Genomic DNA, 56,131 nt, shown 5'->3' with positions numbered 1-56,131 from the left:
TCCAATCTCACGGCAGGGTCGCGGAAACTTTTCTCCTTCAGCAACCTCCATACCGCGGTATCGACGCTCGTCGCCGAGGCTTCGCTAACTGCGACTGCGGAGGATCCGGGTTTGGCAGTCGATTTCTGGAACGCTGTGATCGACAATATGCCCGACTGGTCAGCGGCAAGACGCCGAGAGGTAGCACCCTCGGAGCTCCGGCGCGACACCATTCATGCCCACGGTATCGCCCTTGAGGCGATTGCGGTGGCCGGCGCACGGATGATGAACGAAGATCCAAGCGGGTGGCGCAAGTCGCTCCTTGCGCTCCGCGAGATCGATTGGTCGCGCTCGAATGTCGAGGCCTGGGAAGGGCGCGCCTTGTCCAACGGGCGCATCAACCGATCACGAACGAGCATCCTTCTGACAGCCGACCTGATTTCCCGCTCCATCCCTCGAGAAGAGGATGACGCCGGACTCCGTTGACGTTAAGACTTAAATCAGATCGGGTGGATATTATGGCAAGAGCTTCGGGTTCTCAGCTGGCTCGCCACCTGCTGCATGTAGGTTTCCCACAAGCGCTCGACATCCAGCCGCTCTTTGTCGATTTCGGCCTGCCTGAGCTTTGCTGCGCGTTGACGCTGCTGCAATTTCTCGCCGTGCGGATCGCCTCCAGCCTCAATCTCATTGCGAAATCGGGTAGCAAGCTTGCGTGCATCGCCGAGCGTCAGACGCTTGGTGCTACCCAAGGTGAGTTTCTTGCGCTTGCCGTCGGCCCGATAGATCAGCCCATAGCCGGTATATCCCGCTGGCGTGTGGACCAGCGCGAAGCCTGGCACGCCGCCTAGATAACGATGCTTGATACAGGGCGGCGGAACCGCCGTGAGCTTCTCAATCTCTTTGACGGTGAGCGGTTTCAATCGTGACCCAGCCATACCTAGCCTTTTCATAATTCCTTGAAAAAGCTATAAATTTACCACGGCCGCGACTTTGGCATAAGTATTTTCGGAGAAATTGAAATTGTTGGCGAATTACGTCGGGCCGATTAGCCGTTTGCCGGCTGACAAGTCCCCGATTGCATACGAAAGATTCCCGACAATCCCAGTCCAAGGCACCAATTGCCGTTGCCGATCAACTCACGCTGCTCTGGTGCCATACAGTGAATGTATGCTCGCACAGGAACCGGTCATTCGCTGGCTTGGGGAACTGTCCGGCAGCGATGCCGCCTACAATGGCGGTCATTCAGCGCGGCCACCCGTGATCCTGAATCTCGGAGAGTCGCATTGGCCAAAACGCCATCATTGAGAGTGACGATGCGTCGAAAATAACCGCAGGAAGCTTCTGATGATCGTCAGCGACAATGGCAACGAACTAGCTAGCCAGTCTGGCGATCCTGCGATGGACTCAGGACCGCAGCATCGAAGGCATTACTCGTGCCCGGCAAGCCGCAGCAAACCGACTATGTCGAAAGCTTCCATGGCCACCTGCGCGACGAATGCCTCAATTAGACGCAATTCGCATCGCTAAGCCATACTGAATCAATACTGATACACTGGCGCAAAGGTTACAACCAAGTGCAGCCGTCTGGCAGCATCGGCGGGCTGACGGCCACACATGCTGCCAGGCAGCTAGTGCAACCACGTTCAGATGGGCACCATGATAATCCAAGATTCTATTTATAACTGGAAAAAACTTTGAGAGCACGTCAATTTTTCATTATTTCATTACGGATGCATTATCTCCTTTCGCCCCCGCTGCAATTCATTTATTCATCCAATCTGCGATGTTATTTGTCTATAGCAGATGGCTGGGTCACGAAGCCTTATGGGGAAGGCGAGCGCATCGATGGCTACATGGAGCAGACCATTACAATTCACGGCGATCCTCTTTGGGCTGCTCGTAGCGCTCATGGGCGTCTTGCTATTGACGGCCCAGTTTCTGCGCGCGCGCGTTAATTACAGCCATGCAGTTGAGGGCGGCCGACTTTCTGCCGATGACCGTGTCGGTTATTTCTCAATAGACGATAGCAAAATTGGCCTTCTCCATGAAGTAACGTTCACTATGCTGAGCGATCCAAGCGGCGAAGAAAAACCAATTTATTCGATCTTGGGCAACCAGGTGAGAAGAAGCAATGCTGGCCCGATCCTTCCTGATGCCTCACCAGTGAGTCACGTTTTCACGACTGACCGCCGTTATGCGGACCTCCTTGCAGGCGACTATGTGAGTTCAATCTGGACCGTGGCCCCGCTGCTCATGTTTGAGGACAAAGAACGGCTGCTGGCGACAAGCTTCGCTCGCTTCTCGCATGACAATCCTGAGGCGTTGCTCATTCACTATCCTACCGAAGAGGAGTTGGAGCGAGAGAACGTAGATTTCTCTAGTGGCCCCTCTGCCCTACTGAGTTACCTCTGGTATGTACAAAAGCTGGTCATGCCTAAATTGCAACGGCTGAGCCGTTCGGGGCAGATGTTCGCAGCGCAAAGGCTTGCACGGAATACGGCGGCGGTCCTGGCCGCTTTTTCGATCGAGAATAATGCACTCGATCAGGCCAGCAGGCGTCGGGTCAACGCGGTATATCTGCTCGAACTCCTTTTCGAACGCCCCCTCGACAATCTCAACGCCCTGGAAGCCGTCACCGAAGAGCTAGGCAGCCTGACCAGCATGATTGATCCTGAGGCAGAGTTATCCGAACCGGGTTAAGGCGGACCGCCCACCTATTCTGAGATCGCATCCCTTGCTGCGTCGATCGGCCGCCGTGAGTATAACGACGTTGATACGTCCTTAGGTGATCGGACCGATTTGACCGAGCGCGAAGTCGATCTCGTCAACCTTCTGCTAGTTCGGGCTGCATTTTGGCAGGCTTGGCAGGGCTGCGTGAAGAACGGCCGGGGGCCTGATTGTGCTGCGCTCCGTCAAGCTTTCCGAGAGGCCGCCGTGACCAGGTTGGCGCACATACAGAAGCAAAATTTCCGTCGTGATGTTGTCTATTATCAGAAAGAGGAGTTGCGCTGGTGACTCCCTTTGAATTCATTCGCAACACTAAGGTTCAGATCGTCGCGCTCACTGGCGCAGTATCTACGCTTGCGACGTTTGTCTTTGCGATGATCTCAACGCGCGAAGGCATCAAAACGGGAGAGAATATTGGCATCGTATGGTCAATGTTCTGGCCCTATGTGCTCATTGCTGTCTGTTTTGCTGCCGTCGCTGCTAACGCGCCCCTCTTTGTTCGAAAGCTTCAGGGCGCATGGCGATGGTTAGGTGTGCGACGGTCGGCAGCCACTCTAGGCCTGTCTCCTGCCTGCGCATGGCTATTCAATAGCTTGGTCGTTGCTGTGGCTTTTACCCTCGCCGGCGTTAGCGCCGCGATCGTCGTGAACTTGTTCAATATAGCGCGGACGGAGACGAACTACCTGCTCCGCCTTGCCAATCAGGACTTCAAGAACCGGCAGATGGTCCTTGCGCGGCAGTATATGGAGGGATTTCAACTTCACGATGCGGCGCGCGTCTATGCCTATGTTCACAAACAATATGCCGACGACCAATCGCGCTCACGGCTGGATGAGATTGAGCAGCGATACCGGCTCTATCAGCTATTCTTGGCGTTAGCGCGAGACGAGGAACGCCTTTGGGGGGCGACGCCCAATAACTCCTATCGCAAAGCGACCACACTGCTTCTCAGCCCATTTGAGCCCGACAGTGCTATTCCCCTTGAGCGGTATCAGCAGGGCTATGTTGCTGCGCTCGACGCCTTCAAGAGACTGAAAGGGCCATGCGGCTGGCCCATTATCGATCCAACCCAAAGCCAACGGATGGTTCCCGACGCCAAGTTGCTGCTCGAGAAGGATATGCAGCAGTTGATCTGGCGGGAAAAACGCAACCCGGCGGCGGAGCTATGCGGGATCATCAAATCGGGCGGCCTGAGCGAGGAAACGATCGCCAAGCAATGGCAAGCGCAGGACTTACGGCGGCTCCTGGCACTGCGCAAGTCTGGTGAGAGCCAAGCTATCGTATGTCCCGCAAATGTTGTCGAGGAAGAGAAAGCTGCTCGAAAACCCGAGAACGAGGATATGGAGCTTGAGGCGGCAGGCGACGACGCCGTGGTAGAAGACGAGGTCGCTGGCAGCGAAAAGGACGATCAGCCTCCCGAAACTTTGTCTCCGTACGCTAGGGCGCAATACACCTGTCAAAAATCATCAACCGATGATCCGGGATCATTTCCGAACTGGAAAAAGGTCATTCGCATTTTCATGCCCCGGGGAATTGATACGAGCGACGAAACAGATGAGACGGTATAAAGCAGCAAATACCTAACTGCAGACCGTCCGGTTGAGGCAGCACGCGACCTTACATACGTCTTTCCGACGGGTTGCTGGGAACGTCCTCTCGCGCCGGAACGGGCTATTCGCAAGTTCGAAAGCGGCTAAGTAGAAGCACGTCAAAATCTCGCGTTTTGGAGCAAGCAATGAGAATAGACAGTTCAAAATTGATTGTCAGCAGGTAGGCCGATAACGATCAAGAACTGACATGCTGTAGTCCTCTTATAGCTCGTGTTGGGAGACGGATATGGGAGTAGCGGAGCGCCGCGCCGATGATGACATGACTTTCACGTATCACCCCTTCGGCCAGACGATGTTCCAACCTTCGCTCCGATTGATCTCCCGCAGAATATCCTCCTTGTGGGTAGATCGTTCCAGCAATTGTTTCATCATCGAATAGCCCAGCGCGCGGTAGCTTTCCCATTGCGCTTCATCGAAGAACTGGTCGCCGGTGCTTTCTTGCGGGAAGCTGGGATGTTCGGTTGCATAGCCAGTGATGTCAACCGGTAGCCCTTCGAACAGCCGAGGCTTCATCCACACAATATGGCCAGTCAGCTTCTCTTCCACCTCGAACGCGCCGGTCTTGCTGTTCCAAGGGCGCTGATGCACCTTCAGTAACAGGCAGAAGGCTGCATCCTTGGGCGAGGCGGCCAGCCCGTCGGACGATCGGGCGGCGGCGCGCGCGCGCCAGTCCTCGTCCGATCCGTTCAGGAACAAGGCCGCACCATCCCGGCCGATCAGCGCCTCTACCTCCTCTCGGTCGGCCACGACCACCGCCATGCCCAGATCGATGCGCGCCTTACGCACCAGATTTTCCATATCGCTGAACAGGAAGCGCGGGTCCGCGCCATTGTCGGCGACGACAATGGTCTGCACATTGCGCCGCAACAGTTCATAGGCACCGCTATTTTCAAAATGGCCGCCGTCCGATATGTTGATATAGGCGGTGTCCCGCGTGTAGAGTCCTCGCATCTCACGGGCGAGGTAGAAATAGGTGATGGTCCCCAGCAGCCAGACCAATGCACGCGCTTTCCACCGTGGGTTGATGCCGTCCGCTTCCTGGATCATCCTGCCCACCCGCCACCAATAGCCCAGGCGGATATTGGCGAAGCTGAGCGCCAGCGACCCGCCCAGGCTGGTGCGCGCGCCCATGCCGGTGGAGGCCGCCGCGCCGGAAATCGCGCATAGCTGCCCCAAAGACAGCGTTTCCACACCATATTTTTTGAGGTCGTCCCAACGAAAATGGGTGCGCTGCGACACCAGCTTGGCGGTGTCCATGAACACGCCTTCAGGTGCAAAGACTAGCGGCACGCCTTTGCGATCGCGTTCGAGCATCTGCGATTTGTCGGCGCCCCTGGTCTCGTTCAGCGTGACGTTGATCAGGTGGATGGGCGCGGCGGTGCGTGTCTGTTGATAGACGTGGATCGGAATCTGATCTTGCGGGTCGCTCTCCATAATCGACCGTTCGGACCGCGTGAGCGTGCCGGGCGGGTCTTTCAATGCTAACCGCTGCATGTTGCTGCCGCCGATATAGGCGCGGGTCAGGCGCGAGGCGTAAATTGCGTGCAGCGACGACAGGTTGATGAAGCCCTGCGACGCCCCGGTAAAGCGGAACAACACGCCTACGATGCCGCCCAGGAACAACATCACGGTGCCTATGCTGACATCGCCGAAGCGGCTGAGCGGCGCGAACCGGCCGGGTATCGCCCATTGCTGATTGCCGAACATCAGATATTGGATGCCGATGTGAATCGACACCGCCAGCAGCGAGTACAGCGCCAACGCGGCAACCAGAGCGGCGGTCCACAGATAGCGGCCGATCCATCGGCTGAGCGTGCCGCTGCCATCCTTAAACCAGCTTGGCAGCTTATTGATGATCCATGCGCCCAGCGGCGCCGCCAGAGTTGCGATGCCGGCGAAGAAGGATGCGTCACTCGACGCCGCGCGTATCCATGCGAAGCCGGTCAGGCCCAGCGTATCGACGGTTGCAACGCCAGCGATGATCAACACCCATGTAAGCCAATCAGAACTCCACCGCGTCAATATCCGGCGAATTTCAGGCGTAAAGGCGTCGCGCTTGCCAATTTCCGTGATGGTGGATCGGCCGATCTGCCATGCCGCGAGAATGCAGATGATGCAGGCAGTGATCGTCAGCGCAACGGCGCTGCCCATCAGCACGTCCAGCCCGCGCCAGTTGATCCACAGGTTCGCGTTTCGGCGCAGCCACAGCCACAGCCCACCGGCTGCGACCGTACCTGCGCCCGCGCTTAAAATGACCAGCGTGATGCGCACCGTCGGATTGCCCAGCCAGTCCAGCCATGCACGCGCCCGGTCAAGGCTCTTACCCGGCGTCACCTTGCGCAGCGCAAGCCTCAGCGCCGATCCGCGATCGGACAGATATTCGGTCAGCCAATAGCTGACGCCGACCGACAGGCCCAGAAAGGCTGCGGCTGCCGCCAGCAGCCAGACCGGGCTCAGGATGATGCCAGCCTCGCTTTTAGGCTTCTGCACGCAATCGCATGGGGGTGGCGCCTTGGGCTCAATGTATAACATGTCCGCGATGCGCCCTTTTGCGGCCGCATCGGCTTTTGCAACCTCGCTCGTCTCGTCCTTGAGCCGTTTCTGCGTCGGCTCGCTATAATCCGCCATTGCGAATGAGGCCGCGATCAGCAGGATTGCCGCGAGCGCGATCGGGAGCGCGAGGACATAGATCATCGCGATCCAGTTGCGGATCAGATAAGCGGCCGCCGCGATCAAATCCGAAGTGCCGTTAGGCGCCAGATATCTGCTATGTTCGCGTAGCCAGCGGACCGGATGACGGATCCACCTTGGCTTTGCGTCGGTACCGATATTCCTGGCCGTCAGGCTGGCCTGGTCGGTCAGTGCCGACTGGGCGAAATGCGCCTTGGCTGAAAGTTCATCGGACGGAGGCTTCATCTGGCTGCCAGGCGTTTCCGGCCCGCGCACGCCATCGGGCAGGAACAGGCTGCCCAGAAAGCTGCCGAAATAACCGCCGCCCGACACGGTCGAACAATAGTCGAAATCCAGCAGCCGCTCCTTGCGGGCCAGCACCTGGGCGATGCCCAGCGAAATCGTCGCGCTGCGAATGCCGCCGCCCGAACAGGCAAGGCCCATCGACGCATTGGGCACAGGCGTCTGCAGACCGGCACGATCCAATATCGCCCGGCGTTCGCGCACGACTTCGCGCGCGCGCTCCTTGATCATTTCGGTATAGTCGGCGGTGGTCATCGCAGGATCGGTGGAAACCGGATCGCCCCTGAGCCAAGCCATGATCCCCTGCCACGGGGTCACGACCTTGCCGGCTCCCGTCTCTGCGGGCTTGCGTTGCCACAATTTCCATCCGCCCATTGCCCGTCCCCCCGCTCGCGACCTGTCCGCCGTTGTTTTTCAACGCCGGATCGACAGCAGCGTATATTTCATCCCCGCCAACGTTCCCTTGACCGGATAGTCGGATATGCGGACGCGGTTGCTCTGGTTGCCGCCCAGCACGCGGATCGTGTCGCTGCCAATCTTTTCGACAAAGAAGCCGACATGGCCGCCGTCGCCGCTGGCAGATTGCCGCCGCCACACAACTATGTCTCCCGGGCGCGGATCGTCGGTCACCGCCTCGCCCCAGCCGCCATCATGCCAGCTACGCGCCCACTTGCTATCGGTGCCCTTCAACCCCGCCTGTTCGACACAATAGTTGACGAACGATGAGCACCAGGCGGTCTCGTCCGGCGCCGCGCCACCCGACGTGCTGCTGTGGTACAGGACGATGCGCGAATTATTCTGCGGCCCCGTCACCTCGCGCACGTCCAGAGTCAGTTCGGCCTGCGCGATGGCATAGGCGCGCGGGATCGCAGGGGCCGAAGGTGGCGTTGGCGACAAGGGCAATCCCCCCGCCAGCGCTTTCAGAAAGGCGCGCGCCATGAAGCCATCAGCCACCCCGTCGCCACCGACATCCACCTGAACCCAGTCGCCCTCCTGCCCCAACCCGTGCACGACCGTGCCCAGCGGCAGGGTTTGAAGCACTGCAAAGCCCTCACCCGCGCCGCCACGCAGGCGCAGGCCGCTGCGCGCAATGACCTCGAACACTGCGACGCCTTCGCTGCGCAGCCGTTCGGATGGGGAAGCGAGCGCGGGTGCGCCGAACTGACCGAAATCCTCGAACGCGGGGTTGAAGATATTGCCGTCATAGTCGAACCGGCCAAAGGTCGATTGCAACTCCTGGAATTTCTGAAAGAGCGTCCATTGCTGCGACGCAAGGAACGCCTTCGATCCCGACCAGCCCATCGACGCGGGAAGCCAGAACAGCGAGGCATGGCCCGTCGATTTCAGCCGCGAACAGACGGCGCCCGATCCATAGACCCCGACACGGAAACGCCCGCCGAGCGCGGCGTTCACTTCGGCGAAATAGCGGTCGATCTGGTCCAGTTCGCTGCCCCGGAAGAAATCATGGTCGACACCGAAATAGATGGCGGACCCGGCCGCTTGACCGATCGTCCCGGCAAGTGCCATCGCCCGGTTGGCGTCACGCGCGCCCTTTCCTGCGCCGAAATCTTCCAGAAAGCCGCCGGCGCCGCCACGCTGCTGGAACACCACGGCGACGTTCAGCCCGGCCGCCGTCAATTTGCCATATTCCGCGGGCGTCAGGCATTTGGACGGGAAGGTCGATGAATTCTTGTTGTTGTAATAGCGAATGACCGTGCGCACGCCCTCCTGAGACAGGCGCGCGGCATGATCGCCTAGAGGATAGGGTGAATCGATGATCTCGTGCATGGCCGCCCCCAAAATTGACAGGAATCCGGTACAGCCCGTTGCCGGGCACGACTCTTTTTCTCGATTGTGGCGACCTGTCGTGATGATAGAATATTGACAAAGGTTGATGTCAATCGGCAATTGTCACCATTTCGATGGAATGAAATCAATCGATTGTAATGACTAGACGAATATCAAAACGAGACCTTACACTTGCTAGGCGGCGTGGACAAATTCAGGTCAGTGATCGAGCTTTGATGCGAACGGCGGCTGATTGCCCATAACGATGCCGATCTTGGCGCTCAGATGCACCGGCAAAGCTTGGACTAGCCCAAACATCTGATCGTCAGGAAGCGGCCTGAAGATCAATACGCTCAACCCACCATCATCCTTTTCGATGGCCATCGGGGAATAGCCGCGTGCTTCGAGGTGCGCGATGGCCGCAGCCTCATTTTCGGGAAGGACGCTAAATCTCGTGGGTATTGGCTTTGCCATGGATCATGTTTTGCCGTCTATTCGACGAGGACGCAATTGACGCGAGCGCTGTTGATTGATTCAAGGCTGCTTTTTGGAGGTAGGCTTGAGCCGGGGCGATCTCACTGAAGCTGAATGGCGCGTGCTGAAGGACTTGCTGCCGATCGAGCCTGAGAACCGTGGCCGAGGCAGACGTCCCGAGCAAAACCGATCGATCATCAACGGCATACTCTGGCGGCTCCGATGCGGCGCTCCATGGCGTGACGTTCCGCCCAAATATGGTAGCTGGAACACCATTTATCGCCGTTTCCGACGCTGGAGCGAAGCCGGGGTCTGGGAAGCCATGGCGGTGACGCTCGCCGAGATCATGGCGGACACCGGCCACTACAGCATCGACAGCACCACAGTTCGCGCCCATGTTTCGGCAGCGGGCGGAAAAGGGGGACTCATCGACGCGCTCCTGGCCGCTCGCGGGGCGGGTTCACCAGTAAGCTTCTCTGCCTGGCTGACGCCCTGGGACGACCGCTCGCCTTCCACCTGACGGTTGGAGAAGCAGCAGACTGCAAGGCATATGACGCGCTGACAGGTCTGCCTGAGCGCAAGCCTAAAGCCCTGCTCGCGGATAAAGGTTACGACGCCGACGCCATCAGAACCGACCTCGCAGACAGGAAGATCGAGGCCGTCATCCCCGGCCGCTCAAACCGTCGCGTGAAGATCGAACATGACCGCGCGCTATACAAGCAGCGAAATTGCATCGAGCGTATGTTCGGTCACCTGAAGGTCAACCGGGCCATCGCCACCCGATACGATCAACTGGCCAACAGCTTCCTCGGCATGGTCCATCTCGCCACCGCCAGATACTGGCTCAAATTTGTCCACGCCGCCTAGCCAGCAGCTTGGATCACAAAATCATTCCTTCGTGACTCGCGCGCGCGAGTCAACTCGAAGCACATCGACTCTGAAAGCGCGGCGGCTGCCATCCCATCGGGACACGTGGGAGCGGCGGCGCTGCAAAGCGAACGTGCTGTTCACCGAGCGCCCACTATTTGGCAACCGTTTCGGCACTGAGTGATGATATCGCCGCATGTATCCTCCGATATTGGGTAAAATATGCGAATATTTGTGAATTCGTTCTCTCTTTGATCAGACTTATTCTGTTCTCAAGCCGGGTCGTTCCATGCACCATGGCGCGGGGGTGATTCTTGATGTTCCGGATTGCCGAAGCTTGTCTGGATATTGCCTTGCTGGGGCTGCAGTGGGTGTGGCAGGCGGCCGAGGCACTGCTGGGCCTGGTGCTGGGGATGCGCAGCGTCGGACTGGTCCTCTCGGTGGGCGGAGCGCTGGCCGGCGCCTGGCTGCTGACGGTCTATATCTGGCCGCTCTACTATCTCCAGACGCCAGAGGCGCGGGACCTCAAGGCGCGGTTGGTCCGCGCCGATCGCGATCACCTGTCACCAATGATCTTCGATCGTGACCACGGCTTTGTCTCGGTGCTCGACTACTACGATTTCGAGAAGGGCGACGGTCTGCATGGCAATGAATTGAGCTTCGGCCGACACTATTCCGAAGACGGGCACGAAGACAAATCTCACGTCGTCGGCTCCTTCCGCCCGACAGTCTTCGTCGACAAGCCAAATCCCGATTACGTGCGCTGCCTGCGCTGGCTGGAGGATCGCACTGATGCCACGCGCGGATTGCTCAATCCTTACGGCGTCGATGTGCGCTATCCGTTGAGCCTTATCAGGTCAGCCGTCACTTTTCGCGCGCCGCGCGGCGGGTCGACGCTGATCGCGCAGTATCAGCAAAACATCGGCTATGAAAAGCAGCCGAGCGACGGCGTTTCGGGCAAGCTACGGACGATCGGCCGCAAAGCGAACGAGCTGTTCCTGCGCACGCCGGTGATGTCGCAGATCGTCGGCGAAGACCCCGACAACAGCGCGCGTTATGCCGCGCGCGCCTTCAGCCACCTGCAGGGCAACGGCAAAGCCGGCGACCTGCGCGGCCTGGCACTGTCGGCCAGGCTCGTGTTCGGTGTCGACCAGCGCGCGCTGACTACAGCCCAGGCCATCTTTCTGGCCAATGCCATCCAGAACCCGCCCAAGTTCCAGTATGGGGTCAATGACAGCGGCGTGCCGATCGAGCGGGGCGGCTATCGCAAGAAATGGGTCTATCACAAACGGCGAGCGATGGGCTGCATTCGCGAGATGGCCGTGCCGGGCCAAGAGGCCGGTCTAGAGCGCGCCTTCGACGACATCATCAACGCTGAGCAGCTGACCCCGCGCGCCGCCCCGGCGATCGAAGTCGCGGGCAAGGAAGGCAGAAGCGCCGACGACGAAACCGGTGCCAGATGGTACGTGCAGGCGCAGGACCCGCTGAACCATGCCGCTCCGTTGGTCAAGGACGTTGTGAACGGCGCGGCGGTCGAGCTGCGCCAGGCTTTCGGCAATCAATGGAATGCCGCGGTCAGCAGCGTCGAACTCGCCGTCTCGGTGCCCGAACAGCACCGGTTCCGCGCGGCATTCAATGGCGAGATGCGCAACTGGCTGCACCGCGCCGATCTTCGCGGGGAACTCAACCCCCATTACCGCAGCTACGCCGAGACCGGGGAGGGGCCGTCGCCCGACATCGCCCTAGCAGTGGCCGATGCCGAAGGGAGGATCGTCCGGTTCTATTCCACGCGCGACCGCAGCACCTATTTCGGCAAGATACCGCTCGATCGCGCTGGATCCTATCGCTGGGACCAAGAGCAGATCCAGCTCGCCTCCATCGGCAAGATCGGTGCAGCGCTGCTTTTCGCGCGGCTCGGCATCGACCCTGCGCGGGTGGTCGGGGCGATGGCAAAGTCGGACACCAAGGAGGTCGAACACCAGCTGGAAATGGCGCTGTCGGCAAGCCGGATGGCGGCGCGGCGCAGCGGCAGGGTGCCCCCCGACGTGGTCCCAGACCTGCTCCGCCAACTGCGCTGGTCGAACCGGTCAAGCTACAGCCGCAGCGGCGGCATGGAAAGCCCGGCTAGGGCGTTCAGCCGGGGCACGGTAGCCGCTTCGCCGCGCACCGTGCATCACGACGTCTCGGCGCTGCTCGCCGCCTTCATGGGCCAGTCGGGGCCGGTGCGCGCGCCCACGCTGCTGAACCGCATCACCTATCTAGAATATGCCGGGGGCGGGCCGGGCGGCCGGTATGGCCCGACCCTCGCGCGGCTGCCTGACTACCAGGCCGTGAACTACGGCGCGGCGAACTTTCGCCCGGATCGCGACGTGCTGGCCCCACTGCGCGGCGAGGCGCTGCTCGCCGGCCGGGCCGAGCCGCTGATCCGCAAGGCATTGGGCTCTTCAAGCTCGACCATTCTACCAGACCGGCTATTGCCGCGCCGCGATCGACAGGCTGTCTACCAGTTGTTGCGCGCGCCGTTCTGCGCGCCGAATGGCACGCTTTCGACGTTGCGCGACTGGTGCGATCGCAGCATCGTGTTGTTTGGCAAGACGGGCACCCACGACATCACCGACGATTACTACAAACGTCGGCTGAACCTGCGCCGCTTTCGCAAGACCGGTGTGGTCAACGCATTGTGGATCGCGGGCGGCATCCAGCTGCGCGACCGGCGCGCCTATTCGTTCGTGCTGATGGTCGCGGGCGCCGACACCGCGCACCCATTGACGATTCCGCGCGACGCCAAGGGCAAGGACGTGGAGGGCGGCCGGCTCGCGCCGCTCCTGGGCATGATCTTGCGCAACCTCGAAGGTACCGGAGCGCCCGTCGCGGCGCGGGAAGGAAACTAAGATGACTAGACTGTTCAGGCGCCTGTTAGCCGGCGGCGATGTGCAGCGCGTGCTGCTGCTCGGTGCGCTGCTGATCATCCTGCTGGTCACCGTGGTAACGGGGCTGCTGTTCCTCAATCTGGGCGCTTTTCCGGCGATCGCCATTGCCGTGGTGATTGTCGCGGCGCAGCAGTTTGCACTGGCGACGGTGGTGTCTTCGGACACGCTGCCGGCGGATAATGCGACGTTGCGCAAAGCCTGGCTGGGTTTCCTGGGGGTGCTGGCGACCATCGCGGTGGCCGTAGCCAGCGTCGGGTGGTGGCACGCAATCGGCGGCGAAGCGGCGGCGCGGGTGGAGCTCGACCAGCGCGTCAGCGACCGCCTAGCGCCGCGGCAGGCTGCGCTGGACATGACGGTGGAGGCGGCGGTGAACGCGTTGAACCGGCTGTCGCGCGACGCCGACGATCTTGCCGCGCGCGCGGAGAGCGCCGGCGGGACCTGCGCGCGGGCCGGGCGGGGAGCGGGGCCGCAAGTGGGCCTGCTGAGCGATGCCGCCGAACGCTATGCAGCGCTTACGCAAGGCACGCAGCAGAACGCCGACCAAATCAGGGCTGCGCTGGCTGTGCTGGCCGATCCCGAAGCGGCCGAGGACGGACGCGAGGCGATCCGGGCTGCCACGGCGGAAATCCGCCGCAACGCGAATTCGCTGGTCGACGACAGCCAGCGTTTTGGCAGTGGCACGCCGTTTCGCGATACGATCGCGCAAACCTCCACCGCTTGCGCCAATCCGCAGTTGGCGCAGGCCATCCAGGACGCGGCCGCCGCACTTGCGCGACTGGAAAAGCAAGCGCTCGCCGCCGCCGACGCGCCGCGCGCCGATGCCTTGGTGCCGCAAGGCGAGGTCCGCTTCGGCGCGGCATTCGGCAAGTTCGAGATCATCGCCATAGTGATCGCTGCGCTCTTACAGTTCGGGATCTTACTGTTCAGCCTTCCCCGCCGGCCGCCTGCGGCCGAGGCGCCGCCGCCGGTCGCAAGCCATCCGGTGCCCGTTCCGCCGCCGCCGCTGGCGCCGGCCGAGCCGGATGCGCCAGCTCTGGCCCTGCCACCCCCGGAAGTACAAGCGCAGGCCGACACGGACGGCGAAAACACGCAGGACCCGCCTCACGATGATCGATAACACCGCTGGCATCTCCTCCCGCCCGACCAGCACCGGCATCAAGCGGGTGCTGATGGCCCCGATCGACTATTTCATGCAGGCCACCGCCGGCCCGGCGGCGGCACTGTTCCGTTGCATGCTGGGGCTCGCCTGGCTGGGCACGGCTAAGGGGTTGATCAACTATTTCCTGTCGGGTCGCATCCTCGATGGCTGGGAATGGCTGTTCCTGCTGTTCCTGATCCTGCTGTTCACTTTCGCCTTCATCGTGGTGATGGTCTACGCAATCGAGGCTGCTTTCGACGCGCAGGAAGGCATCTCCAGCTTCCGCGAACTCGTCACACGCGGGGCGTGGATCGGCATTTACCTGATCACCTTCGGCGTCTCAGTGTCGTTCTCTTTCGCGTTCTGGTGGGAACTGCTGCAGGCCGAGGAGCAGACGAAGTCGCGTACCCGTGAGGATTTCGAGCTGATCCAGCGGGCGGTGACCAATGCCGATCAACGGATCACCTCTGCCAAACGGTCAGCGATGCTGACCTCGGCCTATTTCAGCGACTTGTCGCAGAAGGAAGAGCGCGAGGGCGGCAGTTGCAGTAACCCCTCGGGCAGTAGCTATGGCCCTATCACACGGATGCGCGCCGAGGAGGCGCAGGAGGCCAAGGGCATCTCGGAACGGATCGACGCCTTCGCGCAGGCTGCGAACGAGCAGATCGCGCCTGCGCTGTCTGCGGCGAAGGCCGCGCAGGCCGCCGGCCGGTACCAAGATGCGCAGGCTTTGCTCGCCCAGGCGGCCTCAGGAGCGGACACGTCGAGCGATCAACTGCGCGGACTGGTTCCCGAAGTGCGCCAGCGCGCTATACCCTTCACCGCAGTCGGCAGCGAACCGGGCGACAGTCGCGCACCGGGAACCGAGGTGCTGTGCCTGCATGCGGGCAGCGCCCAGCAGTACCGCCGGCTCGCCGACATCCTCCAAAGTCTGCCCCGGGTGGGGATGCCGCGCCAGGACGTGTTCACCGGCGCGCGGGCGACGACCGAGGCGATCTCGCGCCTGCTCACGCCGCTGCGCCTGACCGCGGTCCTGCCCGGTGCCAAGCCCTCACCGATGCAGCCGGGCGACTTCATCCCGCTTGTTATCGCGCTGCTGGTCGACCTGACCCTGTTGATCATTGGCCTGATGCGCGGCGACAAGCGCAGGCGGGGGCAGCGAATCGACGACATCGCCGCCGAGCGCGCACGGCTGACGGCCGCGATCGAGCATCAGTTTCAGGGCGATCTCAACCGGCTGATGATCGACTATGGCGGCAGCCTCTATTTCGTCGTGCCCGGCAGGCTCGACGCGGCCGAGGTCGAGCGCGCTACGATCCTGCTGTTCCTTCGCAGCTTCGACCGCTGGTTCAGCCCGGTGGTCGAATACCGGCTGCCGCGCCTGTTCCCGTTCCGCCTGGCGATGGACGCCGTCGCCCGCCGCCGCCTGCACCGCCGCCGTACCGACGAGGACAAAGCGGCTGACGAGCCGGGCATGCTGAATCAGGCCGCCTCGCCGCCGCCAGCCGGCGCGATCCCATGGGAGACGGGCGGCGACTTCCACTGGTTCCGGTTCAATCGCCGCTTCGCCGACACCTTCCTCGCTTACCTGGGCGCCTATGTCGACCAGGCGGGTGGCGGCGATCCCTTTGCCAATCCGCCCGAGACGCGGCGTGAAGCCTATTTCGCGCGCGATAGGGCCGAGCGCGAAATCCGCGATCGCGAGCGGCGCGAAGCAGAGGCGGTGCGTGCGGCCGAACGCGACCATCGCTCGCGTAAGAGCCAGATCGAACGCGAGGCGCAGGAGCACGCGACCGAGGCGCTGGCCGAGATGGGCGAAGCGCTGAGCGAAGCCGCGCGCGCGCTCGCCCGAGCGGAAATGGAGGCGCGGATCGCCGAGATTCAGCAGCAAACCCGCCGCGAGGCAGCGCGCAAGCGTCGCGCCGATCGTGGCGACCGGATGCCCTCGCCGGCGAAGGGGGAGGAGGAGTGTTCCAATAACAAGCCCACCGACGACGCTGCCACCGAGACATCCAATGCCAAGGATGCCCAGCCGTTTGAACCGGACGAGAGCCCCCGGCCGACCGCCGCCAACGGTTCGGTGCCAAGCGACCTTTTCCCTGAACCGGAAGGCGAACCGCCCGCGGATGAGCCCGAGCGCCAACCGACCGCAGAGCCCGTCGCGTCCGAGGCGTCGCCGTCGCCGAAAGATGCCGATCCGGACCCGTCAGCGGATAGTTCCAGGCTCGTGAATGGCGAACAAGGACCCGATTCACAGCCTTCAAGAACCGAGCGTCCACAGCCCGGTGCGTAAATGGGACAAGTCGAGAAACCGAATGTTTCTTCAGCGACTTATTAACCACCTATTTACCAAAATTCGGCATTTGTCGGATCGGAGGTTTGACTATGCTCGAGAATCAGAAATTCATTCCCGATAGTCAATCGGCGACGCCGCAACTGTCGCTTTCGATGCAGCGCGTTTCGGTTGGTGATCTCCAGCTCTTTCCGGAGGGGCGGACCGCGCGCCTCGCAGCGTTCATGCTGCCGGCGGACGGCGCCGATCTCGACGCAGTCTGGCGCGAGTTGCCAGCACTGGCAAAGGTCGGTTACAGCGTCCACGGTATAATCTTCGGGAATCTCCCCGCAGCCAAGGCCGCGGTCCTGCGTGCGGATTTTGACGCCGCGTTTGGCGAAGGTAGCTTCACCGCCCATGTCCGCTCGGACCGCATCGGCAAGCAGAGGCCCGATCGCGCCGCGATCTACGTCCGCTCGGCTTTCGCTTGGATGGGGGGATCAATCGGCAAGCCCTCGCGCATCGGGGAAGCTGTCAGCCACGCCTATTCGACGATCGAGCTCGGCCTCTGCGCTTTCGGCAACTGCTATCGCCGTGCTGCGGCGATCCATTGAGATCGCACAGCAAACGGCAAGGTCGATTATTCGATGATGTCTCCATCTCGGTTTTCATGAGCGGCGATCTATGCCCGGAAGTTGGATAGTCTTTGCCCTTGGGGACTGTTCGGTGAGCAGCCAAGCATAAGAAAGTGCGGATCACTCCAGTCTCGATGCGCTCACGACCGTTTGATTATTTTGCTGATGCCGTAAACCGTCAGCATTGAGGCGCCCAAGGTCAGCGCAGAGAATTTATCCATGTAATTGTCCACGCGGATAATCGGGTCACACTGGGCCTCCACGCTGGTTTCGGTCGCGGTGTGAATCAGCTCTGGCGGATGGAGGCTCAGTTCCAGCGCATCAAGCTTCATGTCGCAAACTTGGCCCTCAGCCTGCGCTTCCAGACCGTCCTTGATTATGTCCGCGGCATGGTCATGCATTTCCATCTGCGCGCGACGCCGTTCATCCTGCTCGACCGCCTGAGCAAACAGCGCTGCCTCGCTGCTCGCCTCGGTGCTGCCGGTTACGGCGCCGGCCCCCGCAGCGCCGGAGGGGGGAGCCAGTCGCTGCGTTCATGATTAGCTTCAGGCGGGGCATCAGGTTGCTCGGGTGCTTCGGCCGCCGCGGCATTAAAGGTTTCGGTCACCGTTTCCGGCGATACGCTGTCACCGCCACTCTCGCTGCCTGCTGTGCCCGCATCGCCTACTTCCAGCGGTGCCTCGGCAGCCGCGGCATTGAACGCCTCGCTCACCGTTTCAGGCGAACCGCCACCGTCGCTTCCAACCTCGCCGGTCTCGACCGGTGCTTCAGCCGATGCCGCCGCGTTGAAGTCGGCGCTGGTTTCGCCGCTATTTTCCCACCAATTGCTGGCATCACCCGCCGCGCTCTGTTCGGCGGCGACAAACCTGCTATCGATCGGCTCGCTTTCGGGCGGATCCCAGCTTTCGGGTTCGGGATCTCTTTCGCTTGCGAGATCTACCGACGTTTCAAACGGAGCCTCGGGGGCAGCTTCAGCGGTTTCCGGCGGTGCTTCGGCTGGTGTTTCGATGCTGGCCTCGGGTGCGGACGCAGGCGGCTCGGGCATTTCTTGAAACTCAGGCATGCGCCCCATCCTTTCTAAAAGAATTCGTCAAACGGCCGGGCCTCGGGTCCGGAGGTGCCTGATAGCGGCAAATGCAGCAACAACGGCTGTTCCAGCCCCTCCTCAAATAGCACGAAATTGACGCGCCCTGGAATAGTATCGCGCGGTTTGTCGACCTTGAGCAAGGTCACGTAGCGCTTCTGGGCTTCGGTAAAGTTCATCGCCGCCCCTAGGGAGTCGCGATCATCCTTGGCCGCCAGACGCAGCATGATCTTGAGGCTAGTGTTCTTGACCGCCTCCGGGACAATTTTGGATGGAATTTGCTCGACGATCGCCAGTCCCTGCCCAAAGGCACGGATCTCGGCCAGCATGTCGACAAACAGGCCAACCGACTTGCCGCGCGCGCCTTCGCCGACTTGCTCGGCGCCACGGCTTGCCGTCGCTTGATTGGCCAAAAGTCGATGCGCTTCTTCAATAATGAGCAAATGCCGCAGGACTTCGGCAAGAGGTTGCCCGGTTTCGCGCGCTAGCAAATCCTCCGCTTGCCGATACTCGAAAATATATGTCATCAGAAACGCCATCGCGAGCGCTTTCTGGTCGGCGTCCGGCACTGCATCGAGCTCGACGACGGTTGGCCAAGTAAGCAGGTCGCGCGCGAGCAGGTCGTAATAGGCGGGATCGGGACGATTGCCGTTCTTGCGATAAAAGTGGCGATAGGCAGCGTCGGCAAGCTCGAAACTGGTACCCAGGATGCCCAGTGACAGATTTTCGAAGCGGCGCCGGAAAATGTCACGCATTTCATGAGCGCGGCTCTGCCCGACAGCCGGCGCTGAAAATTCCCGATCGACGAACGGCCCGGTAATGAAGGCTTTGAAAGAGGCGTAAGAGGGGAAGATGGCGCCATCAGCGCGGATCGACCCCATATGGGGCCCGCCGCGATCGAATTTGCCAAAGCCGCAACAGCCGTCTTTACGCATCCCAGTATAATATTCGATCAGCCCCTTCTCGACCAGCATCGCGGTCACCGGTTCCATCGGGAACGCCGCTTCGAAGCAGGACTTCAGATAAGAAGCGTGGCGCGCGATGCTGATGCCCTTGGGGACGCGCAGCGGATCGAAAGCGAGGAAATCCTTGCCGGGACCTCCGGTGGGTGCACCTTCGAAGTTGCGCCGTCGGATTTTGGGAATGACGTTCTCCAACCGGCCGAAATATTCGGTTTTGACGGGCTCAATGACGAGAAACGGCACGCGCAGCCGGATCAGTTCGCGCACAAGGAACATCGTCGCAGTAGTCTTGCCCGATCCGGTACTGCCGACGATCAAAGCGTGTTTGGTCAGATCAGTCGGATTGATGGCGTGCCACGCGGTGTTGGCCAGCGGCTGGTCGTCACGGGACAAGGGCGCACCCGGACGCTGCACCATGCCGAGCCGGAGCTTGTCGGCAGGTGGTGGCGCAACCGCGCCGTCAGCGCCAGCGGCAGGCAGAAACGCAATGCTCGGCACGGTGAACGGCGGCACCGGCTCCGTCTCAAAGCCCGGCAACCCCTCATCATCCGCGAAAGGCAAGCGGACCAAGTCATGCGCTTCCTCTAAGGTGAACAAATGCGGCAGCCGCAGCAGGAAATCAAAGGCTTCGGCGGCGTCTTCAGCGCTCACCCCGGCTTCGCGCATATCGCTGGCAAGTCGTTCATATTGCCTTTCACGCTGCGCGTCCGACCACGCTGCCGGGCTGTCGATATCGGCATCGGCAAGCGCTATTCCAGCGATCGATCGACGCGGCTGGACGACTTGGAAACCTTGGAAGCCGCCAAATTGCGATGCAACGACATTCGCCAACCCGATCACCGCGCCATGATTGGTGCCGCCGACCCGGATGGATGCGCGGCACAAATGTCCGCGCGGCAACGAAAACCGGTCATAAGCGGAGCGCAGCGACTGGACACTGGCGAAACCCGCACTGACCAGATGCCCGACAAACTGATCGAGAAAGCGCTTCCAGCCGAGCGCCTTAATCTGGTTTTCCTCATGCTCGAACGGATCGACTGGGTGGAGCGCGACCGAAATGACCAATGGCGAGCCGCCCTGGACCGCCTGGAACAGGCTTTTCGCGCGCGGACGATGCTCGTCAAGCGGGCCTGGCAAGGGCAGGCAGAAGCGCTCGGTCAGCAGTTCAGAAAAGTCGGTGTCGAGCCGCGGTAGAAAGCGCAGCCCGTCACCGACAGGGATCATGTCGAAGATAGGGGTTTCGCCCTCTGCAGACCGGCGCTGGATATCAGGCGATGGCACTGGCAGATCAACAAATTCGAGCCGACGCACCACCCGAGCGATACGTAGCGACATTGCGTCGATTGTCGTGTCAGGCTCAACCTTGCGCCACCGAAAGCCCGGCGGCAGCATTGCTTCTGCTTGCTCGATCTGCGCCAGCGCCGCAATATCGGCGCTGGCATAGAGCCGCAGCGAAATCTCGGTTCGCTCCAAATGGGCGATGCGCAGTTCTGCAGTCGCACCAAGTCCGCGAACGAGATGCAGCGCGACGTGATTCCAGAAAGCGCGTTGGCCGATTGCTGAATCGAATAGCCGCGCGTCGAGATTCTCTGCGTCGAACCGAGGCGCGGAGAGCAGTTGATACTCGGCAATGACTTCAGATGACTTCGTCAGCGTCGTCATCGTCGTTCAACTGGTAGCGGACGGAAATCGGCGTAGGCCGCGGCTGACCTTCGAGCCGTTCGCGGGGCTTGGGAAGATGCGGGGTCACGCGCCGCGCGATGACTTGGCGCCGCTCTTCGCGCGACAGGCTGCCGGTGCCGACAACTTGGATCTCGATCGCGTGTGCATGCTGGGTCTCAACCTTAAGCGCTTCCTCGTGACGCGCTTCTGCCGCTTCTGTCAGCGCCTTTAAATCCTTACGCACCGCAGCGAGCTTGGCAGCGCATTCCTTTGCCCGGCCAATCAGCGTGGTAGCCGTAGTACTCAGTTTCAGTCCGATCAGTTCGAGGACACGGTGTGCGTCATCGACTTGCGCGGCGCCGGCACGCACGCCCTGTTCACCAGCCTGATCGATTTGTACGGCCAGCTCGGCAAGCCACGCTGCTTCAAAGCCGGAATCTGCGAGACTGGTCACGTCCGCAAGGGTGTGGAAACGGTCTTCCTGTGCCTTAAGTTGGGTCCGGAACCCCTCGACATCGGTGATCGCGTTTTGAAGCCGCGCGGCAGTATATTCGACAAGCCGCTCGGTATCAGCATTAGCGGCGGCACGCAGAAAGCGCGCGTTGTCCGGCAAGTCGTCGCAAAGCGACGATGCCTTGCGGACTTCCTCAGCGATCGACCCGAGCTGTTTTTCCGTAAGCGCCCTAACCAGCACGGTGTTTAGGGCATCGCGCGCGGCCCGCGCCATCCATCCCTGGAGGTCCGGGTTCTGAAAGAACAGATTATGCGCCGCTTCGAGCGCGCGCCGGTTGAACTTGCTGCCCGGTTCCATTCGCGAAGTCAGCATGAGTTGCCCGACGGTCGCACTGAGCGCGACATTGCCGCCAGCATCGGTGACATCGAGCTGATGCAAAATCGATTGCGATAAGCGGCTGAGGTTCCAGATGGACAAGGTCCGGTCGTGGATCGGCAACTGGAGCTGCTCATCGGCCGAGTCGACGAGGATCCAGTTCTGCGCATTCTGGGTGCGGGTCAGCACGAGCAGTTGCGCCTCACCGCGGTCGAAACAGAGAAAACGCTGTGCGCGGGCACCCTGACCAAGTGGGTTGTACACGACTGTCGCTGGCGCAGTAGCCTTATCGCCAGCAGTCACGATAATGCTCTGCTTAGGACGCGGCCCAAGCAAGGTGGCGATGGCGGCAATAACGCCTGCAAGCAGGATCGCGGAGCCTGTGACATACCAATCTGGTGACGGCATCGCCCCTACCGAATCGCCTGATACAAACAATAAGTCGATGCCGAGCGGCAACAAGCCGACACAGGCACCCCGCAGGCCACTGCTATCGTTGAGCCGGTCATTGGCCTCCCAGGCGCGCGCAAGCAAGGCTGCATAGGCAATGCCGACAAAAGGCGGAATTAGCACGAGCATCAGCCGCACCGATTCACCACCGGACAAATCGCGCGCCGGAACAGTCGCGATCAATGCCAGGGCAGCGAGCCCTGCGGCAAGCCCGGCCCAGATTCGACCAAGTGGTTCCTCCAAGCCAGCGGGCGCACCAGCAATCGTCAAGGGATTGCGTCGACCGCCGATATTGGTCACTCCACTGTCGCGCAGCATCGAAAAACTGAGCCACAGCGCCAGTGTCTGCACGGCAAGCATAACGAGCGCGAGCGGCATGCCATCTCCAACTGACGCAAGCCAAGGAGAGATTAGGGGACGGATAAGTCCTTGTCCGGCGAGGCTGGCAACAATGTCACAGATGGTGAATGCAAGCAGCGCCATACCAAATAGCGACGATTGCGGCTGGCTGCCCTTTTCGAGCGCAGCCTTCAGCCCGGAAAGTTCAACGACAACACCCATTAGCGCTCCCGCCAGCAAGCGGCACAATACCGCTCTGTCTCAAAGGTTATCCGTAACTTCCGACGCCCAAACCGACGACGAATCCAAGATATTTCTCGGCTATAGACATGCCGGTTGAGACCCAATCGGGCAACCTAGAAAAGCGCCCTAGGGCTAGGTTGGGACTCTATTTAGACCACTCTGCGACTACGGCAACGAACGCGGCGAGATAACGGGCGTCCACCAAAAGTGAGCCGCGCCTAATTTCGAAAGCACATATGATCGCGCGAAAGCCGGCGGCGAGGTAGCATCTGGCAGTGATGGCGATCAGTTCCGCATGCGCGCGACGAAGTCGCGAATATTCGCCAGCGGAATGATCACATGCTTGCCGTCATCGCCATCCAGTTCGAGGGGTTTGCCCATAGCGGTCGTCGTTGCGACCGGACAGCGCTCTAGCTTGCCAATCGCGCTATTGAGCGACGTGCCTGCCGGGCGCGCCCATCCCCGCCACACGCCTGGCACCGAAGGATCAGTGGGATCTATGGAGCGGACGAGCTTTCGCAGATCGTTCTGGGCGACCACCTGCCCTTCGCACAGGATGATTTGATTCTTGCGGGATGTGAGTTTCCCGGTGAGCGTTTTGGTGATCATCGTGCCGTCTGACTGGCGCTCGTCATATTCGACATAATCGCGATAGATCGAGAGCGCCTTGCGCACATTGAGCCGGCTCCCCGACCAGCTCACCGTGGCAACGCGCTCGTCGACATCGCCCGAGATCAGCAGCCGGTCCTTGATCTGGGATGCCGACAGAGTTTCGCGCGACAGGATCGCGGCGACCATCGAAACGATCGGCGCGGCATAAGAGGTGCCATTGCGCGAGACCTTGATCACGTGATTGCTGGCATCGAGGCTATAGGTCGGAATGAGGCAGCCGGGCGCGAGCAGGTCGAGCTCTTTGCCCTTGCGGCTGAAATAGAGCAGTTTCCCGCTCGGATCATGGGCGCCGACGCTGATCAGCACGGCCGCCCCCTGATTGCCGCCAAGCGATCCGGGCCAACTCAGCGTCGCCGGGGTGAAGTCCTGCTGCCCAGATGCGACATTGCCCGCAGCGGTCACGAGCAGCACCCTTTTGGTGTTCGCGATCAGGCGAATGAAATCGTCCCTCTCGCGCATCGCGGCCACGCTGGCATTGACGATCTTCACGTCGTTATTGACGGCCACGGAGAAGGCGTGCCGAATCGCGCCGACGTTCAGATAGGGACGACCGTCGGTCGCCGTTCCGGCAATACTGGCGAACGTGAGCTTCGGCCGCGGGAGCTCGCTCGGGTCGACGGTCAGGAACCGGGCACCCAGCAAGATTGCGGCCACTTCACCGCCATGCGGCCGTGAGGGCAGATCACCCGGCGGGTTGGCATCCATCCTGGCCGGTTCGACAGTGTTGATACCCGGATAGACGGCGAGCGATTCGGGGTCGGGTCCGGCAAGACGGCCGAACGCATCGCCGGGGATCGCCGGCGGCCCCATCGCGGGATCATAGCCCGTATCGATGAGGAGGATCTGCGGCATGGGCAGGTTGGCTGCAAGATTAGCGGGGCGCTTCGTGCGAAGATCCTCCAGCGCCTGATGGAGTGCTGCCATCGGCAAGGGCCAGTCCGCAGAATCCGCGCCCTGACATTCTCCGGGCAGGAGTGTCGCATCGTCGATCAGCTCGGCAAGCGTTGCGTCGGACGAAGAGGCGCCATCGATTTCAGCAACAAGAGCCTTGGCCTCTTCCAGCGAAAGGTCATCGCGGATGGGTACGGTTTCGACACGCTCTTCGGGAACGACGTTGACCACGTCCTGGGGGTGGAGGTTGAGACCCTTCATCTGGGGATTTTCGCGTAAGAAAAGCCTTGCCATTTCGGTGGCCAGAAAGCCGCGATCACTTCCTGCCTGGCCGCTACCCGCGAACTGACGTAGGGTGCTGAGCGGGCGCGCTGTGATCGCGCGGGCTGCGGTCAGCGCTTGGTGAAGCGCATTGGCATCGAGGGGCACATTCTGCTGGTCATATTGTTTGGCGATCGGCGTTGTGCCGACGGCCCGCGGGATCGCGGCGACTTTCAGGCAATAGGGAAAGGCAAAGGTCACGCCAGGAGCGCTTTGCTCAAGATCTTCGGCGGTCAGTGACGGCTTGGCTATCCGATTTTCATGGACGAGCGCGGCCACATAGGCAGGATCGACGATCCCGCAGCGCTGTTCGATGAGCTGCCGGACCGACTGGCCGCTGGTGAGGGTGATCGACGATGGCGCACCGATCCGCGCGAGCATTTTGACCGCAGCGGGGCTGTAGCCCATACGCACGTCGAGCAGGGGGAGCGGTGTCGACGCGGCGACTGCCGTGGCGAGGAGCGCAGCCGCGCTAAATGTGGCAATCCGCAGGCGCATCAGCATGATCTTTATCCACTAGACAGATTTCGACCGGGATAACCGCGCCGGTTTTCGGGTCGCGCTGGCGACCAGCCCAGTCCTCGAAGAAGACGATCGTGGGGCCATTGGCCAGAGCCGTGAAGCGAGATAGGTCATTCTGACCGGAGATCGCCGCTGAGGCGACGCCAACCACTCTGCGCGACGACCCTACCCCCGGCTGATAGGCGGCACCGCCGGAGTCTCCGGCGCAGACTGAAACCCCGCCCGTCGTGAAGAACACCGCTTTCTGCGCGGTAGCATCTTTCACGACACTGGTCCCTTCGTAGAGCACCCCGCTAACGCCACCCCGCGAGATGCAGCCAAATCCTAGCAGCGAAAGCCGTGTGTCGTCGGCCGGCTTCAGCTTGAGGTCAATCGTCTCAAAATCTTGTCCAGCCGCCAGCACGATCCTGGCGGCCGTAAAACAAAGGGCTATGTCATAATTGCTGTTGTGGAACGGATGAGCCTCGCATTGCACGGCGATGCCGCTGGCCTTGATGGTGCCGTTCGCAGCCCCTCGGATGCAGTGCTCCGCCGTGAGGAGAACCTGCGGGCCGATGGCGGTGGCGGTACAATGCTCGCCGGAAGTGGCGGTGAACACGAACGTGGCGGGCCAGTTGGCCATGATCGCCTTCGATCCACCGATGATCTCCGGCGACGCCTCGGTCGCATCGGCGGGCTGGGTGAATTCGAGCGGTTGCGCGTAGGCTTTGATTGAGGAGATGCACAACAGCAGGATCGCGAGGGCGCGCCTCACGACCCCGCCTTTGCCTTGGCGAGCGCACGCTCGGCTTCGACCATGCGGGCTTCGGCCTCAAGCGAGGTAATGCGTGCATTGGTCACACCGGTCTGCGCGTCATATTGAGCTTTGACCGCAGCCTGGTCAGCGTGAGGGTCTTCCGCGCGTTTACGCTGTGTCTCGGCAAGATCAAGCTGAAGCTTGGCTACCGCCACTTGATTGGTCAGGTCTTTGGCCTGGCTCGGGCCGAGCGTGGCTTGGATCGCTTCGATCTGCTGCTGGGTCTGGAGCGCGGTGAGCTGCTCGCTCGCGAGCTGCTGCGGCGTCTTGGTCAGGCCCTCTTCCGCCTTGGCCAGATCAGCCTTCGCTTTCGCGAGCGTCGTCGCATTGGTGATGCCCGCAAGCTCGGCGCCCTTCTTGGCTTTCACTACCTTGCCAGCTTCATCGACCGTTGAGCCGACGGCGTTGGCAGCCGCCAGTGCCGCCGCATTGTCGCGCTTGAGGCCCGCGGTTAGAAGGCGCCCCTGATCATCGAAAGTCGCCGAGACGCTACCCGAGGCGAAAGCCGGGCTTGAGAACGAAATGTTGAATACCGTGCCGAGCTGGGCGATGGCGCCGTTGACCTTAGCGATCGGCTCCGATCCCGATCCATCGCCGCATTCCTGATTGGCCTCGCAGATCAGGAATGTTCCAGCGGCGGGCACCCTATAGCGCAAGCCGGCTTTAGGATGGCTCGACCCGGCAGAGGGCTTGTCGCTTCCATAGCTTCCCCGGCGAACGAGATGGAGGGCGATCGGAGCACGCACGGAACGGTAATAGACAGCATTCACAAGATCGTTATCAAGCTGCGCGAGTCGGATTCCGCATGCCGACCCAGCGGCTTTACGACATTCCGTCACATCGACTGCGGGATTGAGCTCGGGATAGCGCGCCCGAAAGGCTTCGGGGCTCATCCCGAGCTGATAGGCAGCGCCCCGTTCGCCTTCGATGATAAGATGGATTTTGTTATCGTCACCGGTATCTTCCCAGGTCTTGGTCTGATCGCGGGCTATGACGCCGCGAATGGCATCTCCCTTGAACCATTTGTCAGCCGTTCCGATCGGCAGCGGATAGGCTGACCAGGCATGGAAAGTGCTGCTGTCATCGGGCCATGTCGCGGTGCGCCTGTCGGTAAGCCAGGCCTGCGCATCGCTCGAAGCCTTAGTGATCGCGTCGAGCTGCTTCTTCGCTGCTGCGTTGGCCTTGGTGCGCGCTTCGATCTGGGTCCGCAGCTTTTCAGTCGGCTTGGTGGCGAACTGCGCGGTGAGCACGGCAAGCTTGGCGTTTGCTTCATCGAGCGCGTCGGTCGCCGCCTTAATCGGCTTCTTGTTTGCTTCGATGAGCGCCAGATTGCTTACCGCGTCATCCTTGCACATCTGCGCCTTGCCGGCCTTATCGCTGACAGGGATCGGAATGCCCGACGCCAGCAGAACGACCTTTCCGGCGGTGGCGGCCACCGAGGCGATGACATCGCCGGTCTTGTCGACGGTCGAAGCGTTGAAGGCAACGAGCCGACCATCCTTGTAGGTGATGGATATGTCTGAGGTTTTGAAAGCCGAGATCATCGACTCTGGATCGATGACATAGACCTGCTCGCCATCCGGTGCGAGGAGCGCGGTGATGGTCGCCTCGGTCTTCACCTCGGGCACCTTGTCGGCGTCACATGAGATCAGGGTGCGCTTGAGCTCGATCTGATATTGGGTGAAATCCAGCATATAGGCATAGCCGGAGCGCGATCCGGTGGAGTCCGGACCGTGCCGGTTCACTTCGAGATGCGTGCAGCCCGAGACAAGCGTGGCTGACAGAGCGGTGACGCCCAGGAATCGTAATTTCATCTTTGCTCCCCCTCAGCAATAGCGCAGCAGAATGACACCTGCTAAGAAACGGTCAACCCGGCTAATTGCGGAACAGAAACCGTTTTGGTGCCAGCCGGAATAATTCAAAAGAATTTGTTTGCTACCTTGAAACCGCTTGATTCAATTGTCACGGTAGCTCGTCCTGCTGAGCAGGACCTCGTCGAATAGGCGCCTGATCTCGATAATGTCGATGCTGCTATTCGCGTCGATCAGGGCGATATCGAGATCGCGGTATCCCACCTTCCCGGGCTTCGAATAGCGGTCGTTGGCCCGGGCCTTCGGGAGGATCGCAACATATTTGGGAAGGATGCGTAGCAGAAATTCGGGGATCGCCGAGCGGGAAAGGGATCGGGCAAGCTTCAACAAGGAAGCGCGGCAGCGTTACCTTGCTTTCGCGATGTCGCCTGACGCGCATTGGCCGGGAAATTTCCGTGACCTCGCGGTCAGCGTCACCCGGATGGCGACGCTCTCGCCCAAGGGCCGCATCGATCTGGATTGCGTGGATACCGAGATCGGCCGGTTGAAGCGGCTTTGGTCAGGCCAGACGGATAGCGACGCAGGCATGCTCGCCACATTGCTCGATCCGGCGGCGCTCGCGCAGATCGACCCGTTCGATCGGGTTCAGTTGGCGGAAACCGTTCGCGTCTCCCGGGCCAGCCGTTCGCTTTCGGAAGCAGGGCGCGCTCTCTTCTCTGCATCCCGCACGCTCAAAGCCAAAGCAAATGACGCGGACCGGCTTAGGAAATATCTGTCCCGTTTCGATCTGGATTGGGCGGCCGTCACCGGAGGGTGGAAGAATGCGTGCCAGACCACCCGAAGGCCTTTCCCGTGTATCCAACCATGTATCCGCAGAGCCTGTATTTGGGTGTTATCCCCGCTATAGACCTGTATAATGAGAATGGCAGAAAATGGCGCGTTTTCGCCATTTAGATATTTCTGTGTAATATTATGATGGCATACGGCAACTATGTTACGCCGCTTTACACCGAGAATGTCGGCGGTTCGAGCCCGTCATCGCCCACCAGTTTTGCGGGACAAAGCCCCGCAAAAACTTTCGCGCATCAGCGGCAGCAGATAATCAAACCGCCTGCGTATCGTTCATCCTGTAGCAAGCATCGCTGCGGCACCATTCGCCCATGCCTTTTGCAGCCCTTATTGGCGGCACCATCGCGCCTGCCCTGCTGATGCTGTCGCCCTTTGCGGTGATGGCGGCGAGCGATTGTGCCGACTGGAAGCCTGCAGCCAAGGCGGTGCAGGGTGGCAAGGATATGCCTTGCAAAAGGCCGCGCCTGCCGCTGATGTAGGCGCTTGTCCCATATTGCAGCGCAGCGCCACCGCTGCTAGGTCCGCGATCATGATCCAGCCGCCTGAAATCATCCGAGTCTCCAAGTCCCGCGTCTCCTGCGACGGTTCGGACGATATACCCGCCGCGCTCGGCCATCCGCGCGTGTTTCTGGAAATTGACGAGCATGGCTATGTCGATTGCGGCTATTGCGACCGCCGCTTCGTGCTGGCGGGCGGCGTTGCCGATACCGGCGACGTCGGCAACCTGCCCGACATCGCTTCGGGTGCCAGCCTCTAACTTTTCCTTTGGGCCTGGATGATGTCGTCCCTATATCGGTGGCATGACCGATCTAACCGCCCAATTTACCGACGCCCGTGGCCTGCTCTATCGCCCCGGCCTGCTTGATCCCGATGGCGCGCGCCGCGTGACCGCCGATGCGCTCAAAAGCTGCGACGATGGCGAACTCTATCTGCAATATCGCGCCAGCGAGAGTTTCGGCTTTGATGACGGACGGCTGAAAACCGCCGATTATTCGACAGATGCCGGGTTCGGCCTGCGCGGCGTGTCGGGCGAAATGACCGGCTTTGCCCATGCCAATGACATTAGCGAAGCGGCGATTCGCAAGGCGGCGCAGACGTTGACCTTGCTTGATCCGGCCACCGCCCCGCCCGCGCCGCCGCCCCAGCGGACCAACCGGCACCTTTATACCGACGCCAATCCGCTGGAGATTGTCCCTTTTGCCGAGAAGGTGACGCTGTGCGCCGCGATCGACGCCGCTGCCCGCGCGCGCGACCCGCGCGTCGCGCAGGTGTCGGTCAGCCTGGCCGGCAGCTGGTCGGTGGTGGAAATCGTCCGCGCCGACGGTTTTACCGCTACCGACATCCGCCCGCTGGTGCGGCTCAACGTCTCGTTGATTCTGGAAGAAGATGGACGCCGCGAAACCGGCAGCTTCGGCATTGGCGGGCGCTATCTCTACGATCAGGTGATGGAACCGGCCGTCTGGAACCGCGCGATCGACGAAGCGCTGGCGCAGGCGCAGGTCAACCTCCGTTCGGTTGCGGCACCAGCGGGTGAAATGACCGTGCTGCTTGGCCCCGGCTGGCCAGGCGTGCTGGTGCATGAAGCCATCGGCCATGGGCTGGAGGGTGATTTCAACCGCAAGGGGACCAGCGCCTTTTCCGGCCGCATCGGCCAGCGCGTCGCTGCGCCGGGCGTGACCGTGGTGGATGACGGCGCGATTGCCAGCCGTCGCGGATCGCTCTCCATCGACGATGAAGGCACGCCGACGCGCGAGAATATCCTGATCGAGGACGGTATTCTCAAGGGCTATATGCAGGACCGGCTGAACGCCCGGCTGATGGGGGTCGAGCCGACCGGCAATGGTCGCCGCGAAAGCTATGCCCACGGCCCGATGCCGCGCATGACCAATACCTTCATCAAGGGCGGCAATGACGACCCGGAAGAATTGCTGTCGCGCATGAAGTCGGGCATTTTCGCCAAAAGCTTTGGCGGCGGGCAGGTGGACATCGTGTCGGGCAAGTTCGTCTTTTCCTGTACCGAGGCTTACCGGGTCGAAAATGGCAAGCTGGGCGATCCGATCAAGGGCGCAACCCTGATCGGCGATGGCCCGACTGCGCTGACCAAGGTGGTGGGCATCGGCAATGACTGGGCGCTGGACGAAGGCATCGGCATGTGCGGCAAGGGCGGGCAGAGCGTGCCTGCGGGCGTCGGCCAACCGACCCTGCTGATGGAGGGGCTGACGGTCGGCGGCACGGCGACCTGACGCTTTGCCGCTACGGATCGCGGAACCGGGCGGGAAGGTCATGGGTATAGCCTCCATGAATATGTTGACCGACAGCCATGACGCCGTCACCGCCGACTGGGCGGCGGCACTGCTCGACTTCTGGTTCAACCAGGTCGGCGAGGCAGGCTGGTATAGTCATGATCCGGCGCTGGATCACCAATGTCAGGCACGATTCCAGCCTTTGTGGAGCGAAAAGAAAGCGCTCCCTGCCGACGCTTTCCTCAACCGCGCTGACGATGCGCTGGCTGCGGTGATCCTCTTCGACCAGTTGCCGCGTAATATGTTTCGTGGCACGGCGCAGGCCTTCGCCACTGACGCGCTGGCGCGGGACGTGGCGCGCGGGGCTATCGCCCATGGTTATGACATTCAGATTGGCGGCGCGGGGCGGCTCTTCTTCTACATGCCGTTCCAGCATAGCGAGGCGCTGGAGGATCAGGAGCTGTCGCTGACCTTGTTTGAAGGGGCAGGCGACCCCCGTTCCCTCGATTTTGCCCGGCAACATCATGCAACCATTGCCCGCTTTGGCCGTTTCCCGCATCGCAATGCCGTGCTGGGGCGGGAGACGCTGCCCGATGAAGCCGTTGCCGTTACGGAAGGTGCGCAATGGTAGGCTGGCGCTGCCTATTTTTTGAGCATTGAAACGATACTGCCCATTTTTTTGGCGCTGCCTTTCATGTCATCGCGCCGCAAGCCCGCATTAACCCGCGTTTAACAAATTGGCACGCCTCTTGCTGAGTGGTTCCCGCACACCAGTAACAGGGGGCGACATGAAACTTGTCATGGCTATCATCAAGCCGTTCAAGCTTGACGATGTTCGCGAGGCACTCTCCTCGCTCGGCATCGCAGGTATGACGGTCAGCGAAGTTAAGGGCTTTGGCCGCCAGAAGGGGCAGACCGAAATCTATCGCGGCGCCGAATATTCCACCAACATGGTCCCGAAAATCAAGATCGAGGTGGTCTGCGACGACGACCTTGCGCCGCGCGTCGTGGAAGCGACCCAGGCGGCCGCCAATTCGGGCGCCATCGGCGATGGCAAGATCTTCGTCCTCGATGTCGGTCAGGCCGTGCGTATCCGCACCGGCGAGACCGGCGAAACCGCGCTGTAAGAAGGGGGAAATAATGACCTTTTCCAAGAAACTTTGCGGGGTAGCGGGGGCGCTTGGCCTGACCCTGCTCGCCGCTTCGCCGGCATTTGCCGGCCCGATCAAGGCGCCTGACGCCGCTGCCATGGCCGGCATGGTCAACAAGGGCGACGTTGCCTGGATGCTGATCTCCGCCGCTCTGGTGTTGATGATGTCGATCCCCGGCCTCGCCCTCTTTTACGGCGGTCTGGTCCGCAGCAAGAATATGCTGTCGGTCCTGATGCAGGTGTTCATGATCGTGTCGGTCGCAGGCCTGGTCTGGGTCTGCTGGGGCTACAGCCTCGCCTTCACCAGCAATAATCCGTTCATCGGCAACTTCTCCAAGGCGTTCCTGATGGGCGTCGATGCCACCACTTATGCAGCGACGTTCAGCAATAACGTCTATCTGCCTGAACTGGTGTTCGTCGTGTTCCAGATGACCTTCGCCATGATCACCCCGGCCCTCATCGTCGGCGCTTTTGCCGAACGCGTGAAGTTTTCGGCGCTGATCGTGTTCGTCGTCGCCTGGCTGACGGTGATCTATTTCCCGATCGCGCACATGGTCTGGTATTGGGCTGGCCCCGACTTCCTGGCTGATGCACCGACCGACACCGGCTTCCTGTGGGGCATGGGCGCGCTTGATTTCGCGGGCGGCACCGTCGTCCACATCAATGCGGGCATCGCTGGCCTGGTTGGCTGCCTCATGATCGGCAAGCGCGTTGGCTTTCCCAAGGAACCCATGCCGCCGCACTCGCTCGTCATGACCATGATTGGCGCAAGCCTGCTGTGGGTCGGCTGGTTCGGTTTCAACGCCGGTTCCAACCTGGAAGCCAATGCCGTCACCGGCGTCGCCTTCATCAACACCATGGTCGCCACCTGCGCAGCTGCCGTCAGCTGGGCGCTGGTCGAACAGTTCCACCATGGCAAGCCTTCGCTGCTGGGTGCCGTCACCGGCGCTGTCGCGGGCCTCGTCGCCATCACCCCGGCGGCTGGTCTGGGCGCGCCTATGACTTCGGTCGTCCTGGGCTTCGTCGTCTCGCCGATCTGCTACATCTTCGTGGCCTTCGTGAAGGGGAAGCTCGGCTATGACGACAGCCTGGACGTATTCGGCGTCCACTGCGTTGGCGGTATCGTTGGTGCCATCGCCACCGGCATCGTCGCTTCTCCGGCGCTCGGCGGTCAGGGTTATTTCGACTATACCGTCTTTCCGGCGGGTTTCGATGCCTCGGCCTACAGCATCTCCGGTCAGGTCATCACCCAGATCAAGGCGGTTCTGTTGACCCTCGTCTGGTCCGGAGTGGGTAGCGCAATCCTCTTCTTCGTCATCGACAAGACCATCGGTCTGCGTCCGAGCGCTGAAGATGAACAGCAGGGTCTGGATCTCTCCAGCCACGGCGAGCGCGCCTACAATATGTAAGACTTGGCAGGGCGGGCCGCCCGAAAGGGACAAGGCCCGCCCGCCCCACTATGTTCCTCCTGCGAACATGCCTTGGGCCGATGCGAAAGCATCGGCCCTTTTTTTGTTCTTACAAGAACTGTCAGGCGGTGGGGCGGGTCCACAGGCCAGCGGGGCGCGGCGTGGTAGCGGGCCAGCGGCGGGCGCGGCCGATCACCTGCCAGCCAGACCGGGCGACCCACAGCAGCTTGTCGGACTTGGGCGTGACGACGCGATGGTCCCAAGCCTGTTCGCCCCTTCTGGCGACTTCACGCGCAATGTCGCCATAGATGCCCGCTGCGGCCAGCACGGCCCAGGCTGCACGCGGTGACAAGGCACCGGTGCCGTGGCGGGCGCTTTGCTCATAGGCGGCGGCCATGTCGGCCATCCGCTGACCCAGCTGGGCAAGGCGCGGGCGCGCCCATGGCTTCATATGTTCGCCCGGCGGGATGTCCATCTCGACCAGCCATTCTTCGGGCAGGTAGCAGCGGTCGGCGGCCTCATCCTCGCTGATGTCGCGGGCGATATTGGCCAGCTGGAACGCCAGTCCCAGATCGCAGGCGCGGTCCAGCGTTGCTTCATCGGCCGGATCGACCCCCATCAGCACCGCCATCATGCAGCCGACTGCGCCCGCAACATGGTAGCAATAACGCAGCATATCGTCCTGGCTGCGCGGCCGCCAGTCGCGCGCGTCGAGCGCGAAGCCCTCGATCAGGTCATGGGCATAGCGGGCGGGAATGGCACATTCGCGCATCACCACGCCAAAGCCGTCGAAAGCCGGATCGCCCGTCGCCTCGCCCCGCAGCGCCATGTCGGTCAGCACGCGGATGGTCGAGAGTCGCGCCTGCCCGTCGGTCACGCCGGTGAGCGTGCCGCCATGGTCCTGCCCATCGGCAATATCGTCGCATTTGCGGCACCAGGCATAGAGCAGCCAGGCGCGTTCGCGGGTCACCCGGTCGAACAGGGTGGAGGCCATGGCGAAGGATTTGGAACCGCGCGCGATGCTGGCCTGCGCATGGGCGACGAGGGCGGGGCGGTCGAGAAGTTGCGCTTCGGTCATCCAATGGACATGCCCGTCTGATGGCTGGCCTGCAACCCACGCCGGTGGACAGCACAGTGTGCTCCCGCGCAGGCGGGAGCACGCCATCCTACAGCCGATCCGCCTTCATCGCGAAGATGGTTTCGTGCGGTTGATAGGCGGTCATAGCGTCTAGCAGGGCGTCGATGCCGTCGGCGTGGAGCAGGATGCCCGCATGTTGGGGGCGGATGAAGCCGGCCTGCACCATCTGGCGGTTGAAGCCGACCAGCTGATCATAGAAGCCGCCGACATTGAGCAGGCCGACCGGCTTTTGATGATAGCCCAGTTGCGACCAGCTGATCGCTTCCCACAACTCGTCCATCGTGCCGACGCCACCAGGCAGGGTGACGAAGCCGTCCGACAGGTCGGTGAACAGCTGTTTGCGCTGGTGCATGGTCTGGACGACGTGCAGCTGCGTGCAGCCGCGATGGGCGACTTCGGCGCCGACCAAGGCTTCGGGGATTACGCCGATCACCTCCCCGCCCGCTTCCAGCGCAGCATCCGCTACCGCGCCCATCAGGCCAAGGCGACCGCCACCATAGACCACGCCGATGCCGCGCGCGGCCAGGGTGCGGCCGACATGGCGGGCGGCTTCGATAAATATGGGATCGGCGGGGGTAGCCGATCCGCAATAGACTGCCAGTTTCTTCATTATGCTCAGCTCAAATCTTCCACCATCAGCGCCGCGGTCGCCTTCGCGCTGCCGACGACGCCGGGTATGCCCGCGCCCGGATGCGTGCCTGCGCCCACCAGATAGAGGTTGGGGATCACATCGTCGCGATTATGCGCACGGAACCAGGCGCTCTGGGTCAGCAGCGGCTCTAGGCTGAAGGCGCTGCCCAGATGGGCGTTGAGATCCCGTCCGAAATCGGACGGCGCATAATGGAATTGGGTGACGATGCGCGAACGGATGTCGGGGATCAGGCGATGCTGGATCTCGTCCAATATGCGTTCGGCATAGGCGGGCGCGAACTGGTCCCAGTCGATCGGCAGCTTGCCCATATGCGGCACCGGGGCGAGGGCGTAAAAGGTCGAATGGCCTTCGGGCGCCATCGACGGATCGGTGACGGTCGGGTGGTGCAGATAGAGGGAGAAATCCTCCGGCAGCACGCCATGATCGTAAATGTCGGTCAGCAGCCCCTTATAGCGCGGCCCGAACAGGATCATATGGTGCGGGATGCCGGGCCAACTGCCCTTGATACCGAAATGCAGCACGAACAGGCTGGGCGACCAGCGCTTGTGCGCCAGCTTCTCCCCCTGTTTTTGCCCGCGCGGATGGTGGGCCAGCAAGTCGCGATAGCTGTGCATCAGGTCGGCATTGCTGGCGACGGCATCCGCCTCCCCGCGCCACCCGGAAGCGGTATGGACGGCGGTGACCTTGTCACCATGGGTTTCGATCCGGGTCACCTTGTCGCCCAGCCGCAATGTGCCGCCCAGCCGTTCAAAATGGGTCGCCATGCCCTGCACCAGACGGTTGGTGCCGCCTTTGGCGAACCAGACGCCGCCATCCTTTTCCAGCTTGTGGATCAGCGCATAGATGGCGCTGGTGTTCATCGGATTGCCGCCGACCAGAAGCGTGTGGAAGGACAGCGCCTCGCGCAGCTTGTCATTCTTCACATAGGAGGAGACGATCGAATAAACCGAGCGCCAGGCCTGATATTTGGCAAGGGCGGGCGCGGCCTTGATCATCGAGGCGAAGTCGAGAAAGGCGACGGAGCCGAGCTTGCGATACCCCTCCTCATAGACGCCTGCGGCATAATCGAGGAAGCGTTCATAGCCTGCGACATCGGCGGGATCGAGCTTGGCGATCTCCGTCCGCAGCGACGCTTCGTCATTGCTATAATCGAAATTGGTGCCGTCGCGCCAGTTGAGGCGGTAGAAAGGGCTGACCGGCATCAGCGTCACATCCTGCGCCATGTCATGCCCCGACAGACGCCACAGTTCCGACAGGCAATCGGGATCGGTAATGACGGTCGGCCCGGCGTCGAAGGTGAAGCCGTCCTTTTCCCACATATAGGCGCGCCCGCCGGGACGGTCACGCGCCTCAACCAAAGTGGTGTCTATACCGGCGGATTGCAGGCGGATGGCGAGCGCCAGCCCGCCAAAACCTGCGCCGATGACGATCGCTTTTCTGGTCATCAGGCGGGCGGATTCAACAATGTTCGCATGGCATCCCTTATGGGCACGGGGGGGCGTCCGCACAAGATGCGGATGCGGTCGGTGAGGGTGGAGCGCCCGGCGTAGAAGCGCTGGATGAGCGGTGCGGACAGGCGATAGAAGCGGGCAAAGATGCGCCAGCGCTGGTCGGGCTGCGCCGCGCCGAACAGCATCTTGCCGAGCAGGCGATAATAGCTGCCGTTGCGCCAGTGGGCAGCGGCGCGGGCGCGGGTGACGGCAGCCAGACGATCAAGCGGCTGGTCCACCAGCCAGGTGGCAAAGCGCACCGCGTCGGGCAGCGAATAGCCGGTCATCGGTTGAAACAGCCCTGCCCGCACCCCGGCCCGCGCGATCGGATCGTCACTGGGCCAATAGGCGTCGAAATCCCCGCCATGAACGACCGGGAGGACGCCCTGTTCGCGGTGGATGACCGTGCCGTGCCAGCCCTTTGCCTGCGCATAGGCGGCGATGCGCGCGCCGATGGTGGCGACATCCAGCGCCGCGCTGTTGCTGTAATAGGTGTCCTCAATGAAAATGGTGCGCGCGTCCCAGGGCAGCAGATAGACGAAGCGATAGCCATCGATCTGGTCCACGGTTGCGTCCATGATCACCGGCCGGTCGATCCCATGGGGTGCATCCAGCCGCAGCGTATGGCCGACAAATTTCTGCCAGCCGCAGCGCAGCATCGACAGATCGCCCGCGCCACGCGCGTCGATGACCGCACCCGCTGCAATCTCTCGCCCGTCCGCCAGCGTGATGCCCGACGGTGAAACGGACATGGCATCCGCCCCGGTCAACACGGCGTCGCCCAGTACGGCGCGGACATGGGCGTCGAGCTTGGGCGAGGCGACACTGTTATAGGGGGTGTCGAGCCGCCGCTGATGGCCGGGAAAGCGGACTTCATGGCCCTGCGGCCAGCGATGGCTGACCAGCGGATCGACCAGCCAGCGGTCACCCGGCACAACATCGCCATCGAAGAAGGACCAGATATGATTGCCGCCAATGACCGCGTCACGCTCGATCAGCGTCAGCCGCACGTCGGGTCGCCGCGCGGCGAAGGCAAGCGCGATCAGGCTGCCCGCCAGGCCGCCGCCAAGGATCGCCAGATCGCATTCCACCCGCTTGGTCATGCCATCCTGTTAGGGGAGGCGATAGGACAAGGCCATGACTCAAATGCCGCGGCGGCATGGTTTTTGGGGAAGCAGGGCATCTTGTCATGATCGCTATTATAGGATAGGGGGCTATCCTATGCATATTATCGCGGATCGGGACAAGTTGCTGGCGCGGGTGCGCCGTATCGCGGGACAGGTGGCTGCCGTCGAGCGCCAATTGGCGGGGGACGCGGGTTGCTCCGAAACGCTGCAACTGGTGGCGTCGGTCCGCGGCGCGGTGGGCAGTCTGATGGAGGAGCTGATCGAACAGCATATGCGCGAGCATGTCGCCCGGCCCGGCCTGACCGATGCCGAGCGCACAGCCGCGAGTGAGGAAATGCTGGCGCTGATCCGCCGCTACGGGAAATGACGATGCATAACGACCATCATCATCATGGCCATCATGCCCATGATCGGGACCATGACCAGGGGCTGGAAAATGCTGCATCGCTGCAAGGCGGCGATGGCGAGGACAGCCATTATTTCGACCATATCTATCTGTCCGCCGGGCATGACGAGAATGCGAAGCGCACCCTGTGGGTCGTCTGGCTGACCGCCGCGACCATGGTGGTGGAGATTGTCGCGGGCTGGACCACCGGGTCGATGGCGCTGCTGGCCGATGGCTTTCATATGGCCACGCACGCGGGCGCGCTGGCGGTGGCGGCGGCGGCCTATGGCTATGCCAGGCGGCACGCGCGCAACCCGCGCTTTACCTTTGGCACCGGCAAGGTCGGCGACCTGTCAGGCTTTGCGTCCGCGCTGTTGCTGGGCGTCATGGCGCTGTTCATTGCGATCGAATCGGGGATGCGCTTCTTTCAGCCGGTCGAGGTTGCCTTTGGCGAGGCGACTTTGGTGGCAGTCGTCGGGCTGGTCATCAATATCATCAGTGCCTTTCTGCTGGGGCATGACCATAGCCATGATCATGACGGGCATGATCACGCCGATGGTGCCAAGCATGGCCATGCCGACAATAATCTGCGCGCTGCCTATGTGCATGTGCTGACCGATGCGCTGACGTCAGTGCTGGCGATCGCGGCGTTGCTGGCGGGGCGATATCTCGGCTGGTGGTGGATGGACCCGGCGGTCGGCCTGCTGGGTGCGGTAGTGATCGCGCGCTGGGCCTGGGGCCTGATGAAGGATACCGCCGCGATCCTGCTCGATACCGCCGAACCGGCGCTGATGGCGACAGTGCGGACGCTGGTAGAGGCCGAGGGCGCGACCATCCGCGACCTGCATGTCTGGCGCATCGGACCCCATGCCCATGCGTCGATCATCAGCCTGGCACCGGGCGCGGACGCCGCGCGGATACGCGCGCGGGTGCGGACGTTGCCGCGGATGGAGCATGTGACGGTGGAGGGCTGAGATTTCCATGTTCTAAGGGGATTGCCCTGCGCACCGGCTTTGTTCGATGATGCGCCATGGATTTCATGAAATGGATCAACTCGCTCGACGAGCTTCTCTACGAAGTCATGAGCTGGCTGCTCTTCTTCCCGCTGACGCTGTGGCGTTCGATCATCCATCCCTTTGCGATGATGGACTATGCCGATGACCAGCTCGCGCTGCCCGATGACGCGCAATATGGCGCAGCGCTCAGCCCGCCGCTGTTCCTGGCGATTGCGCTGCTGATGGCCCATGCGGTTTCGCTGGCGCTGGGGCAGGTCGACGCGATCGTTGCGGACCGGCACGGGCTGGCCGGACTGGTCAATGACGATGCCAGCGCGCTGGTGCTGCGCCTTGTGGTTTTTGCGTCCTTTTCCCTGTTTACCGCGACAAGGATGGTGCGCCGGCGCGGCCTGCCGATCGACCGCAATGCGCTGCGCGCGCCCTTTTACGCGCAATGCTATCCCACCGGCGTGTTCGCGCTGGGCATTGGCATAGGCATCAGCCTGGCCCGCACGACAATTCCGGCCGCCTATATGGGCGGCATCGGGCTGGTTGTCGCAAGCATAGTCTATTATGTCATCATCGAGACACGCTGGTTCGCCATGAAGCTGGAAACCGGCTATATTTCCGCGATCGGTGCGGTTGCCATCACCCTGTTTGAAGCATTTACCCTGTTCCTTATCGTCGGATTTCTGTTCACGCGCTAATGTTCATGTCAGCGCCCTGTCAGGAGGATTGATCCATGCGTTGCCTGCCTGTGATAGCCGTCCTGCTGGCGGCATCCGCGAACCCCGCCATCGCCCAGACCCCGCCCGATGTCGCCGACCTGGTCGGTGCCAGGGCCGCCGGGGGCGAAACCCAGCTGGAGGCGCGGGGCTATCGCTTCGTCACCACCAATGTGGTGCGGGACACGAAATGGTCCTTCTGGTGGAGCGACCGGCAGCGGCAGTGCATTTCGGTGGCGACGGCGGAGGGCCGCTACAACGCGATCGGCACGGTTCCGGCGGCCAATTGCAATGCTGGCGGCGGCGCGGCAACGCGGCCAACGCAGCCGTACGACCGGATTTCGCTGGTCTGTATCGGCGCGGGCAGCGGGCCTGCGACGCAAAGCACGTCCGGCTATCGCTACAATCGCAAGTCGCGCAAATTCGAGCCGGAATTTGGCACGACGATGGGCCGCGAAGCCTTCTCGTCCGATCTGGAGATCGAGATTGCCGATGGCGTCGGCCGGGTTCATCCGTCCGGCAAGCTGGTGTCGCCGATCCATTCGGGCGGGAGCGACGGCTGGTGGCCGATCGCCGACCTGCTGGTGACGCCGGACCGGATTACGGGCAGCTATCGCATGAACGGGCTGAACAAGCCGCGCATCGATTATGATCGCCGCACGCGCATCGTCCATGTGCGCGCGGCGACCGAATTTACCGGGCGGTGCGAGGAGCAGTGATCAGTCGCTCTTGAGCGCGTCCATGATCTGGCGCACCGGGGTGATGTCATAGCCTGCGGCGGCGGCCTGCGCTGCCAGCACGTCGCCATTATCCCCTGCCCGCGCGCGGGTGAGCGCCCAGAGCAATGTGCTGCGGGTGCCTGACCGGCAATAAGCGAGCGTCTTGCCCGTCCCGGCCTGTTCCAGCGCGGCGGCCATGCCATCAAGCTGCCAGGGCGCAAAGCCGCCATGGGCTACGGGTACGGCGACATAGGCGATGCCCGCCGCCTTGGCCGCGGCTTCGATTTCCGCGCCGTTGACCTGACCCGGCTCCTCGTCATCGGGGCGGTTGTTGACGATCATCGTCACACCCTGCGCCTTGGCCTCCGCCACCTGATCGATCGTGATCTGGGGGGAAACGAGGATATGGTCGGTCAGCTTGCGGAACATGGGGTGCGTCTCCTTTTGCCGCTGCCATGCGCGCTCATATCCAAGGTTTCAAGAGATTTGGTTCGCGCAGAGGCGCAGAGAGCGCGGAGATAAAAAGCTATGATTGGGTCTCTGCGTCCTCTGCGCCTCTGCGCGATACCGTTCAGAGATAGGGCCGGATCGCGGCCAGGAAGGCGTCGCCCCAGGCATCGAGCTTCTTTTGGCCGACGCCGCTGATCGTGCCGAGATCGCGCAGGCTGGTGGGGCGTTGTTCGGCCATTTCGCGCAGGGTCGAATCGTGGAAGATGACATAGGGTGGCACGCCCGCCTCCTGCGCCAGTTCGCGGCGGCAGGTGCGCAGCGCGTCGAACAGCGGATCGCCGACCGGGTTGGCCTCCGCGCCGTTGCGGGCGTTGCGCTTGCGGCGTTCGCGCTTGGGCGGCACGAGGATGCGCACCTCCTCCTCGCCGCGCAGGATCGGCCGGGCGTTGGGGCCGAGCATCAGCCCGCCATGCTCGGTCGTTTCCAGCGCGTCGCGCACCAGCAGAGCGCGCGACACCGGGCGCAGCAGCGCGGTTTCGTCGCCCGACACGATGCCATAGACCGAAATCTTGTCATGGCCGCGCTCGCGCAACTTGTCGGTGACGCCGCCGGTCAGCACCGCCTCGATATGGCCGGAGCCAAAGCTTTGCCCGGTGCGATAGACGGCGGAGAGATATTTGCGCGCGGTTTCGGTGGCATCGACGCTGGCGGGCGGCGAGAGGCAATTGTCGCAATTGCCGCAGGTGGCTGGCGGGGATTCGCCGAAATGGCGCAGCAGGATCGCCCGACGGCAGGTGGCGGTCTCTACCAGCGCGCCGAGCGCGGCGATGCGGGTGCGCTCGCCCTGCTGGCGGGAAGGGTCCAGTTCCATGATCCGCTGGCGGGCGCGGGCGAAATCCTCCGCGCCCCAGAAGAGATGCGCGACCGCCGGTTCGCCATCGCGGCCCGCGCGGCCCGATTCCTGATAATAGCCCTCGATCGACTTGGGCAGTCCTGCGTGCGCCACAAAGCGCACGTCGGGCTTGTCGATGCCCATGCCGAAGGCGACGGTGGCGACCATCACCATATCTTCGCTGGCGATGAAGGCGGCCTGGTTGCGGGCGCGGACGGCGGGGTCGAGACCGGCATGATAGGCGCGGACGGGGCGGCCGCCGCGTCCCAGCGTTTCTGCCATTTTCTCGGTCGCGGCGCGGGTCTGGGCATAGACGATGCCGGGACCGGGATGGGTCGCGACCAGATCGGCGAGCTGGCTCGACAGGCCGTCGCGCGGATGGACGGCATAGCGGATGTTGGGCCGGTCGAAGCCGGAGATGATGAGGCCATCGTCGGGTATGCCCAACTGGACAAGGATGTCCTTGCGCGTATGCGCGTCGGCGGTGGCGGTGAGCGCCAGGCGCGGGACGTCGGGAAATTCGTCGAGCAGCGGGCGCAGCAAGCGATAGTCGGGGCGGAAATCATGGCCCCATTCGGACACGCAATGGGCTTCGTCGATCGCGAACAGGGCGACCTTTGCCGATCGGAGCAGGCTGCGAAACCCCTCCTGACTCGCGCGTTCGGGGGCGACATAGAGCAGATCGAGATCGCCATTGCGGAGGCGGTCCTGCGTCTCGCGCCAATCGGCGTCCACGCTGGTCAGGCTGGCGGCGCGCAGGCCCACGGCGTTCGCCGCGCGCAACTGGTCATGCATCAGCGCGATCAGCGGCGAGACAACGACGCAGCAGCCATCCAGCGCCGCCGAGGGCAACTGGTAGCAAAGCGACTTGCCCGCCCCGGTCGGCATGATCGCCAGCGTGGGAAGCCGTGCCATGACGCGACCAACCACCTGTTCCTGCACCCCGCGAAAGGCGGGAAAGCCGAATATGTCGTGAAGGAGGGTGGGAATGTCGGGCCGCATCGCATGGCCTCTAGCGACTTGGGCGCAGGGGGGCCAGTGGGTGTTGCGTTATGATGGTGGTGCGGGGGTAGCGGACGTCCCTTATCCCTCTCCCTTGAGGGAGAGGGCTGCGCAGACTTGGCTGCTTGCAGCCTTAGTCGCAGCTGGGTGAGGGTGTAGCGACCGCACCGCTGCGCGCACGATCAGCGCCGATCCCCCTCATCCAACTTCGCCTAGGCGCCTTCGTCGCCAAGGCTGCGTATCCTTCTCCCCCGCCGGGGAGAAGGTCGCTTCTGGTCCGCTTCATTCCACCGGATCGAGCAGGCAGCCCCAGCCGGGGCGGAAGCGGGCGGTGCGGGTGGCCATGAGCGGGACGCTGGCGTCCACCGCCTCATTCTCTGGCCGGTCGGTCAGTCGAACCAGCGCCATGCCCGGTTCCTTGTCATCGGCGCAACTGCCCATCGCGCGCCCTTCGACATAGCGGCAGGAACAGGTCAGCCGCGCGCCATAGGCAGCGCCCAATCGGGCCTGATCACGCAGGCTGTTCCAGTGCCAGCCAAGCGCGATCAGGAGCGACAGGCAGAGCGCAAAGGCAAGATAAATGATCGTCCGGCGACCCGGCATATTCCCGACTCGGTTGGGGATGGCTAAGGCCGCGGCTTATGAAGAGGGAATGGAACAGCGTAAAGCGGCTTGGCCTGGGCGTGGCCCTGGCCGCGCTGGTCGGCGCGGGCGGGCTTTGGAGCGTGCGCGCGGCCGATCCGCAGCCGCTCTATCGCGTGTCGCGCGACGCGGTGGTGAACGAGGCCGCGCTGCGCGCCGCGATCGACCCGCTGTTCGACGATAACGACATGGGCGACACGCGCGCCTTGCTGGTGATGCGCGACGGGCAGGTCATTGCGGAACGCTATGCGCCCGGTTTCGGCCCGGACACGAAATTGCTGTCCTGGTCGATCGCCAAGAGCGTGACGGCGGTGCTGGTCGGGCTGATGGTGTCCGACGGGCGACTGGCGCTCGACGCGCCGGTGCCGGTCGATGCGTGGCGCCAGCCGGGCGACCCGCGCGGGCGGATTACGCTGCGCCAGTTGCTGACGATGACGTCGGGGCTGGACCATGTCGAGGATGGCGATCCGCTGCCTGCTGGCGATACGGTGCGGATGCTGTTTGCCGACGGCGCGCAGGATATGAGCGGCTTTGCCGAGGCCAAGCCGCTGGCCCATGCCCCCGGATCGACCTTTTCCTACTCGACCGGCAGCACGATGATCCTGACCGACCTGATGACGCGGATGCTGACCAACAGCGACGATCCCGACGCGCGGCGGCGGGCGATGCAGATGTTCATCGACGGCAGGCTGAAGGCGCCGGGCCAATTGCCCAGCCTGACGCCCGAATATGACGCTGCGGGCACGATGATCGGCGGCAGCATCCTGCACATGACCGCGCGCGATTATGGCCGCTTTGGCGAATTGCTCCGCCGCCATGGCCGCAGCCCGACCGGCCACCAGATATTGCCGGAAAAATGGATCGACATCATGACCACGCCATCGGCGCGCAACCCGGCCTATGGCGCGCATCTGTGGCTCAACCGGGAAAGCAGCGAGAGCGCGCTGATGCCGGGACAGGCGCCCACAAGCCTGTTCGGCTGCGTGGGTCATAATGGCCAATATATCCTCGTGTCCCCGTCGCAGCGGCTGACCGTCGTGCGGATCGGCATGTCGCCGCACAAGGAACAGCGGGTCGCGGTCAAGACGGCGCTGGCCCGGCTGATCGGACTGTTTCCGGGCTAAAGCAGGAAGCGCCCTTCGATCACCGTCCGGCACCCGCCGGTCAGGATCACCCGGTCGCCCGCCAGCGTGCAGCCCAAGCGCCCGCCGCGGGCCGATGCCTGCACCGCGCTGATCGCCGTCTTGCCCAGTCGCGCCGCCCAATAAGGGGTGAGCAGGCCATGCGCCGACCCGGTGACGGGATCCTCATCCACCCCGCCGCCGGGCACGAAAACCCGGCTGATGATGTCGCTATCGTCCCCCGGCGCGGTGGCCATCAGCAGCAGGTCGCCCGCCGGGCGGAGCGCGGCGAAATCGGGCGTCAGGGCGCGGATCGCGGCGGCATCGCGATAGACGAAGATGGCATAGCCGCCATCGCGCCAGCGCGTTTCCAGCACATCGCCGCCCATCCCCGCCGCCAGATCGGGCAACGGCTTGGCCTGCGTCTCCCATGCGGGCAGCGACAGTTCATAGCCCGCCCCGGCCCGCACGACCGTCAGCACGCCGGCATGGCGGGTGCGGAAACGGATCGCGTCCCGATCGCCGATCAGCACATGGCCGCTGGCCAGCGTGGCGTGGCCGCACAATTTGACCTCCACCGTCGGGGTGAACCAGCGCAGCGCATAGTCTGCGTCCGGGTCATCCGGCGTCGGAATCGTGAAGGCGGTTTCGGACAGGTTGTTTTCCGCAGCAATCGCCTGAAGCGTCGCATCGTCGAGCCACTGGTCGAGCGGCATGACGGCGGCGGGATTGCCGGTAAATGGCTCGTCGGCAAAGGCATCGACCTGGGTGAAGGGCAGGCTGGGCATGGCGGGTTCCTCAATGGATAGAGCGCCGTGATGCCGGGCGCGCGGGCGGGCGAACAGGGCCGCCCGTGCGCGATTGGCCGCCTAACCTAGCAAGACGAGCGCGCTGCACACCGCCAGCCCGACGATGATGTTGATCGGCACGCCGATCCGCACGAAATCGGCGAAGCGATAATCGCCCGCCGCATATACCAGCGCATTGGTCTGATAACCGATCGGGGTGGCGAAGCAGGCGGACGCACCGATCATCAGGGCGATGACCAGCGGGCGCGGATCGACCCCCAATTGCTGCGCCAGCGCGATGGTGATCGGCGTCAGCAGCGCCGCGACCGCATTGTTGCTGAGCAGTTCGGACAGCAATAGCGCGAAGAAATAGATGATGAACACCAGCGACCAGACCGGCGCGACGGTCAGCAGCGGGGTGATCCAGCCGACCATCAGCGCCACGCTGCCCGCCCGTTCCAGCCCAAGGCCGACCGCCAGCATCGCAAAGATCAGGATCAACACATCGCCATCGATCGCCGCCCAGGCTTCTTCGGGGTCGATGCAGCGGGTGACGAGGATGACCCCAACGGCGATGAAGGCCGCCATGCCGATGCCGATCACATCCAGCGCCGACAGCAACACGACCGCCGCCATCGCCGCCATGGCGATCCACGCCTTGTTGCGGCGAAAGGCGCGGGTGCGGCTGATGTCGACGCCGATCAAGTGGGGATTGTCCCGCAGCGATCGGATTGCGTCGTCGCTGCCCGCGATCAGCAGTCGGTCCGCGCCGCGCACCCGCGCTTCGGCCAGTGCAGGGCCGGGCAGATGGCGCGACCGGTGGATGCCGATGATGCGGACGCGCAGGGCATGGAGGAAGGGAATGTCCAGCAACCGCTCCCCGATGGAAGGGTGGCTGGGGGCGACCATCGCTTCGATCACCGTACCTTCGCGCGCCGATGTGCTGGAATCGGCGGCCACGCCCAGATCGAACCCGCCCGATTCGCGCAGCGTCATGATGGCGGTGCCGTCTGCGCGGACGATCAACCGGTCGCCGGAGCGCAATTCTTCGGTCAGTATCTCGCGCCGTCGTATCTCGCCGCCGCGCTTGAGGCCGAGCAAGACGACCGAGGGGCTGAACAGGCCAAGCGCGCCAATCTCCCGCCCGATCAGTTCGCTATCCTGCGGCACCACCAGTTCGGTGAGATAATCCTGCACCGTGCCGCCCGTTTCTCCACTGATAGCGGGCGGATCGCTGGGCAGGAGGAAGGACAGGCAGAGCAAGGCGACGATCCCGGCGGCCGCACCGGCCAGGCCATAGGGGGTGATGTCGAAAATGCCGAACGGCTCCATCCCCTGATCGGCAGCGATGCCCGCGACGATCAGGTTGGTCGATGTGCCGATCAAGGTGAGGCAGCCGCCCAGCACCGCGATCGTGTTCATCGGAATCAGCAATTTCTTGACCGGATAGCCGGTCGCCTGCGCCAGTTTGAACATGATCGGGATCAGCAGCACGACAACGGGCGTATTGTTGAGGAATGCCGACAGCACCGCCGCGCCGAGCGCGACTTCAGCCAATGCCAGTCGGGGATGCTTTTTTGCGCGCGCCATGATGATGTCGGCAACGCGATTGATTACCCCGGTGCGGATCAGCGCGCCGGACAGCACGAACATCGCCCCGACGGTCAGCGGCGCACTGTTGGAAAAGACGGAGAAGAGCGATTTTTCGTCGAGCAGGCCAAGCAGGGCAAAGGCGCAGGCTCCGACCACTGCGATGACCGTGGGCGAATAGCGTTCGCGCACGAAGGCGATGAACATCAATGCCAGGATGCACAGGCCGATTTCCGCGCGGTATACGCCCAGCAGCGCGGTGATGAAATGCATGGCCCGATTCCCCCTGATCGCGTCGGTCGCGTCTCAACAAGGCCAAACGAAATGGGCCAGCCATGGTTGCATGGCTGGCCCGTATCGCGGCGGTATGGGGACGTTTTGTCGTCATGTCCGCGCCGTGCGTGGTGACGTTCCCCAGGCTTACGCTCTGCCGCTGGCCCTGTGGCGGGCCTAGAACGGAGCCTATCCTAAATTTGCCGAGTCGTCTCGCCTTTTTAGCGCAGGATCGCTTCGCTTTGGCGCGTCAGTCGGTTTCGGGGCGTTCGCCGCATTGGGCGCGGTGGAGCAGTTTCTGGTCGGCAAGCACCAGCGCCATCATCGCTTCGACCACCGGCACGCCACGTATGCCGACGCAGGGGTCATGGCGGCCCTTGGTGATGATGTCGGACGCTGCGCCTTCGCGCGTGACGGTTTCGACCGGGATCAGGATCGAGCTGGTCGGCTTGAACGCAACACGGACCTTGACCGGCTGACCGGTGGAAATGCCGCCGGCGATGCCGCCGGCATGGTTGGCGAGGAAGATGGGGCCATCGTTACCCCCGTCCAATGCAGGCCGCATCGGATCGGCATTCTGCTCGCCGCGCAGGCTGGCGGCGGCGAACCCGTCGCCAATCTCTACGCCCTTGACCGCGTTGATGCTCATCATCGCGCTGGCCAGTTCGCTGTCGAGCTTGGCGTAGAGCGGCGCGCCCCAGCCTGCCGGAACGCCCGACGCGACACATTCGACCACCGCGCCCAGCGACGAGCCGTCGAGCCGGGCTTCGTCGACCAGCTTTTCCCAGCGCACCGCCGCCTGCCCATCCGGGCAGAAGAAGGGATTTTGTCCGATCAGCGCCGGATCGAAATTGTCATAGTCGATGGCATCGCCGCCAATGGCGCTGACATAGGCGAAAATATCGACTTCGGGGATGACCGCACGGGCGACCGCGCCCGCCGCGACCCGGCTCGCGGTCTCGCGCGCGGACGACCGGCCGCCGCCGCGATAGTCGCGAAACCCATATTTGGCGTCATAGGCATAGTCGGCATGGCCGGGGCGATAGGCCTTGGCGACGTCCGAATAATCTTTCGATCGCTGGTCGGTATTTTCGATCATCAGGCTGATCGGGGTGCCGGTGGTCCGCCCTTCAAACACGCCCGACAGGATGCGGACCTCATCCGCCTCGCGCCGCTGGGTGGTGAATTTGGACGTGCCGGGCTTGCGCAGGTCGAGCCAGGGCTGAATGTCGGCTTCGCTGAGCGGCAAGCCGGGAGGACAGCCGTCGACCACCGCGCCGATGGCAGGACCGTGGCTCTCGCCCCAGGTGGTGAAGCGGAATATACGACCAAAGGTGTTGAAACTCATAATCCCCTCTCCCCTTGGGGGAGAGGGAGGGGCCCGCCCGGCGCAGCCGGGTGGGAGGGTGAGGGGTTTTGGCGCGCCGTCATCAATATTGTCTCCAACACCCCTTCGATATTGCTCAACACATCCGCATTGGCGAAACGGACGATGCGGAAGCCTTCTCGTGCCAGTCTTTCCGACCGATGCCGGTCGGCTGCTTCCCTAACGGCATGGTCGTCGCCGTCAACTTCGATGACCAGACGAAGATCGGCGCAATAGAAATCCGCGATATAATCGACCAGCCAGACCTGTCGCCGGAATTTTAGGCCTGCAAGCTGGCGGCTGCGCAGCCTGGCCCAGAGCCGCCGTTCCGGTTCGGTCGGGTCGCGTCGCATGGCGCGAACCCGATTCAGGGAGTCTGGCGTGGCAGGGTCAGGTCGCTTCATTCCCCTCACCCTCCCACCGCTTCGCGGCGGGCCCCTCCCTCTCCCCTGAAGGGAGAGGGTCAATTGTCACTTGTCCAGCGCGATATCCGGGGCGTCCTCGGCCTTCATGCCGATGACGTTATAGCCGGCATCGACATGGTGGATTTCGCCGGTCACGCCGCTGGCCAGATCGGACAGCAGATAGAGACCAGCGCCGCCGACATCCTCGATCGTCACATTGCGGCGCAGCGGCGAATTCAACTCGTTCCATTTGAGAATGTAACGGAAATCGCCGATGCCGCTGGCGGCGAGCGTCTTGATCGGCCCGGCAGAGATGGCATTGACGCGGATATTTTCCGGTCCCAGATCCATCGCCAGATATTTGACGCTGGTTTCCAGCGCCGCCTTGGCCACGCCCATGACATTATAATGGGGGATGACCTTTTCCGCGCCATAATAGCTCAAGGTCAGGATGCTGCCGCCATTGGGCATCAGTGCGCGGGCGCGGCGGGTGACTGCCACGAAACTGTATGCAGACACGTTCATGGTCAGCAGGAAATTGTCGAGGCTGGTGTCGACATAGAGGCCGCGCAGCTCATTCTTGTCGGAAAAGCCGATCGCATGAACCACGAAATCCAGCCCGCCCCAGCGCGCCTCAATCTCCGCAAAGGCTCCGTCCAGCTTGTCCATGTCGGTGACGTCGCAGTCGATCAGAAAGTCTGACCCGACCTGCTGCGCCAATGGCCGCACGCGCTTGGCCAGCGCGTCGCCCTGATAGGAGAAAGCCAGTTCCGCGCCCTGTTCATGCAGCGCTTTCGCAATGCCCCAGGCCAGCGACTTGTCATTGGCCAGGCCCATGATGAGGCCACGCTTTCCTGCCATCAAGCCGTTCATATCGTCGTTCCATTCCCTTGGGTGTGCGGCTCTGCGGCCTCTTCCTCTTCGGGAAATTCCGCCAGCGCCGCATTCAGTTCCGCGCCAATTACCACGCCAAGCCCAACGAGAAAGAAAAAAATGAGGGTGATCATGACGCCCGCCAGACTGCCATAGGTGCGGTCATAGCCGCCCAGCAGCGACAGGGTGGGCGGCAGCAGCAAGGTGGTGCCATACCACCAGAGCGATGTGGCGACAGCGCCGGGCCATTTGGGGAAACGGCGATCCTTGTACAGGGTCGGCGTCAGCGACACGAACAAGGACCAGAGCGCGACGCAGACAATGCCCATCGGCACGAGCTTGGCCGACGCCACCAGCGCGATCGCATCATCGGCCCAGGGCAATATCTGTTGCAAAAACTGGTCGATGCCGGTGATGACAACCTGCAGCGAAAAGGCAAACATCACCGCGACGACGCTGACGAGGGTGATGCCGACAGCGCCCAGCCGGTAGCGCCAGAAGGGCTTGGTGCTTTTGGTGCCATAGGCGCGGCGGAGAATGTCGCGGATCGTTTCAATCAGGCTGCCCACGGTCCACAGGCCGACCAGCGCGCCCAGCCACAGCAAGGGGCCGGAGCGCGCCGCGAGCACATCGTTGATCGGCTGGCGCACGACATCGGCCACCCCGCTCGGCACGGTGGTCAGGAAGGCGTTGACCGCCTGCACCCCGTCCTGCGTCCGGCCAAAAATGCTGGCCACCGCCGCTGCGACGATGAAGAAGGGGAACAGCGTCATCAGCGAGAGATAGGCGAGGTTCCCGGCATGGATGAACCCGTCGCTATAGGTGCCGACCGCCACCCGCTTGAAAATCTCGAACGGGTGCGATCCGGGGCGGGCGCGGGTAAGGTGGCGGTGGATATGACCCGCCATCCGCTGGCGACGGGATTCAGGCGACAGGGGCGAAGGCATGGGCATCCGCCCGTAACGCCCTAGACGCCCAGATGGGCGCGCACGGCCCGCCTATCCTGCCAATTTTCCACCAGCGCCTTGATGGCCGGATCGTCGGCCGGCACGTCGATCATCAGGGTGACGAGCTGGTCGCCCCGCGCGCCATCCTTGCCGGTAAAGCCCTTGCCGCGCAGCCGCAGCGTCTTGCCCGACGCCGCGCCTGCTGGCACGCCCAGCATGACCGGACCATCGACGGTCGGCACCTTGACCTTGCCGCCCCTGACCGCTTCGTCCAGCGTGATCGGCAGGTCGAGCCGCACATTGTCGCCGTCGCGGGTGAAGAAGGGGTGCGGCCTTACGTCAATCGTGACGATCGCGTCGCCCGCGCCGCCCGGTCCCTGCTGCCCCTTGCCCGACAGCCGCATCTGCGTGCCGCTTTCGACGCCTGCAGGCAGTTTCAGGTCGATGGTCTTGCCGTCCTGCAGGGTGATCCGCTGGGGCGCCAATGTAGCGGCGTCGGCAAATTGCACCGCCAGCCGATAAGCGACGTTCGCGCCCTTGGGCGGCGGTGCCTGACGGCCAAAGCCGCCGCCACCGCCCGCGCGACGCCCCGCGCCGCCAAACAGGCCTTCGAAAATATCGCCGAAATCAGCGCCGCCCGTTTCAAAGCCGCCCGGCTGGCCGCGAAAGCCGCCACCGCCACCCCCGCCAAAACCGAAGGGCGCGGTCGGATTGCCATCGCCGTCAATTTCGCCCCGATCGAAACGGGCGCGCTTGTCCTTGTCGGACAGCAGGTCATAGGCGTTGGTCGCAGCGGAAAATTTCTCGGCAGCCTTGGGATTGTCCCGATTCTTGTCGGGATGCAATTCCTTGGCCAGCTTGCGATAGGCGGATTTGATCTCCGCGTCGGTCGCGCCGCGCGCGACGCCCAATGTGGAATAGGGATCGGCCATCATCTTACCTGTTGCGAAAAAGCATCACTTGGCGACTATGTGGCGGAGGATGGCGCGACATTCAAGCAATGGATGCGCGCCAAGCCCGCCATAACCCTGATGGGGTATGCGCCCCGTCACGCCAATTGCTAGCCGCCGCCTGTCTCGCGTGGGGAATGCGAGTATTTTGGGGGTTATATCATGTTTCAGAAATTTGCATGGGGTGCCGTGGCTGCCCTGTCGATGCTCGGCCCGATCGCGACCAGCGCGCAGGCGCAGGTCGGTCCGCCGCCGCCAACGCCAGAGCAACTCGACCAGCTGGAAAGCCTGTTCCGCATCGGCGTGACCCTGGGTCTGGCAGGCGGCGGCACATTGACCGACAATTATGGCCTGGACATCGCCAATGACGGCCAGGATTTCATGAATCCGCAGCGTTTGCGCCAGCGTTATGGCGCGCAATATAATGATCTGCTGCCGGTCAGCGGCGTCATCGATTTTCGCGGCCTGCCAATCTATGGCTTTTATGACGCCAACAGCTCGATATTCCGCATCTCCATCCCTGCGCTCGATGCGGAAGGCGAAACCTACCAGAACCGCTTTAACGGGGTGACGCGCCAGTCCTCCTACGACCTGTTCAACGACTATCTGGACGAGGTCGACAGCGCCGAAGCCGAACGGCTGGTGCGCCTGCTGCTCAAATCGCTGGCGCGCTATTCGCCGGTCGATCCGCTCGCAGGCAATCCCAGTTCGGTGCAGAGCAGCATGATCCGCTCCAGCCTCGACCTCTCGTCGGGCGATTCCGCGATCGAACAGGCGGCCAATGGCGGCACCAACACGGCGGGCGACCCGTGGATCGTCGGCGCCAATTATAGCGGCGGTTCGTCGGACGGCGGTCGCTATGACTTCATGCGCGTGGACGGCCGGATCGCGCGCAGCTTCCGTCTGAGCGAAGGCGGCCGCGCCCTGCTGAAATTCGATCTGCCCGTCAGCTATTCCGAAGTGAATGGTGCGCGCGCCGCCACCGCCCAGTTCGGCGTCGGCGTCGAATTTCCGGTGATCGCGCAGCGCTGGTCGCTCGAACCGCGGATCGGCTATGGCATTACGGGGTCGGACCAGCTCGGTTCGCTCGGCCATATGATTTCCGCCACGGTGGCCAGCCGCTATGTGCTGGACGGACTGGGCCGGGGTCGGCTGATCATCGGCAATATGATCGGCTACACATCGACGATGAGCACCGGCTTTACCGGCTATAATGTCAATCCGGGCCTGAAAAACTGGGCATTCCGCAACGGGCTGGCCTATGACCTGCCGCTCAAATTCCGCGGGTTCGGGCGCAATACGTCGGTGCGGGCCAGCTATGCGCTGACCAACTATACCGGCGACAAGCTCTATTATAACACCTTCCACGAAATGACCCTGTCGCTGGGCATCAGGGGCCGCGAAGAATCGGCGCGCAACGCCCGCGACCTCATCCGCCTGAACTTCAACCTGATCAAGGCGGGCGACTATACCAGCTGGTCGGCTGGTCTGGGCTTCCGCTTCTGATGATGCGAGGGGGTGTCGCGCTGGCACCCCCTCCCCTTCGGTCAGCCCGTATCGACAGGGCCGCGTCCCGCCCCTAAAGACCGGGCATGACCGATCCCTTTGCCCTGTTCGACGACTGGTACGCCCAGGCTCGCGAGAGTGAAATCAACGACAGCAACGCCATGGCGCTCGCCACCGCCGACGCGGACGGCCATCCGTCGGTGCGGATGGTGCTGCTAAAAGGGCATGGCCCGGACGGTTTTGTCTTTTACACCAATTTTGAGGGGCGCAAGGCGGGCGAACTGCTGGCCAATCCCCATGCGGCCTTGCTGTTCCACTGGAAATCGGCGCGGCGGCAGATAAGGATCGAAGGCCCGGTCGGCCCCGTCGATGATGCGACCGCCGACACCTATTTCGCGACCCGCAGCCGCGACAGCCAGCTGGGTGCCTGGGCATCCGACCAGTCCCGCCCCCTTCCCGACCGCCAGACCTTCATGGACCGCTATGAGGCCGTACGAGCGCGCTTCGATGGCGGTCCCGTACCGCGCCCGCCGCACTGGTCGGGCTTTTGCGTCACGCCGCAACGGATCGAATTCTGGCAGGATCGCGAGCATCGCCTGCATGAGCGGCGGCTGTTCACCCGCACGGGCGATGGCTGGAGCGAAGGCTTCCTCTACCCCTAAACACTTCTGACGCCACCATTTCGGACGAAGCGAGGCGCGGAAAGCGTGCGCTTGTTCGTCTATGCTGATGCCCCCTGACGCGCGCCGATTGCCGGTGGCCCATGGGCCTGTTAGGTGTCGGCCTGACAGACGTAAAAGAAGCGCGGAGCCTTGGCTCCTGCGGCCTAGAGGGACACGGATGCGTAACAGACTGACGGCCTTCATTCTCACCGGCATGGTTCTGGGGGTGATTGTAGGCTTCGCAGCCAATCTGTGGGTTGGCAGCGACAAGACGCTGGCCAAGGATGTGGCTGGCTATTTCCACCTGCTGGCCGACATATTTCTCCACCTGATCAAGATGATCATCGCGCCGCTGGTTTTCTCCACTTTGGTCGCGGGCATCGCCCATATGGGGGACAGCGCGGCGCTGGGGCGGATCGGCGGAAGAGCGCTCGCCTGGTTCGTGATCGCCAGCCTGATCTCGCTGACCCTGGGCCTGATCTTCGTCAATTTCTTTGCGCCGGGCGAAGGGCTGAACCTGGTCCGGTCGGGCGCGGAATCGGGCGTGAATACCGAAGCGCTCAATTTCCGCGACTTCATCCTGCATGTGTTTCCGACCTCCATGGTCGGGGCGATGGCGGACAATTCGATCCTCCAGATCGTCGTATTCTCGCTGTTCGTCGGCGTCGCGCTGACCGCGATCGGCGAAAAGGGCAAGCCGGTCGTCACCGTCATCGAATCGATGGTCGAGCTGATGTTGCAGGTGACCGGCTATGTCATGCGCGTCGCCCCCTTCGCAGTGTTCGGCGCGCTGGCATCGGTGGTGACGACCGAGGGGCTGGGCGTGCTGGTCACCTTCGGCGAGCTGATCGGTGAATTCTATATCGCGCTGGGCGCGCTATGGCTGCTGCTGTTTGCGGCGGGATCGATATTCCTGGGCAAGCGGATGTTCACGCTGATCCGCTATGTCCGCGAACCGATCCTGATCGCCTTCTCGACCGCATCGTCCGAAGCCGCCTATCCCAAGATGCTGGAGCAGCTGGACCGCTTCGGCGTGCCGCGGCGGATCTACAGCTTCGTGCTGCCGCTGGGCTACAGCTTCAACCTGGACGGGTCGATGATGTATTCGACCTTCGCGACTATCTTCATCGCGCAGGCCTATGGCATCGACCTGCCGATCGCGACCCAGATCACGATCCTGCTGGTGCTGATGGTGACCAGCAAGGGCATCGCCGCCGTGCCGCGCGCCAGCCTGGTCGTGGTCGCGGCAACCCTCGGCCAGTTCGACCTGCCGGTCGAGGGCGTCGCCTTCATCCTGGCGGTCGATCATTTCATGGACATGGGCCGCACCGCCACCAATGTGCTGGGCAACGCCATCGCCACGTCGGTCATCACCAAATGGGAAGGGATGCTGGAGGTCGAGGAGCCAATCGACGTCCCCCATCCCAAGGCTCCGGCCCACACCGCCGCGCATGGCCGCGCCGGGCTGGAGCTGGCCCCCGACATGGTGGACGACGATCGGAAGGGGTAGCAATCCCCTTCTCCCCGCCGGGGAGAAGGATAGGAAGCCTTGGCGACGCAGTCGCTTAGGCGGACTTGGAAGAGGGGGGTCGACGCAGAGGCTACTGGCTTGCGTTGGCTTGGCACACCCTCTCCCTGCTACGACTAGGCAGCAAGCTGCCAAGTCTCCACACCCTCTCCCTCAAAGGAGACCTTTGCAAAACCGATCAGATGTGATTCTGTTTTGATTGTGGGAGGGATGGTCGATGCATCGTTCAAGTGGTCAGGGGGATTTGGGTGGAGCCTGGTTGTCGCCGGATTTGGGGCGC

At 62.7% G+C, this 56,131-nt stretch carries 52 protein-coding genes and 1 pseudogene (1 of these 53 cut by a window edge); 27 read left to right on the top strand and 26 right to left on the bottom strand.

Annotation, left to right across the window (positions count from 1 at the left end; all coding sequences use genetic code 11):
• Positions 1 to 465 (top strand): annotated as a pseudogene (dndB, locus tag D0Z70_RS25865) (DNA sulfur modification protein DndB); it begins 554 nt to the left of the window's first position.
• 14 nt (positions 466 to 479) lie between these two features.
• Here dndB and D0Z70_RS20060 read toward each other — a convergent pair.
• Positions 480 to 899, bottom strand: a complete 420-nt coding sequence (locus D0Z70_RS20060; protein WP_182914049.1) for an Arm DNA-binding domain-containing protein — start codon at positions 897 to 899, stop codon at positions 480 to 482.
• 513 nt (positions 900 to 1,412) lie between these two features.
• Here D0Z70_RS20060 and D0Z70_RS25860 point away from each other — a divergent pair.
• From D0Z70_RS25860 to D0Z70_RS20045, 4 genes are all read left to right on the top strand, one after another.
• Positions 1,413 to 1,487, top strand: coding sequence for an integrase core domain-containing protein (locus D0Z70_RS25860; protein ID WP_119749551.1), 75 nt, complete (start codon positions 1,413 to 1,415; stop codon positions 1,485 to 1,487).
• Positions 1,488 to 1,824: 337 nt separating this feature from the next.
• The gene (locus tag D0Z70_RS20050) at positions 1,825 to 2,679 is read left to right on the top strand and encodes a hypothetical protein (protein WP_147418802.1); all 855 of its coding nucleotides are present in this window, start codon (positions 1,825 to 1,827) and stop codon (positions 2,677 to 2,679) included.
• 99 nt (positions 2,680 to 2,778) lie between these two features.
• Positions 2,779 to 2,994 (top strand): hypothetical protein, encoded by a 216-nt coding sequence (locus tag D0Z70_RS24685; protein WP_147418801.1) that lies wholly within the window; start codon positions 2,779 to 2,781, stop codon positions 2,992 to 2,994.
• Complete coding sequence (locus D0Z70_RS20045) at positions 2,991 to 4,274, top strand: hypothetical protein (RefSeq protein WP_119749537.1); 1,284 nt, start codon at positions 2,991 to 2,993, stop codon at positions 4,272 to 4,274. Before D0Z70_RS24685 ends, D0Z70_RS20045 begins: the two co-directional genes overlap by 4 nt.
• 315 nt (positions 4,275 to 4,589) lie before the next feature.
• Here D0Z70_RS20045 and D0Z70_RS20040 read toward each other — a convergent pair whose 3' ends face one another.
• The 3 genes from D0Z70_RS20040 to D0Z70_RS20030 all read right to left on the bottom strand — a co-directional run bounded on the left by D0Z70_RS20040 (position 4,590) and on the right by D0Z70_RS20030 (position 9,551).
• Complete coding sequence (locus tag D0Z70_RS20040; RefSeq protein ID WP_147418800.1) at positions 4,590 to 7,586, bottom strand: patatin-like phospholipase domain-containing protein; 2,997 nt, start codon at positions 7,584 to 7,586, stop codon at positions 4,590 to 4,592.
• A 117-nt stretch (positions 7,587 to 7,703) separates the two neighbouring features.
• Complete coding sequence (locus D0Z70_RS20035) at positions 7,704 to 9,077, bottom strand: TIGR02594 family protein (RefSeq protein WP_119749533.1); 1,374 nt, start codon at positions 9,075 to 9,077, stop codon at positions 7,704 to 7,706.
• A 219-nt stretch (positions 9,078 to 9,296) separates the two neighbouring features.
• A complete protein-coding gene (locus D0Z70_RS20030) occupies positions 9,297 to 9,551 on the bottom strand; it encodes a hypothetical protein (protein ID WP_069064649.1) in 255 nt (84 codons plus the stop codon).
• A gap of 85 nt (positions 9,552 to 9,636) precedes the next feature.
• Between D0Z70_RS20030 and D0Z70_RS20025 the strand changes: the two genes are divergently transcribed.
• From D0Z70_RS20025 to D0Z70_RS20005, 5 genes are all read left to right on the top strand, one after another.
• Positions 9,637 to 10,418, top strand: a protein-coding gene (locus D0Z70_RS20025) for an IS5 family transposase (RefSeq protein WP_239019044.1) whose coding sequence is annotated in 2 segments (ribosomal slippage) — positions 9,637 to 9,976 and positions 9,976 to 10,418 — 783 coding nt in all. Because the reading frame shifts where the segments join, the coding sequence is not laid out codon by codon here.
• Between the two features lie 317 nt (positions 10,419 to 10,735).
• Positions 10,736 to 13,309, top strand: a complete 2,574-nt coding sequence (locus tag D0Z70_RS20020; RefSeq protein WP_147418799.1) for a biosynthetic peptidoglycan transglycosylase — start codon at positions 10,736 to 10,738, stop codon at positions 13,307 to 13,309.
• Between the two features lies 1 nt (position 13,310).
• On the top strand, positions 13,311 to 14,465 hold the full coding sequence (locus D0Z70_RS20015; RefSeq protein ID WP_147418798.1) for a hypothetical protein: 1,155 nt from the start codon (positions 13,311 to 13,313) through the stop codon (positions 14,463 to 14,465).
• Complete coding sequence (locus tag D0Z70_RS20010; protein ID WP_119749527.1) at positions 14,455 to 16,779, top strand: ICP22 family protein; 2,325 nt, start codon at positions 14,455 to 14,457, stop codon at positions 16,777 to 16,779. The genes D0Z70_RS20015 and D0Z70_RS20010 overlap by 11 nt, the downstream gene beginning before the upstream one ends.
• A 92-nt stretch (positions 16,780 to 16,871) precedes the next feature.
• Positions 16,872 to 17,372 carry a hypothetical protein gene (locus tag D0Z70_RS20005; RefSeq protein WP_119749525.1) on the top strand — a complete coding sequence of 167 codons (501 nt, stop codon included), beginning with the start codon at positions 16,872 to 16,874 and terminating at the stop codon, positions 17,370 to 17,372.
• A 161-nt stretch (positions 17,373 to 17,533) separates the two neighbouring features.
• Here the strand turns inward: D0Z70_RS20005 and D0Z70_RS20000 are convergent, their stop codons facing one another.
• From D0Z70_RS20000 to D0Z70_RS25035, 3 genes are all read right to left on the bottom strand, one after another.
• Positions 17,534 to 17,800 (bottom strand): hypothetical protein, encoded by a 267-nt coding sequence (locus D0Z70_RS20000; protein WP_119749523.1) that lies wholly within the window; start codon positions 17,798 to 17,800, stop codon positions 17,534 to 17,536.
• Between the two features lie 77 nt (positions 17,801 to 17,877).
• Positions 17,878 to 18,456 (bottom strand): hypothetical protein, encoded by a 579-nt coding sequence (locus tag D0Z70_RS19995; protein ID WP_147418797.1) that lies wholly within the window; start codon positions 18,454 to 18,456, stop codon positions 17,878 to 17,880.
• A 14-nt stretch (positions 18,457 to 18,470) separates the two neighbouring features.
• Positions 18,471 to 20,090: an ATP-binding protein gene (locus D0Z70_RS25035; protein ID WP_182914048.1), complete on the bottom strand. Its 1,620-nt coding sequence runs from the start codon at positions 20,088 to 20,090 to the stop codon at positions 18,471 to 18,473.
• On the opposite strand from D0Z70_RS25035, the gene D0Z70_RS25030 reads away from it, so the two are divergent.
• Complete coding sequence (locus D0Z70_RS25030; protein WP_182914047.1) at positions 20,037 to 20,633, top strand: hypothetical protein; 597 nt, start codon at positions 20,037 to 20,039, stop codon at positions 20,631 to 20,633. The two genes, D0Z70_RS25035 and D0Z70_RS25030, sit on opposite strands and share 54 nt — an antisense overlap.
• A 207-nt stretch (positions 20,634 to 20,840) precedes the next feature.
• Positions 20,841 to 21,002, top strand: a complete 162-nt coding sequence (locus D0Z70_RS25025) for a hypothetical protein (protein ID WP_182914046.1) — start codon at positions 20,841 to 20,843, stop codon at positions 21,000 to 21,002.
• A gap of 73 nt (positions 21,003 to 21,075) precedes the next feature.
• Here D0Z70_RS25025 and D0Z70_RS19985 read toward each other — a convergent pair whose 3' ends face one another.
• The 5 genes from D0Z70_RS19985 to D0Z70_RS25020 form a co-directional block, all read right to left on the bottom strand.
• Entirely contained in the window at positions 21,076 to 22,941 is a 1,866-nt protein-coding gene (locus D0Z70_RS19985; RefSeq protein WP_119749517.1) for a hypothetical protein, read from the bottom strand.
• Positions 22,942 to 23,247: 306 nt separating this feature from the next.
• Entirely contained in the window at positions 23,248 to 25,350 is a 2,103-nt protein-coding gene (locus tag D0Z70_RS19980; RefSeq protein WP_119749515.1) for a S8/S53 family peptidase, read from the bottom strand.
• Positions 25,319 to 26,122 (bottom strand): trypsin-like serine protease, encoded by an 804-nt coding sequence (locus D0Z70_RS19975; RefSeq protein WP_119749513.1) that lies wholly within the window; start codon positions 26,120 to 26,122, stop codon positions 25,319 to 25,321. Before D0Z70_RS19975 ends, D0Z70_RS19980 begins: the two co-directional genes overlap by 32 nt.
• Positions 26,119 to 27,978: an RND family efflux transporter gene (locus tag D0Z70_RS19970; RefSeq protein ID WP_119749510.1), complete on the bottom strand. Its 1,860-nt coding sequence runs from the start codon at positions 27,976 to 27,978 to the stop codon at positions 26,119 to 26,121. Before D0Z70_RS19970 ends, D0Z70_RS19975 begins: the two co-directional genes overlap by 4 nt.
• Positions 27,979 to 28,119: 141 nt before the next feature.
• The gene (locus tag D0Z70_RS25020; protein WP_182914051.1) at positions 28,120 to 28,362 is read right to left on the bottom strand and encodes a hypothetical protein; all 243 of its coding nucleotides are present in this window, start codon (positions 28,360 to 28,362) and stop codon (positions 28,120 to 28,122) included.
• A gap of 34 nt (positions 28,363 to 28,396) precedes the next feature.
• On the opposite strand from D0Z70_RS25020, the gene D0Z70_RS19965 reads away from it, so the two are divergent.
• From D0Z70_RS19965 to D0Z70_RS19940, 7 genes are all read left to right on the top strand, one after another.
• The gene (locus tag D0Z70_RS19965; RefSeq protein ID WP_239019043.1) at positions 28,397 to 28,882 is read left to right on the top strand and encodes a hypothetical protein; all 486 of its coding nucleotides are present in this window, start codon (positions 28,397 to 28,399) and stop codon (positions 28,880 to 28,882) included.
• 253 nt (positions 28,883 to 29,135) lie between these two features.
• A complete protein-coding gene (locus D0Z70_RS25015) occupies positions 29,136 to 29,303 on the top strand; it encodes a hypothetical protein (RefSeq protein WP_182914045.1) in 168 nt (55 codons plus the stop codon).
• Positions 29,304 to 29,353: 50 nt separating this feature from the next.
• Entirely contained in the window at positions 29,354 to 29,581 is a 228-nt protein-coding gene (locus tag D0Z70_RS19960; protein WP_119749508.1) for a zinc-finger domain-containing protein, read from the top strand.
• A 43-nt stretch (positions 29,582 to 29,624) separates the two neighbouring features.
• Complete coding sequence (tldD, locus tag D0Z70_RS19955; RefSeq protein ID WP_119749506.1) at positions 29,625 to 31,067, top strand: metalloprotease TldD; 1,443 nt, start codon at positions 29,625 to 29,627, stop codon at positions 31,065 to 31,067.
• Positions 31,068 to 31,122: 55 nt separating this feature from the next.
• On the top strand, positions 31,123 to 31,698 hold the full coding sequence (locus D0Z70_RS19950; RefSeq protein ID WP_119749504.1) for a DUF924 family protein: 576 nt from the start codon (positions 31,123 to 31,125) through the stop codon (positions 31,696 to 31,698).
• Between the two features lie 157 nt (positions 31,699 to 31,855).
• On the top strand, positions 31,856 to 32,194 hold the full coding sequence (locus D0Z70_RS19945) for a P-II family nitrogen regulator (protein WP_004209785.1): 339 nt from the start codon (positions 31,856 to 31,858) through the stop codon (positions 32,192 to 32,194).
• A 13-nt stretch (positions 32,195 to 32,207) separates the two neighbouring features.
• Complete coding sequence (locus tag D0Z70_RS19940) at positions 32,208 to 33,626, top strand: ammonium transporter (RefSeq protein WP_119749502.1); 1,419 nt, start codon at positions 32,208 to 32,210, stop codon at positions 33,624 to 33,626.
• A gap of 121 nt (positions 33,627 to 33,747) precedes the next feature.
• On the opposite strand, the gene D0Z70_RS19935 is transcribed toward D0Z70_RS19940, so the two are convergent.
• The 4 genes from D0Z70_RS19935 to crtY form a co-directional block, all read right to left on the bottom strand.
• On the bottom strand, positions 33,748 to 34,704 hold the full coding sequence (locus tag D0Z70_RS19935; protein ID WP_119749500.1) for a phytoene/squalene synthase family protein: 957 nt from the start codon (positions 34,702 to 34,704) through the stop codon (positions 33,748 to 33,750).
• 88 nt (positions 34,705 to 34,792) lie between these two features.
• Entirely contained in the window at positions 34,793 to 35,374 is a 582-nt protein-coding gene (locus D0Z70_RS19930; protein WP_119749498.1) for an LOG family protein, read from the bottom strand.
• Positions 35,375 to 35,379: 5 nt separating this feature from the next.
• The gene (locus D0Z70_RS19925) at positions 35,380 to 36,861 is read right to left on the bottom strand and encodes a phytoene desaturase (RefSeq protein WP_119749496.1); all 1,482 of its coding nucleotides are present in this window, start codon (positions 36,859 to 36,861) and stop codon (positions 35,380 to 35,382) included.
• Positions 36,861 to 38,009, bottom strand: a complete 1,149-nt coding sequence (gene crtY, locus D0Z70_RS19920; protein ID WP_119749494.1) for a lycopene beta-cyclase CrtY — start codon at positions 38,007 to 38,009, stop codon at positions 36,861 to 36,863. The genes D0Z70_RS19925 and crtY overlap by 1 nt, the downstream gene beginning before the upstream one ends.
• Before the next feature lie 118 nt (positions 38,010 to 38,127).
• Here crtY and D0Z70_RS19915 point away from each other — a divergent pair, with 118 nt between their 5' ends.
• The 4 genes from D0Z70_RS19915 to D0Z70_RS19900 are packed head-to-tail and all read left to right on the top strand — an operon-like array spanning position 38,128 to position 40,857.
• Positions 38,128 to 38,400 (top strand): metal/formaldehyde-sensitive transcriptional repressor, encoded by a 273-nt coding sequence (locus D0Z70_RS19915; protein ID WP_119749492.1) that lies wholly within the window; start codon positions 38,128 to 38,130, stop codon positions 38,398 to 38,400.
• Positions 38,397 to 39,392 carry a CDF family Co(II)/Ni(II) efflux transporter DmeF gene (dmeF, locus tag D0Z70_RS19910; protein WP_119749490.1) on the top strand — a complete coding sequence of 332 codons (996 nt, stop codon included), beginning with the start codon at positions 38,397 to 38,399 and terminating at the stop codon, positions 39,390 to 39,392. Before D0Z70_RS19915 ends, dmeF begins: the two co-directional genes overlap by 4 nt.
• 56 nt (positions 39,393 to 39,448) lie before the next feature.
• On the top strand, positions 39,449 to 40,120 hold the full coding sequence (locus tag D0Z70_RS19905) for a hypothetical protein (protein ID WP_119749488.1): 672 nt from the start codon (positions 39,449 to 39,451) through the stop codon (positions 40,118 to 40,120).
• Between the two features lie 35 nt (positions 40,121 to 40,155).
• Positions 40,156 to 40,857 (top strand): hypothetical protein, encoded by a 702-nt coding sequence (locus D0Z70_RS19900; RefSeq protein WP_239019042.1) that lies wholly within the window; start codon positions 40,156 to 40,158, stop codon positions 40,855 to 40,857.
• Here the strand turns inward: D0Z70_RS19900 and D0Z70_RS19895 are convergent, their stop codons facing one another.
• The 3 genes from D0Z70_RS19895 to D0Z70_RS19885 form a co-directional block, all read right to left on the bottom strand.
• Positions 40,858 to 41,286 carry a protein tyrosine phosphatase family protein gene (locus D0Z70_RS19895; RefSeq protein WP_119749486.1) on the bottom strand — a complete coding sequence of 143 codons (429 nt, stop codon included), beginning with the start codon at positions 41,284 to 41,286 and terminating at the stop codon, positions 40,858 to 40,860. It lies immediately after the preceding gene.
• Between the two features lie 142 nt (positions 41,287 to 41,428).
• Positions 41,429 to 43,201 (bottom strand): DNA helicase RecQ, encoded by a 1,773-nt coding sequence (gene recQ, locus D0Z70_RS19890; protein WP_119749484.1) that lies wholly within the window; start codon positions 43,199 to 43,201, stop codon positions 41,429 to 41,431.
• A 282-nt stretch (positions 43,202 to 43,483) separates the two neighbouring features.
• Positions 43,484 to 43,804 carry a hypothetical protein gene (locus D0Z70_RS19885; RefSeq protein ID WP_119749482.1) on the bottom strand — a complete coding sequence of 107 codons (321 nt, stop codon included), beginning with the start codon at positions 43,802 to 43,804 and terminating at the stop codon, positions 43,484 to 43,486.
• 38 nt (positions 43,805 to 43,842) lie between these two features.
• On the opposite strand from D0Z70_RS19885, the gene D0Z70_RS19880 reads away from it, so the two are divergent.
• Positions 43,843 to 44,967: a serine hydrolase domain-containing protein gene (locus D0Z70_RS19880; RefSeq protein ID WP_119749480.1), complete on the top strand. Its 1,125-nt coding sequence runs from the start codon at positions 43,843 to 43,845 to the stop codon at positions 44,965 to 44,967.
• On the opposite strand, the gene D0Z70_RS19875 is transcribed toward D0Z70_RS19880, so the two are convergent.
• From D0Z70_RS19875 to D0Z70_RS19845, 7 genes are all read right to left on the bottom strand, one after another.
• Positions 44,964 to 45,752, bottom strand: a complete 789-nt coding sequence (locus D0Z70_RS19875; RefSeq protein WP_119749478.1) for a PhzF family phenazine biosynthesis protein — start codon at positions 45,750 to 45,752, stop codon at positions 44,964 to 44,966. The genes D0Z70_RS19880 and D0Z70_RS19875 overlap by 4 nt on opposite strands.
• A gap of 81 nt (positions 45,753 to 45,833) precedes the next feature.
• On the bottom strand, positions 45,834 to 47,615 hold the full coding sequence (locus tag D0Z70_RS19870; protein WP_119749476.1) for an SLC13 family permease: 1,782 nt from the start codon (positions 47,613 to 47,615) through the stop codon (positions 45,834 to 45,836).
• Positions 47,616 to 47,865: 250 nt separating this feature from the next.
• Positions 47,866 to 48,963 (bottom strand): chorismate synthase, encoded by a 1,098-nt coding sequence (gene aroC / locus D0Z70_RS19865; RefSeq protein WP_119749474.1) that lies wholly within the window; start codon positions 48,961 to 48,963, stop codon positions 47,866 to 47,868.
• Positions 48,960 to 49,334, bottom strand: a complete 375-nt coding sequence (locus tag D0Z70_RS19860; protein ID WP_119749472.1) for an endonuclease domain-containing protein — start codon at positions 49,332 to 49,334, stop codon at positions 48,960 to 48,962. The genes aroC and D0Z70_RS19860 overlap by 4 nt, the downstream gene beginning before the upstream one ends.
• Positions 49,335 to 49,451: 117 nt before the next feature.
• Positions 49,452 to 50,258 (bottom strand): enoyl-ACP reductase FabI, encoded by an 807-nt coding sequence (gene fabI / locus D0Z70_RS19855; protein ID WP_119749469.1) that lies wholly within the window; start codon positions 50,256 to 50,258, stop codon positions 49,452 to 49,454.
• Positions 50,255 to 51,211 (bottom strand): YihY/virulence factor BrkB family protein, encoded by a 957-nt coding sequence (locus D0Z70_RS19850; RefSeq protein ID WP_119749467.1) that lies wholly within the window; start codon positions 51,209 to 51,211, stop codon positions 50,255 to 50,257. The genes fabI and D0Z70_RS19850 overlap by 4 nt, the downstream gene beginning before the upstream one ends.
• A 14-nt stretch (positions 51,212 to 51,225) precedes the next feature.
• Positions 51,226 to 52,137, bottom strand: coding sequence for a DnaJ C-terminal domain-containing protein (locus D0Z70_RS19845; RefSeq protein ID WP_119749549.1), 912 nt, complete (start codon positions 52,135 to 52,137; stop codon positions 51,226 to 51,228).
• A gap of 180 nt (positions 52,138 to 52,317) precedes the next feature.
• Between D0Z70_RS19845 and D0Z70_RS19840 the strand changes: the two genes are divergently transcribed.
• The 3 genes from D0Z70_RS19840 to D0Z70_RS19830 all read left to right on the top strand — a co-directional run bounded on the left by D0Z70_RS19840 (position 52,318) and on the right by D0Z70_RS19830 (position 55,833).
• Positions 52,318 to 53,661: a hypothetical protein gene (locus D0Z70_RS19840; RefSeq protein ID WP_119749465.1), complete on the top strand. Its 1,344-nt coding sequence runs from the start codon at positions 52,318 to 52,320 to the stop codon at positions 53,659 to 53,661.
• An 86-nt stretch (positions 53,662 to 53,747) separates the two neighbouring features.
• Positions 53,748 to 54,323: a pyridoxamine 5'-phosphate oxidase gene (pdxH, locus tag D0Z70_RS19835; RefSeq protein WP_119749463.1), complete on the top strand. Its 576-nt coding sequence runs from the start codon at positions 53,748 to 53,750 to the stop codon at positions 54,321 to 54,323.
• A 178-nt stretch (positions 54,324 to 54,501) separates the two neighbouring features.
• A complete protein-coding gene (locus D0Z70_RS19830; protein WP_119749461.1) occupies positions 54,502 to 55,833 on the top strand; it encodes a dicarboxylate/amino acid:cation symporter in 1,332 nt (443 codons plus the stop codon).
• Positions 55,834 to 56,131: the final 298 nt, after the last annotated feature.

Source organism: Sphingobium terrigena, assembly GCF_003591655.1.
Lineage (GTDB): Bacteria > Pseudomonadota > Alphaproteobacteria > Sphingomonadales > Sphingomonadaceae > Sphingobium > Sphingobium terrigena.
Note: the sequence above shows the minus strand (reverse complement) of the source record. Positions and strands in the feature narration are given on the sequence as shown.

What these genes read in the sequence shown, in the direction of transcription:
- D0Z70_RS20050 (WP_147418802.1), top strand. Translation starts at nt 1,825, where the DNA reads ATGGCTACATGGAGCAGACCATTACAATTCACGGCGATCCTCTTTGGG.
- D0Z70_RS20040 (WP_147418800.1), bottom strand. Translation starts at nt 7,586, where the DNA reads ATGGCTTGGCTCAGGGGCGATCCGGTTTCCACCGATCCTGCGATGACC.
- D0Z70_RS20035 (WP_119749533.1), bottom strand. Translation starts at nt 9,077, where the DNA reads ATGCACGAGATCATCGATTCACCCTATCCTCTAGGCGATCATGCCGCG.
- D0Z70_RS20030 (WP_069064649.1), bottom strand. Translation starts at nt 9,551, where the DNA reads ATGGCAAAGCCAATACCCACGAGATTTAGCGTCCTTCCCGAAAATGAG.
- D0Z70_RS20020 (WP_147418799.1), top strand. Translation starts at nt 10,736, where the DNA reads ATGTTCCGGATTGCCGAAGCTTGTCTGGATATTGCCTTGCTGGGGCTG.
- D0Z70_RS20015 (WP_147418798.1), top strand. Translation starts at nt 13,311, where the DNA reads ATGACTAGACTGTTCAGGCGCCTGTTAGCCGGCGGCGATGTGCAGCGC.
- D0Z70_RS20010 (WP_119749527.1), top strand. Translation starts at nt 14,455, where the DNA reads ATGATCGATAACACCGCTGGCATCTCCTCCCGCCCGACCAGCACCGGC.
- D0Z70_RS20005 (WP_119749525.1), top strand. Translation starts at nt 16,872, where the DNA reads ATGCTCGAGAATCAGAAATTCATTCCCGATAGTCAATCGGCGACGCCG.
- D0Z70_RS20000 (WP_119749523.1), bottom strand. Translation starts at nt 17,800, where the DNA reads ATGGAAATGCATGACCATGCCGCGGACATAATCAAGGACGGTCTGGAA.
- D0Z70_RS19995 (WP_147418797.1), bottom strand. Translation starts at nt 18,456, where the DNA reads ATGCCTGAGTTTCAAGAAATGCCCGAGCCGCCTGCGTCCGCACCCGAG.
- D0Z70_RS25030 (WP_182914047.1), top strand. Translation starts at nt 20,037, where the DNA reads ATGCGGCAGCCGCAGCAGGAAATCAAAGGCTTCGGCGGCGTCTTCAGC.
- D0Z70_RS19985 (WP_119749517.1), bottom strand. Translation starts at nt 22,941, where the DNA reads ATGGGTGTTGTCGTTGAACTTTCCGGGCTGAAGGCTGCGCTCGAAAAG.
- D0Z70_RS19980 (WP_119749515.1), bottom strand. Translation starts at nt 25,350, where the DNA reads ATGCTGATGCGCCTGCGGATTGCCACATTTAGCGCGGCTGCGCTCCTC.
- D0Z70_RS19970 (WP_119749510.1), bottom strand. Translation starts at nt 27,978, where the DNA reads ATGAAATTACGATTCCTGGGCGTCACCGCTCTGTCAGCCACGCTTGTC.
- D0Z70_RS19965 (WP_239019043.1), top strand. Translation starts at nt 28,397, where the DNA reads ATGTCGCCTGACGCGCATTGGCCGGGAAATTTCCGTGACCTCGCGGTC.
- D0Z70_RS25015 (WP_182914045.1), top strand. Translation starts at nt 29,136, where the DNA reads ATGCCTTTTGCAGCCCTTATTGGCGGCACCATCGCGCCTGCCCTGCTG.
- D0Z70_RS19960 (WP_119749508.1), top strand. Translation starts at nt 29,354, where the DNA reads ATGATCCAGCCGCCTGAAATCATCCGAGTCTCCAAGTCCCGCGTCTCC.
- tldD (WP_119749506.1), top strand. Translation starts at nt 29,625, where the DNA reads ATGACCGATCTAACCGCCCAATTTACCGACGCCCGTGGCCTGCTCTAT.
- D0Z70_RS19950 (WP_119749504.1), top strand. Translation starts at nt 31,123, where the DNA reads ATGAATATGTTGACCGACAGCCATGACGCCGTCACCGCCGACTGGGCG.
- D0Z70_RS19945 (WP_004209785.1), top strand. Translation starts at nt 31,856, where the DNA reads ATGAAACTTGTCATGGCTATCATCAAGCCGTTCAAGCTTGACGATGTT.
- D0Z70_RS19940 (WP_119749502.1), top strand. Translation starts at nt 32,208, where the DNA reads ATGACCTTTTCCAAGAAACTTTGCGGGGTAGCGGGGGCGCTTGGCCTG.
- D0Z70_RS19935 (WP_119749500.1), bottom strand. Translation starts at nt 34,704, where the DNA reads ATGACCGAAGCGCAACTTCTCGACCGCCCCGCCCTCGTCGCCCATGCG.
- D0Z70_RS19930 (WP_119749498.1), bottom strand. Translation starts at nt 35,374, where the DNA reads ATGAAGAAACTGGCAGTCTATTGCGGATCGGCTACCCCCGCCGATCCC.
- D0Z70_RS19925 (WP_119749496.1), bottom strand. Translation starts at nt 36,861, where the DNA reads ATGACCAGAAAAGCGATCGTCATCGGCGCAGGTTTTGGCGGGCTGGCG.
- crtY (WP_119749494.1), bottom strand. Translation starts at nt 38,009, where the DNA reads ATGACCAAGCGGGTGGAATGCGATCTGGCGATCCTTGGCGGCGGCCTG.
- D0Z70_RS19915 (WP_119749492.1), top strand. Translation starts at nt 38,128, where the DNA reads ATGCATATTATCGCGGATCGGGACAAGTTGCTGGCGCGGGTGCGCCGT.
- dmeF (WP_119749490.1), top strand. Translation starts at nt 38,397, where the DNA reads ATGACGATGCATAACGACCATCATCATCATGGCCATCATGCCCATGAT.
- D0Z70_RS19905 (WP_119749488.1), top strand. Translation starts at nt 39,449, where the DNA reads ATGGATTTCATGAAATGGATCAACTCGCTCGACGAGCTTCTCTACGAA.
- D0Z70_RS19900 (WP_239019042.1), top strand. Translation starts at nt 40,156, where the DNA reads ATGCGTTGCCTGCCTGTGATAGCCGTCCTGCTGGCGGCATCCGCGAAC.
- D0Z70_RS19895 (WP_119749486.1), bottom strand. Translation starts at nt 41,286, where the DNA reads ATGTTCCGCAAGCTGACCGACCATATCCTCGTTTCCCCCCAGATCACG.
- recQ (WP_119749484.1), bottom strand. Translation starts at nt 43,201, where the DNA reads ATGCGGCCCGACATTCCCACCCTCCTTCACGACATATTCGGCTTTCCC.
- D0Z70_RS19885 (WP_119749482.1), bottom strand. Translation starts at nt 43,804, where the DNA reads ATGCCGGGTCGCCGGACGATCATTTATCTTGCCTTTGCGCTCTGCCTG.
- D0Z70_RS19880 (WP_119749480.1), top strand. Translation starts at nt 43,843, where the DNA reads ATGAAGAGGGAATGGAACAGCGTAAAGCGGCTTGGCCTGGGCGTGGCC.
- D0Z70_RS19875 (WP_119749478.1), bottom strand. Translation starts at nt 45,752, where the DNA reads ATGCCCAGCCTGCCCTTCACCCAGGTCGATGCCTTTGCCGACGAGCCA.
- D0Z70_RS19870 (WP_119749476.1), bottom strand. Translation starts at nt 47,615, where the DNA reads ATGCATTTCATCACCGCGCTGCTGGGCGTATACCGCGCGGAAATCGGC.
- aroC (WP_119749474.1), bottom strand. Translation starts at nt 48,963, where the DNA reads ATGAGTTTCAACACCTTTGGTCGTATATTCCGCTTCACCACCTGGGGC.
- D0Z70_RS19860 (WP_119749472.1), bottom strand. Translation starts at nt 49,334, where the DNA reads ATGCGACGCGACCCGACCGAACCGGAACGGCGGCTCTGGGCCAGGCTG.
- fabI (WP_119749469.1), bottom strand. Translation starts at nt 50,258, where the DNA reads ATGAACGGCTTGATGGCAGGAAAGCGTGGCCTCATCATGGGCCTGGCC.
- D0Z70_RS19850 (WP_119749467.1), bottom strand. Translation starts at nt 51,211, where the DNA reads ATGCCCATGCCTTCGCCCCTGTCGCCTGAATCCCGTCGCCAGCGGATG.
- D0Z70_RS19845 (WP_119749549.1), bottom strand. Translation starts at nt 52,137, where the DNA reads ATGGCCGATCCCTATTCCACATTGGGCGTCGCGCGCGGCGCGACCGAC.
- D0Z70_RS19840 (WP_119749465.1), top strand. Translation starts at nt 52,318, where the DNA reads ATGTTTCAGAAATTTGCATGGGGTGCCGTGGCTGCCCTGTCGATGCTC.
- pdxH (WP_119749463.1), top strand. Translation starts at nt 53,748, where the DNA reads ATGACCGATCCCTTTGCCCTGTTCGACGACTGGTACGCCCAGGCTCGC.
- D0Z70_RS19830 (WP_119749461.1), top strand. Translation starts at nt 54,502, where the DNA reads ATGCGTAACAGACTGACGGCCTTCATTCTCACCGGCATGGTTCTGGGG.